This window comes from Bradyrhizobium sp. 22 (assembly GCF_000482425.1).
Lineage (GTDB): Bacteria > Pseudomonadota > Alphaproteobacteria > Rhizobiales > Xanthobacteraceae > Bradyrhizobium > Bradyrhizobium japonicum_B.
Map to the genome: position 1 here is coordinate 3,436,947 of NZ_KI519399.1, position 57,671 is coordinate 3,494,617.

A 57,671-nucleotide genomic window follows, 5' to 3' on the forward strand; every position below is an offset into this window, starting at 1 on the left:
TCGATCGTCCGGTGCTGTATTTCAGCGATCCCGATTTCGGCTTCGCGCCGCCACCGCCGCCGCCGGTCTATTACCTGCCGCCGCCGCCGCCGGATTTCGTCGTGCTGCCGCCGCCGCTGCCGGTGATCGGCCTGTTCGTGCTGCCGCAGCCGGTGTTCGTGCCGATCCCGGTGTTCGTCCGGCCGCCGGTCTATGTCGCGCCGCCGCCGAACAACATCATCTACCAGAACATCCATAATACGACGGTGATCAACACGGTGATCAATCGCCCGCCGGCAGCTGCGCCGGCCGCGGGGCCGGGGCCTGGTCCGGCCAATCTGGCACCTGCGGTTGCCGGCCGTGCCAATCCGGCAGGCCCGGCCGTGCCGCAGGCGGTCGCGCAGCGTGCCGCGCTGATCCAGCAGGGCAAGGCACCGATGCCGCCGAGCGCGACGATCCAGCCAGTGGCGAGGCCAGGTATCCCGGCACCTGCTCCGGCCAATGTCGCTCCCGCCACGACCGCGCAGCCTCCGGCCGGGGCCAAGCTGCCGCCGGCCAATACCTTGCCGGCGCCGGGGGCTCCGGGCGCTCCGCCGACGGGACCGGCGGTTGCGCCCGGTGCTGCCGCGCCGAACGCCGCACCAAGTCCGACCGCGACGGCCCCTGCTGGCAACGCCGCGGCGACGCCGCAGCCACCCGCATCAGCCAAGCTGCCGCAGGCGACCAAGCTGCCGCAGGCAAACACGCTGCCGCAGGCGAACACGCTGCCGGTCCCCGGGACTCCAGGCGGACCGCCGCCACCGGCAGGTGCCGGGCGCGCACCCGGCGCTGCCGCACCCACCGGGAAACCTGTTGCGACCGCCACACCGCCCGCCGGCAACATCCCGCCCGCGCAGCCGAACGCGGCGACCGCGACGCCGCCCAATCAGCCGCCGTCCGGGGCTGACCGGCGGGGCAGGCCGACCGGTCCGCAGCCGGGCGCATTGCCGCCTCCGAGCACCGCCACCGGCCGGCCGGGGATCCCGAGCGCGGTCAGGCCGGCGGCGCCTCCGCCGCCACCAGTGGCAGCGCGGGAGCCGTCAAGAGTTCCAGATCGCCGGCCCGGTCTGCCGCCGCAGGTCGCCAAGCCCGTCGCGCCGCCACCGCCTCCGCAGGCTCTGGCGAGACCGACGCCGCCGCCACCGCCGCGGGTCGCACCGCCTCCGCCGCCCCGGGCTGCGCCACCGCCCGTGGCCGTGGCACGGCCAACCCCACCGCCGCCCGTGGTCCGGCCCGCACCGCCGCCAATGGCGCGGCCGGCGCCACCGCCGCCTCCGGTTGCACGGCCTGCGCCGCCGCCACCGCCTGTTGCGCGGTCGGCGCCGCTGCCAATGGCCGCCGCGCCGCCGCGTGCGGCACCGCCCCCGCCGCCGCCTCCGGCGCGGCCCGCCGGGCCTCCCTCAAAGCCGTGCCCGCCCGGCCAGCCGAGGTGCTAGCCGGTCGAGGAGGGCGCCGGGAATCGGCAGCAGCGTGACGACAGCGGCTTTCGGGCGGCCGCGACGGCCGCCTTATTTCCTTGCTTCTGGCCGAAATGGCGCTATATAGCGCGCCATCTCACACGGAAACATGGCTCACAAGGCCGTCCGGTGGCAGCCGGGGCGAACGCTCCGTTTTGCTCACACGTTTCCGGAGGAACCAACCGGAGAATCAGAACAATGGCACTACCCGATTTCACTATGCGTCAGCTGCTCGAAGCTGGCGTGCACTTTGGTCACCAGTCGCACCGCTGGAATCCGAAAATGGCTCCGTTCATTTTCGGTACCCGCAACAACATCCACATCGTCGATCTCGCCCAGACCGTGCCGATGCTGCACCAGGCCCTTCAGGCCGTCAGCGACACGGTTGCCAAGGGCGGCCGTATTCTGTTCGTCGGCACCAAGCGCCAGGCGCAGGACGGCGTCGCGGACGCGGCCAAGCGCTGCGCGCAGTATTTCGTCAATTCGCGCTGGCTCGGCGGCACGCTGACCAACTGGAAGACGATCTCGGCCTCGATCAAGCGCCTGCGTCACCTCGACGACGTGCTGGCCGGCGGCGATGCCAGCTCCTACACCAAGAAGGAGCGCCTGACGCTTCAGCGCGAGCGCGACAAGCTCGATCGCTCGCTCGGCGGCATCAAGGACATGGGCGGCCTGCCCGACCTGATCTTCGTGATCGACACCAACAAGGAAGACATCGCGATCCAGGAGGCCCAGCGCCTCAACATCCCGGTCGCCGCGATCGTCGACACCAATTCGGACCCGAAGGGCATCACCTATGTGGTGCCGGGCAATGACGATGCCGGTCGCGCCATCTCGCTGTATTGCGATCTGATCGCGCGTGCGGCGATCGACGGCATCTCGCGGGCCCAGGGTGATTCGGGCATCGACGTCGGCGCCTCGGCTCAGCCGGTCGCCGAGGAGCTGCCGGCGGCGTCGTCGAGCGGCTTCCAGGGCCTTGCAGGTCCGCGCGGCACCGCCGACGACCTCAAGAAGCTCCCGGGCGTGTCGGGCACGATCGAGAAGAAGTTCAACGACCTCGGCATCTTCCACTACTGGCAGCTCGCCGAGCTCGACCACGACACCGCGCACACGATCGGCGAAGAAGTCGGTCTGCCGAGCCGCGCGGATGCCTGGGTGGCCAAGGCCAAGGCGCTGACCGCGGAAGCGGAATAGTCGAGAGAGCGATGGGCTGGCCGGACGAGATCCGGCCACCATTTCAGTTGACGCGAATTCCTGAGATGGACCGCGGCGGGGCGCCTCCAAGCCACGCCGCGGCGAACCGGCAGGCAAAAAGGATTTTCAACGATGGCAACGATCACAGCTGCGATGGTCAAGGACCTGCGCGAGTCCACCGGCGCGGGCATGATGGACTGCAAGGCCGCGCTGACCGAGAACGACGGCAACATGGAAGCTGCGCAGGATTGGCTGCGCAAGAAGGGCCTGTCCAAGGCCGCCAAGAAGTCGGGCCGCGTCGCCGCCGAAGGTCTGATCGGCGCGCTCACCAAGGGCACCAAGGGCGTCGTGGTCGAGGTCAATTCCGAGACCGACTTCGTCGCGCGCAACGGTCAGTTCCAGGGCCTGGTCAAGATGATCGCCCAGGTCGCATTCGACGTCGGCGCCGATGTCGAGAAGATCAAGGCCGCCAAGGTCGGTGACGTCACGGTCGAAGCCGCAATCAATGACGCGATCGCCACCATCGGCGAGAACATGACGCTGCGCCGCGCAGCTTCGCTCGAAGTGAGCCAGGGCGTCGTGGCGCATTACGTCCACGGTGCCGTCGTCGACGGCGCCGGCAAGATGGGCGTGATCGTGGCGCTGGAATCGGCCGGCAAGGCCGACGAGCTCGCAAGCCTCGGCCGCCAGATCGCGATGCATGTCGCCGCCGCCAACCCGCTCGCGCTCGATCCGTCCGGCCTCGATCCGGCGGTCGTCAAGCGCGAGAAGGACGTGCTCGCCGACAAATATCGCCAGCAGGGCAAGCCCGAGAACGTGATCGAGAAGATCGTCGAGTCCGGCCTGAAGACCTATTACAAGGAAGTCTGCCTGCTCGAGCAGGCCTTCATCCACGACACCGGCAAGTCGGTGGCGCAGGCGGTCAAGGAAGCCGAGGGCAAGGTCGGCGGGCCTGTGAAGATCGCGGGCTTTGTGCGCTATGCTCTCGGTGAGGGAATCGAGAAGCAGGAAAGCGACTTCGCGGCCGAGGTCGCCGCGGCCAGCGGCAAGAAGTAAGCGCCGGAACGTTCCTTCCGGCGTGCCGCCGGAAGCGGCGCCCGGACAAGGAAAGTGCTCATGACTGATCCGGTCTATCGTCGCGTCGTGATCAAGCTGTCCGGCGAATATCTCGCGGGACAGCAGGGCTTTGGCATCGACCAGCCGACCGTCGACCGGGTCGCGGACGATCTGATCGCCGCCCGCAAGCTCGGCACCGAGGTTGCGGTCGTGATCGGCGGCGGCAATATCGTGCGCGGTGTCGAGGTCTCCAGCCGCGGTGTGTCGCGCCCGACCGGCGATACCATGGGCATGCTTGCCACCATGATGAACTGCCTCGCGCTGGAAGCGGCGATCGAGCGCAAGGGCACGCCGGCGCGGACGCTGTCGGCCTTCGTCATGCCCGAGATTTCCGAGCTGTTCACCCGCACCGCGGCGCACAAATATCTCGCCGAAGGCCGCATCGTGCTGCTCGGCGGCGGAACCGGCAATCCGTTCTTCACCACTGACACGACCGCGGTGCTGCGCGCCGCGGAGATCGGCGCCCAGGCGGTGCTGAAGGCGACCAATGTCGACGGCGTCTACTCGGCCGATCCGAAGAAGGATCCCGCCGCCACGCGGTTTGACCGGCTGACCCATTCGCAGGCGATCGAGGGCGGCTACAAGGTGATGGATGCGACCGCCTTCGCGCTTGCCCGCGAGACGTCGCTGCCTATCATCGTATTCTCGATCGCGGAGCCGGGGTCGATCGGTGCGATACTGCGCGGCGTCGGCCACGGGACCATCGTCGCCGGCTGAAGGCTCGTCTGGCGCGCCCGAAAGGGAAGGCGCGGGAGCGGTCGCCGGGATTTTGAAGGAGAAACGTGATGCCCACGGGTAATTTCGACCTCAACGAAGTGAAGCGCCGCATGCAGGGCGCCGTCGCCTCGCTCAAGCACGAGCTCGGCGGCTTGCGGACGGGCCGCGCCTCCGCCTCGATGCTCGATCCGGTGCAGGTCGATGCCTATGGCGGTCACATGCCGCTGAACCAGCTCGCCACCGTCAGCGTGCCGGAGCCGCGCCTGATCTCGGTGCAGGTCTGGGACAAGTCGATGGTCAAGGCGGTGGAGAAGGCGATCGTCGATTCCAATCTCGGCCTGTCGCCCGCGACCGAAGGCCAGGTGCTGCGCCTGCGCATCCCCGAGCTGAACGAGGAGCGGCGCAAGGAGCTGGTGAAGGTCGCGCACAAATATGCTGAAGCCGCCAAGGTCGCCGCGCGCCACGTCCGCCGCGACGGCCTCGACGTGCTCAAGAAGCTGGAGAAGAATCACGAGATGTCGGAGGACGACCAGAAGCGTCACGCCGACGAGGTGCAGAAGGCGACCGACGGCACCATCGCCGAGATCGACCAATTGCTGGCCGCCAAGGAAAAAGAAATCCTCACCGTTTAAGGCATCGCCTTCATGTCCAACGCCGCCGCGCCCGCAACGGAAGGACCTGACAGGTCCGAGGCGCCTGCGCATGTCGCCATCATCATGGATGGCAACGGGCGTTGGGCGGCCGCGCGCGGCCTGCCGCGTGCGGAAGGGCATCGCCGCGGCGTCGAGGCGCTGCGCCGCGTCGTGCGGGCCTCGCACGAGCTCGGCATCCGCTATCTCACCATCTTCTCGTTCTCGTCGGAGAACTGGTCGCGCCCGGCGAGCGAGATCGGCGATCTCTTCGGCCTGCTGCGCCGCTTCATCCGCAACGACCTGGCGAGCCTGCATCGCGACGGCGTCAAGGTCCGCATCATCGGCGAGCGCGGGGGGCTCGAGAGCGACATCTGCGCGCTGCTCAACGAGGCCGAGGAGCTGACACGCGACAATTCCCGCCTCACGCTCGTCGTCGCCTTCAACTACGGCTCGCGGCAGGAGATCGCCAAGGCGGCGCAAAAGCTCGCCCGCGAGGTCGCGGAAGGAAAGCGCGATCCGGCCACGATCGATGCCGAGACGCTCGGGGCGCATCTCGATGCGCCCGACATTCCGGATCCCGATCTCATCATCCGCACCAGCGGGGAGCAGCGCCTGTCGAATTTCCTGATGTGGCAGGCCGCCTATAGCGAGCTCGTGTTCGTGCCGATCCACTGGCCCGACTTCGACAAGGCGGCGCTCGAAGGCGCGATCGCCGAATTCGCCCGGCGCGAGCGCCGTTTCGGCGGCCTGGTCGCGAAAACCGCCTCGTGAGCGAGCACGATTCCGCACCGGTGGGCGCCAAGCCCGCCCCGAGCAATCTGGTGATGCGAATCCTCGCAGCGCTGGTGCTGGCGCCGCTCGCCATTGCGATCGCTTATGCCGGCGGCTGGCTCTGGGCGCTGCTCGTGACCCTGGTCTCGATCGGGCTGTTCGCGGAATGGCTGACGGTGGTCGGCGCAGCCTCCGTCGCGCTGACCGGGGCAGGGACGGTCGTCATCGCCATGATGGGCGCCGCCGTCGCCTTTGGCGGGCTCAAGACCTCCGTCGTCGTCGGTCTCGTCGGCGGCGCGATCGTGACGCTGATCGCGCGCGGCAAGTTCGTCTGGGCAGCGACCGGTTTTGCCTACGCAGCGGCGGCGTTGCTGGCCTCGATCCTGCTGCGCAAGGACCTCGTCAACGGCTTCTCCGCGCTGATGTTCGTGCTGCTCGTGGTGTGGGCGACCGATATCGGGGGCTATTTCGCCGGCCGCAACATCGGCGGGCCGAAGCTCTGGCCGCGCGTGAGCCCGAAGAAGACCTGGTCCGGCGCGCTCGGCGGCTTCGTGGCGAGCCTTGCGGTGGCCGGAGGTTTTGCCGCTTGCGGCATCGGCAAGGCAGTTCCGCTGCTCCTGGTCAGTGCCGTCCTGTCGGTGGTGTCGCAACTCGGAGATCTCTTCGAATCCGCCGTGAAGCGGCGCTTCGGTGTCAAGGATTCCAGTCACTTAATTCCCGGCCATGGCGGGCTAATGGACCGCCTGGACGGCTTTGTCGCCGCCATCCTGGCGGCATGGATTATCGGCTTTCTCCGCCATGGTGTGCATAGCGCCGGAAGCGGTCTTATGGTTTGGTGAGGATATGAGCGCAGTCCCATTGCGAAACAACAAGGCTGCGGCGTCATCCGTCCGCAGCGTCACGGTGCTCGGCGCCACCGGCTCGATCGGCGACAGCACGATGGATCTGCTGCGGGCCTCGCCCGAGCGCTACCGCGTCGAAGCGCTGACGGCGAACGGCAATGTCGCCGCGCTGGCGAAGCTCGCAAAAGAATTTTCCGCGCGTTATGTCGCGATCGCCGACGCCTCCAAATTCGCCGAGCTGAAGGCCGCACTGGCGGGAACGAGCACGGAATGCGGGGCCGGCGAAAGCGCGGTGATCGAAGCCGGCGCCCGTCCGGCCGATTGGGTGATGGCGGCCGTGAGCGGCGCCGCCGGATTGAAGCCGGCACTGGCGGCGGTCGATCGCGGCGCGCATGTGGCGCTGGCCAACAAGGAATGCCTGGTTTGCGCCGGTGATTTCTTCATGCAGCGTGCCGCCAAGGCGGGCGCATGCATCCTGCCGGCCGATTCAGAGCACAATGCGCTGTTCCAGGCGCTGAGCTCCGGCAATCGCGACGAGCTGGTCCGCGTCATCATCACGGCCTCGGGCGGCCCGTTTCGCACCTGGAAGCCGGCGGACATCGAGCAGGCGACCCTCGCGCAGGCCCTGAAGCATCCGAACTGGAGCATGGGCCAGAAGATCACGATCGATTCCGCCTCGATGATGAACAAGGGCCTCGAGGTGATCGAGGCGTCCTATCTGTTCGCGCTCGCGCCCGAGGAGATCGACGTTCTCGTTCATCCGCAGTCGATCATCCACGGCATGGTCGAGTTCTCCGACTGCTCGGTGGTGGCCCAGCTCGGCGCGCCCGACATGCGCACCCCGATCGCGCATTGCCTCGGCTGGCCGGACCGGATCAAGGGGCCGGCGGCCAAGCTGGACCTCGCCAAGATCGGCCAGCTGACCTTCGAGGCGCCCGATTTCGAGCGCTTCCCCGGCCTGCGCCTGGCGTTCGATTCGCTCAGGACCGGGAAGGGGGCGACCACGGTCTACAACGCGGCCAACGAGGTCGCGGTCGCCGCCTTCATCGCCGGCAAGATCCGGTTCGGTGCGATCGCCCGGCTGGTGGAGGCGACGCTGGACGATTGGATCCGCAGCGGGAACCAGGCACCGCTGACGTCCGCCGACGATGCAATCTCTGTTGACCATGTTGCGCGAAATAGGGCTGCCGCCCTATTGCCTCAAATTGCCTTAAAGGCATCCTAGTTGGTTCGGACCAGGGCCTTGCGGCGCTGGAAGAGGGAATTCGATGATCGATTTTTTCACCCATAGTTTCAATACGTTGAGCCATGGGGTCTTGGGCTACGCGGTTCCCTTCCTGTTCGTCCTGACGATCGTCGTGTTCTTCCACGAGCTCGGCCACTTTCTGGTCGCGCGCTGGGCAGGCGTCCGGGTGCTGACCTTCTCGCTCGGTTTCGGCCCCGAGCTGATCGGCTTCAACGATCGCCATGGCACCCGCTGGAAGGTTTCGGCGATCCCGCTCGGCGGCTACGTCAAGTTCTTCGGCGACGAGAGCGAGGCCTCGACCCCGTCCGCGCAGACGCTTGCATCCATGACGGCCGAGGAGCGCTCCGGCAGCTTCCACCACAAGAAGGTCGGCCCGCGCGCCGCCATCGTTGCGGCCGGCCCGATCGCCAATTTCATCCTGGGTGCGCTGATCTTTGCCGGCATGGCGCTGTATTACGGCAAGCCGAGCACGATCGCGCGCGTCGACGGCGTCGTTGCCGACGGCGCTGCGGCTGCGGCAGGTTTCAAGGTCGGGGACGTGGTCGTCCAGATCGACGGCAAGCCGATCGAGAGCTTTGCCGACATGCAGCGAATCGTTGCGATGAACGCGGGTTCGGCGCTTGCCTTCCAGGTGAAGCGGGACGGTACCATCGTCTCGCTGACGGCGACCCCGGCGCTGCTCGAGCGCAAGGATCCGTTCGGCAACAGCCACCGTCTCGGCGTGCTCGGCATCGAGCACAAGGCACAGGCGGGCGAGGCCTCGACCGCGCCGGTGGGTATCGGCGAGGCACTCAAGATCGGGGTCGAGCAGGTCTGGTTCATCATCACCAGCACCTTCAAGTTCCTGGGCTCGCTTTTCGTCGGGCAAGGCAATCCCAACGAGGTCAGCGGCGTCCTGGGAATCGCGAAGATGTCGGGGCAGGCGGCCAGCGCCGGGTTCCAGTTCGTGATCAACCTGTGCGCGGTGCTGTCGGTGTCGATCGGTCTGCTGAACCTGTTCCCGATCCCGCTGCTCGATGGCGGCCACCTGATGTTCTACGCGGCGGAAGTGCTTCGCGGCCGGCCGCTGTCCGAGCGGACCCAGGAGATGGGGTTCCGAATCGGGCTCGGCTTGGTGCTGATGCTGATGGTGTTTGCGACCTACAACGACATTCTGCGGATGGCGGCATCTTGATGGAGGCTTTTTTGTGGCGTTGCTGTTGAGCAACGTCTTGGAATGAAATTGAAATCACGACGCTTTCGGCCGTTTGCGGCGTCGGCGAAATTGGCTACAAGCGGCCTCGACTTGGGGAATCTCCGGACCGGCGTTGGGGTTGGGTCTGGCACGGAATGATAAGGGCGCGTTGCGCGATGAAGTTTGGACTGCGACTCCGGGGGGGCTTGCTCGCAACCCTGATCATGTTCGGCGCGCCGGTGGTTGCCCCGGTCGGGGCTGTTTTTGTGTCTTCGTCTGCGCTCGCCCAGACCGTTCAGTCGATTTCCGTCCAGGGAAATCGCCGCGTCGAGGTGGAGACGATCCGCTCCTATTTCAAGCCGGGTCCGGGCGGTCGCCTGGATCAAGGCGCCATCGACGACGGCCTCAAGGCGCTGATCGAGACCGGCCTGTTCCAGGACGTCAGGATCAACCGCGGTCCCGGCGGCCAGCTCGTCGTTTCGGTGGTCGAAAACCCGGTGATCGGCCGGATCGCCTTCGAGGGCAACAAGAAGATCAAGGACGAGCAGCTCACCGTTGAGGTGCAGTCCAAGGCGCGCGGCACCTTCTCCCGCGCCATGGTGCAGTCCGACACGCTGCGAATCGCCGAGATCTATCGCCGGTCCGGCCGCTACGACGTTCGCGTCACGCCCGAGATCATCGAGCAGCCGAACAACCGCGTCGATCTCATCTTCACGGTCGAGGAGGGCGTCAAGACCGGCGTCAAGTCGATCGAGTTCGTCGGCAACAACGCGTTCTCGTCCTACCGCCTCCGCGACGTCATCAAGACGCGCGAGACGAACCTGCTGAGCTTCCTCGGCAGCGGCGACGTCTACGATCCCGACCGCGTCGAAGCCGACCGCGACCTGATCCGCCGCTTCTATCTCAAGAACGGCTACGCCGACGTCCAGGTGGTGGCTGCGCTGACCGAATACGACCCCGAGAAGAAGGGCTTCAACGTCACCTTCAAGATCGAGGAAGGCGCGCAATACCGCGTCGGCGCGGTCGACTTCCGCTCCAGCATCCCGAACTTCGATCCAGCGTCGATGCGCGGCTATTCGCGCGTCCATGCCGGCTCGCTCTACAACGTCGAATCGGTCGAAAAATCGGTCGAGGAGATGCAGATCGAGGCCTCGCGCCGCGGTTACGCCTTCGCCGTGGTCCGTCCCGGCGGCGACCGCAATTTCGAGGCGCACACCGTCTCCGTCGTGTTCAACATCGACGAGGGCCCGCGCACTTATATCGAGCGCATCAACCTGCGCGGCAACACGCGCACGCGCGACTACGTCATCCGCCGCGAGTTCGACATCTCCGAGGGCGATGCCTACAACCGCGCCCTGGTCGATCGTGCCGAGCGGCGCCTGAAGAACCTCGACTACTTCAAGAGCGTGAAGATCACGACCGAGCCGGGCTCGTCGAGCGATCGCGTGATCCTGGTCGTCGACATGGAAGAGAAATCGACCGGCGACTTCTCGATCTCGGGCGGTTACTCCACCACCGACGGCGCTTTGGCCGAAGTCTCGGTCTCCGAGCGCAATCTGCTCGGCCGCGGCCTGTTCGCCAAGGCGGCGGTGACCTACGGCCAGTATGCCCGCGGCTACTCGCTGTCGTTCGTCGAACCTTATCTGCTCGACTATCGCGTCGCGCTCGGTCTCGACCTCTATCAGCGCCAGCAGCTCGCCAACAACTACATCTCCTACGGCACCAAGACGCTCGGCTTCTCGCCGCGTCTCGGCTTCTCGTTGCGTGAAGATCTGTCGCTGCAGCTGCGCTACTCGATCTACCAGCAGGAAATCACGCTGCCGAGCTACCTGGCGAATTGTAACAACAATCCGGCCAGCGGGGCGTTCAATCCAAGCCCGGCTTACGCGGCCGCCAACGGCATCGACCTGAGCTCGACCAATGGCCTCGGTTGCTACAACGACGGCGAAGCCTCGCTGCCGGTGCGCAGGGAGCTTGCCAACGGCAAGACCCTGACCTCGGCGCTGGGCTACACGCTCACCTACAACACGCTGGACAACAACAAGAACCCGACCGACGGTCTGCTCATCGACTTCCGGCAGGATTTCGCCGGCGTCGGCGGCGACGTGTCCTATCTGAAGACCACGGCGGACGGAAAGTACTATGCCCCGCTGGTGTCCGACATCGTTGGTCTCGTCCGTCTCCAGGGCGGCATTCTGACCAAGATGAACGACGATCTGCGGATGCTCGACCATTTCCAGATGGGTCCGAACCTGGTCCGCGGCTTTGCTCCCAACGGCATCGGCCCGCGTGACTTGAACCCGTTCGGGTCGCGGGACGCGCTCGGCGGCACCAAGTACTGGGGTGCTTCGCTCGAACTGCAGATGCCGTTCTGGTTCCTGCCGAAGGAAGTGGGTCTGAAGGGCGCGGTCTATGCCGATGCCGGCGGCCTCTACGACTATAAGGGACCGACGAGCTGGACCACGACCAACGAAGTCAATGCGCCGGGCTGCATCCCGTCGAGCATCAACCCGTCAACGACGGGGACCTGTACCGGCCTCGTCTATGACGACAGCAAGGTCATCCGCTCGTCGGTTGGTGTCGGCCTGATCTGGCAGTCGCCATTCGGTCCGCTGCGCTTCGACTACGCCGTGCCGCTCAGCAAGGGCAAGTACGACCGTACGCAGGAATTCCGGTTCGGCGGCGGCACCACGTTCTAGTTCGATCAGCACGGCACGATCCGGATCAATGGAGCCGGTTTCCGAAGGGGATCGTGCGATTCCAAGAGTTGGGGCATGATGCGGTCTGACCGCTTCATGCCGAAGCCGGACCGCGACGGGGTGGAATGGCGCAGCCGATCTTCTTCACAAAGCCGCCTGCCTTAGGGCTGGCCGACATTGCCACGCTGGCCAAGGCCGAACTGGTCGATCCCGGCAGGGGCAGCCACGTCATCACCGGCCTTGCTTCGCTCGACGAAGCGGGCCCGATGCATCTGGCGTTCTTCGACAACCTCAAATATGCCGACGAGCTGAAGGCGACCAAGGCCGGCGCTTGCCTGGTCAGCCCGCGCTTCGAGGCCCAGGTGCCCGCCCATGTGGCCGTGCTGCGGGTGGCGCAGCCGTTCCGGGCCTTCGTCAGGATCGCGCGGGAATGGCATGGGGACGCGCTGAGGCCGCAATCCTGGGTCGGCAATGACGGTATCGCACCGTCGGCGATCATCGATCCTTCGGCCCGGCTCGAGGACGGCGTGATCGTCGATCCCCTGGCGGTGATCGGCCCGGATGTGGAGATCGGCAGCGGCACGGTGGTCGGCGTCGGGGCGGTGATCGGCCCCGGAGTCAAGATCGGCCGGGACTGCAATGTCGGCGCCCGGACCGCGATCCAGTGCGCCCTGATCGGCAACAACGTGCTGATCCATCCCGGCTGCTCGATCGGCCAGGACGGCTACGGCTTCATCTTCTTCGGCCCCGAGGGCCATCTGAAGGTGCCGCAGACCGGCCGGGTCCTGATCCAGAACGATGTCGAGGTCGGCGCGGGGACCACGATCGACCGTGGCAGCCTGCGTGACACCGTGATCGGCGAGGGGACCAAAATCGACAATCAGGTCCAGATCGGCCACAATGTGACCATTGGCCGGCACTGTCTGCTGGCGGCCCAGATCGGCCTCGCCGGCAGCCTGACCATCGGCGACAACGTGGCGCTCGGAGCAAAGGTTGGCATCAACAACCACCTCAAGATCGGAGATGGAGCCCAGGTCACCGCGATGAGCGGCGTCAAGGACGACATCCCGCCGGGTGGGCGCTGGGGTGGCTTCTTTGCCAAGCCGACCAAGCAATGGTTCAAGGAGATCATCGCGGTGGAGCGCCTGGTGCGCGACAGCAAGGCCGATGCGAAGGACGAGGGACGGGAATGACGGCGGAATCACCTGTGAAGTTCGAGCTGGTGGATATCAATGCCATCCTCCAGACCCTGCCGCACCGCTTTCCGATGCTGCTGATCGATCGCGTGATCAACATCCGCGCCGATTACAGCGGTATCGGCATCAAGAACGTCACTTTCAACGAGCCGGCCTTCCAGGGGCATTTCCCGGAGCGCCCGGTCTATCCCGGCGTCATGATGATCGAGGCGATGGCGCAGACGGCAGGCGTGATCGGCATCAAGTCTGTCGAAGGCACCGAGAAGCCGCGCGCGGTCTATTTTCTCACCATCGACAAGTGCAAGTTCCGCAAGCCGGTGCTGCCCGGTGACACCATCGAGTATCACATGCGCTCGCTCGGCCGCCGCAAGGCGATGTGGTGGTTTCACGGCGATGCCAAGGTCAATGGCGTCGTCGTCGCCGAGGCCGATGTCGGGGCCATGCTGACGGACTGAGCGGCTCCGGGCCCAGCGGGACGGGGCTCAGGCGCTGCAATCGTAGCGGCCGCCGGCGGCCTCGCGCCCGATGTGCCGGTTGAAGAACTGGCCCATGGACGGCGCGCCGAGCAGGCGGTCGACCGTCTCGGCGGCGACGCCGCAATAGCGCGCATAGGAGCCGCCGGTCGCGACGACGAGGTCATGCCGCGCGCGGTCGTAGCACACACGCTGGAGCACGGTGCTGCGATTGATGTCGCGGCATTCGAATGTCGCGAGGTCGACCGGTCGGCGATCGCCGGTCTCGACCGTCTCGGACACGATCGGCGCGGTCGCGAGCTGTGCGAGCAGAAGTGCCAAGGTCCTGACCACGAGTGTTGAAGCTCCGCATGAACTCCGGGGCGGACCGGGACGGCCGCCTCATCCGATACTTGAAACACGACGAGATGATACGTCACTGGACAGATCGGGCATAGACGCGGTAACCACCGGAAAACTGAATGACTTCAACACCTAATCAGAGCTTCCTGACGAGTAAGATTGCTTGATGAGCAAGATTGATCCCACCGCACGGATCGCGGACGGCGCCGTGATCGGCGAGGGCACCGAGATCGGGCCCTATTGCATCATCGGCCCGAATGTCGTGATCGGCGCGAACTGCAAGCTGATCGGGCATGTGCATGTCACGGCGCAGACGACCATCGGCGACGATTGCACCATCTATCCCTTTGCCTCGCTCGGCACCCCGCCGCAATCGCTCAGCTACCGGGGCGAGCTGACGAAGCTCAGAATCGGATCGGGCTGCACCATCCGGGAATCCGTGACGATGAACGCCGGCACCGTCGCCGGCGGCGGCATCACCACGGTCGGCGATCGCGGCTACTTCATGAATTGCAGCCACGTCGGCCATGACTGCCACGTCGGCAATGACGTGATCTTCGCGACCTCGGCGACGCTCGGCGGGCATTGCGAGATCGGCGATTTCGTCTTCATCGGCGGCCTGTCCGCCGTGCACCAGTTTACCCGCATCGGCCCCCAGGTCATGGTCGGCGGCGTCTGTGGCGTGCGCGACGACATCATCCCGTTCGGCCTCGTCAACGGCCAATATGCGGTGCTGGAAGGCCTCAACCTGATCGGCATGAAGCGGCGCAAGTTCACCAAGCAGCGGCTCGCGGCCGTGCGGGGCTTCTACCAGAAACTCTTCCACGGCCCCGGTACCTTCGCCGAGCGGTTGGAGGCATCCCGGCCGCTCGCGGGCGAGGATCCGGCGATCGCCGAGATCCTCGACTTCATCGGCAAGGGCAAACGCCCGCTCTGCCTTCCCGCCATCGCGAAGTGACCTTGGCATGGCCCCGGGCATGACATCGGCGGCTTCGCAAGTTTCATCGCCGGTCGGCATCGTCGCCGGCGGCGGCGCCATGCCGTTCGCGGTCGCCGACTCGCTCGCCGCCCGCGGCATCACGCCGGTGCTGTTTCCGCTTCGCGGCGCCTGCGATCCGGCCCGGGTCGAGAAATTCCGTCACCGCTGGATCTCGGTCGGCCAGCTCGGCCGTGCGATGCGGCTGTTTCGCGAGGAGGGCTGCCGCGACCTGATCTTCATCGGCACCCTGGTGCGCCCCTCGCTCGCGGAGATCCGGTTCGACGTCAAGACGCTGCGCCTGCTCGGCAACGTCATCCGCGCCTTTCGCGGCGGTGACGATCATCTCCTGTCCGGCGTCGGCCGCCTCCTCGAGCAGGACGGCTTTCGCATGGTCGGCATCAAGGACGTCGCCCCGGATCTCCTGATGCCGGAAGGCTGCATCAGCCGCGCCTGGCCGAACGACAACAGCAAGGCCGACATCGAGCGGGGCCGTGCGGTGCTGACCGCGCTCGGCCCGTTCGACATCGGCCAGGCGGTGGTGGTGATCGACGGCCATGTGGTGGCGGTCGAGGACATCGAGGGCACCGACGCGCTGCTCGCGCGCGTGGCGCGGCTGCGCGAGGAGGGACGCATTCGCGCGGCGGCCGGCCGCGGCGTGCTGGTGAAGGCGCCGAAGAGCGGCCAGGACCTGCGCTTCGACCTGCCAACGATCGGCCCGCGCACGCTCGAAGGTGTGGCCGCCGCAGGGCTCGCCGGCATCGCCGTCATCGCCGGCAACACCATCGCGGCCGAGCCGCAGGCGATGATCGCGCTGGCCGACGCCAAATATCTCTTCGTCATCGGCCTGCCGGCGTGATGCAGTCGCGCGATCCCAAGCGCCGGATCTGCCTGATCGCCACCGAGGAATCCGGCGACCGGCTCGGCAGTGCCTTGATGAAGGTGCTGCGCCAGCGCCTCGGCGACGGCGTCGAATTCGTCGGCGTCGGCGGCCGCACCATGGCGCGCGAGGGGCTCGCATCGCTGTTTCCGATCGAGGAGCTGTCGATCGTCGGCTTCGCCGCGGTGGTGCAGCAATTGCCGAAGATCCTGCGGTTGATCCGCACCACCGCCGAGGCCGTGCTGGAAGCCGCGCCGGACGCGCTCGTCATCATCGACAGCCCCGATTTCACCCATCGCGTTGCCCGCCGCGTGCGCGCGAAGAATTCCGCGATTCCGATCGTCGATTACGTCTCGCCGCAACTCTGGGCGTGGCGGCCGGGACGGGCGCGCACCATGCTCGGCTATGTCGACCATGTGCTCGGCCTGTTGCCGTTCGAGCCGGAGGAATACCGCAAGCTCGGCGGACCGCCATGCAGCTATGTCGGCCATCCCCTGATCGAGCAATTGTCCTCGCTGCGGCCGAACGCGGAGGAGCAGGCGCGCCGCAGCAGCGAGCCGCCGGTGCTGCTGGTGCTGCCCGGCAGCCGCCGCAGCGAGGTCAGGCATCATCTCGGCGTGTTCGGCGCAACGCTCGGCCGCTTGCAGGCGGAAGGCTGTGCCTTCGAGCTGATGCTGCCGACCATGCCGCATCTGGAAGCCACCATCCGCGAGGGCATCGCAAGCTGGCCGGTCAAGCCGAGCATCGTGATCGGCGAGAACGAGAAGCGCGCCGCCTTCCGCATCGCGCATGCGGCGCTGGCCAAATCCGGCACGGTGACGTTGGAGCTCGCGTTGTCGGGCATTCCGATGGTGACAGCCTATCGTGTCGGCGCGATCGAGGCCTTCATCCTGCGCCGCGCCATCCGCGTCTCCTCGGTGATCCTCGCCAATCTCGTGATCGGCGAGGACGTCATTCCGGAGTATTTGCAGGAGGATTGCACGCCGGAGAAGCTGGCGCCCGCGCTTCACGACGTGCTGACGGAGTCCCCCCTGCGGCGGCGGCAGGTCGAGGCGTTTGCGCGGCTCGACCAGATCATGTCGACTGGCAACAAATCGCCGAGCGTGCTCGCCGCCGATATTGTGCTCGCCACGATGCGCAAGGACAGGCGATAAGACGACGGTCTCATAGGGTGGGCAAAGGCGCGTAGCGTCGTGCCCACGAGTCGTCGCGATGAGCATAATTCGTGGGCACGGTTCGCTTTGCCCATCCTACGACACCTTGAACGTTGCACCAGTGTGCCCCACCACGCCCTACGCAAGCCCCGCATCCACTCGAAAACACTGCCCCGTGATGCGCTGGCTGTCGTCGGAGGCGAGGAACAGCGCCATGTTGGCGATGTCCTCGGGCGTGACCGCATCGGGAACGGCCTGACGCGAGCGCATCTCGGCGATGACCTTCTCGTCCGGATACCACAGCCGGCGCTGCCGCTCGGTCACGACCATGCCGGGCGCGATCGCGTTGACGCGGATGCGGTCGGGGCCGACCGACCGGGCCAGCGAGTTGGTGAAGCCGACGATCGCCGCCTTGGCCCCGGCGTAGACCGGCAGCGCCGGCGCACCGCGCATCCAGGCGATCGAGGACATGTTGATGATCGAGCCGCCGCCGCGTGCCTGCATCTGCGGCACCACCGCTTGTGCGGCAAAGAAGACGTGCTTGAAATTGACGCCGATCATCCAGTCGAACTCGGCGGGCGTCACCTCAGCCAGCACCTGGCGCTGGTCGTTGGCGGCGTTGTTGACGAGCACGGCGGCGTCGCCAAGCGATCGCTGGACCTCGGCCAGGGCGGCGCGCAAGGCGTCGATATCCAGGAGATCGCAGGGCACGAACAGCGGCGCGGTGCCGCTTGCGGCTGCGACCTCGGCGGCCAGCGCCTTGCCGGCCGCTGCATCGATATCGAGGAACGCGACCCGGGCGCACTGGGCGGCGAAGGCGCGCACGAAGGCGGCACCGATGCCGCTGGCACCGCCGGTGATCAGCACCACGCGGTCGGCGAGGCCGGCATAGCTCGTCTTGGTCATACGATCAGTCGCTCCGTCTTGGGGTCGAACAGGCAAATGCGGCGGGTGTCGAGCGCGAAGGAGGCGGACGTGCCCGGCACCGGCCGGATATCGGGTGAGATGCGCGCCATCGCCGGCTCGCCGCCGAGCCGCAGCGACACCATCGTCTCGGCACCGGTCGGCTCGACCATGTCCACGGGAGCCTCGATGAGGACGGGCGCATCGTTCGAAAACACGCGGCTGCCCTCGGCGATGCATTCCGGCCTGATGCCGAACACCACGTCGCGTCCGACAAAGGAAGCTGCGCTGTCATATCCGCTCAGGCGCAGGCGGATCTGGTCCGGCCGTCCCGCGCCGATCACGACCACCAGCCCGTCATTTTCGGCTTCGAGCCGTGCCGGCAGCGTGTTCATCGGGGGCGAGCCCATGAAGCGCGCGACGAACAGATTGGCGGGATAGCGGTACACGGTATCGGGGTCGGCGAATTGCTGCACGCAGCCCTGATGCATCACGGCGATCCGCGTCGCCATCGTCATGGCCTCGATCTGGTCGTGGGTGACGTAGACGATGGTGGCGCCGATGCGCTGGTGCAGGCGCTTGATCTCCATCCGCATCTCGACGCGCAGCTTGGCGTCGAGATTGGAGAGCGGCTCGTCGAACAGGAAGAGCAGGGGATCGCGGACCAGCGCGCGCCCCATCGCGACGCGCTGGCGCTGGCCGCCGGAGAGCTGCGACGGCTTGCGGCCGAGCAGCGTCTCGATCTGAAGCAGCTTTGCGACATTGGCGACCGCCGCGTCCTGCTCGGCCTTGGGCACGTGACGGCATTCCATCCCGAAGGTGATGTTCTGCCGCACCGTCATCGACGGGTAGAGCGCGTAGGACTGGAACACCATGGCGATGTCGCGGTCCTTCGGCGGGACGTCGTTGACGACGCGTCCGCCGATCTCGATCGTGCCTGCGCTCGGGCGGTCGAGCCCGGCGACGATGTTGAGCAGCGTGGACTTGCCGCAGCCGGACGGTCCGACCAGCACGGTGAATTCGCCGCTCTCGATGTCGAGCGCGATGTCCTTCAGCACCTCCAGATTGGCGTAGCGCTTGGACAGGGCGCGAATGCTCAGTGCTGCCATGACAACTCCATCATTTCACGGCCCCGGCAGTCAGGCCGCGGACGAAGTACTTGCCGCCGAGCAGGTAGATCAACAGCGTCGGCAGCGCGGCGATGATCACCGCCGCGCTCTGCACGCCATGCTGCGGGATGTCGGCGACTGCGGCGGAGAGCGCGATGAGAGCGGCCGTGACCGGCTGCTGCTGGCCGGTCGTGAACGTCACGCCATAGAGGAATTCGTTCCAGATATGCGTGAATTGCCAGATCACTGTGACGATCAGGATCGGACCGGAGAGCGGCAGGATGATGCGCCAAAAGATGCGGAAGAAGCCGGCGCCGTCGATCCGCGCGGCCCTGATCAATTCTTGGGGAATGGCGACGTAATAGTTGCGGCAGAACAGCGTGGTGAAGGAGAGCCCCTGGATGGTGTGGATCAGCACGAGGCCTGCCAGCGTGTTGATGAGACCGATGTCCCGCAGCACGATGGTCCAGGGAAGCAGACGCATCTGCTGGGGCAGGAAAAGCCCGAGGGTCACGATCCCGTAGATCCAGTTGTCGCCGCGAAAGCGCCAGAGCGACACCGCGTAGCCGGCGATGGCGCCGAGCAAGGTCGAGAAGATCGTCGCGGGGATCGTGACCAGCGCGGAGTTCAGCATGTAGGGCCGGATGCCGGAGCAGGTCTCGGCCACGCAGAAGCCGCTCCAGGCGGCGGCGTAGTTGCTCCAGGCCAGATGTTGCGGCCAGCCGATCATCGAACCCTGCGCGATCTCCTCGTTGGTCCGCAGCGAGTTCAAAACGACGACGACCAGCGGCGCGAGCCAGGCCGCGGCGATCAGTGAAACGACGAGGTAGATCAAGATCCGGCTCGGGGTGAAGCTGCGCTCACGCATGGACGGCCCGCCGTCGCTGGAAATATCGCCATGCCGCATAGGGCACGAGCACCGCGAGAAGGATGAGCAGCATCAGCACTGCCGCCGCGGCGCCGCGGCCGAGCAGGCTGCGCTGGAACATGAGGTCGTAGACCACCAAAGCGGGCAGCTGGGTCGCAATTCCCGGTCCGCCATTGGTGAGGGCGCGGACGAGGTCGAACGTCGAAATCGCGAACTGCAGCTGGATCACGACGACGGTGATGGTGATCGGCCAAAGCGACGGCAGGATGATGCGCCGGTAGATCCGGACCGGTCCGGCACCATCGATCTGCGCGGCCTTGATGATGTCGGCGTCGACGGAGCGCAGGCCGGCGAGAAACAGGGCCATGGCAAAGCCCGAGGATTGCCAGATCGCGGCGACGACGATGGTCCAGATCGCCATGTCGCGGTCGATCAGCCAGTCGAACTTGAAGGAGGTCCAGCCGAGATCGTGAACCAGCTTCTGAATCCCGAGGCCGGGATTGAGCAGCCAGCTCCAGACCGTGCCGGTGACCACGAACGACACGGCGAGGGGATACAGGAAGATCGATCGCAGCACGTTCTCGCCGCGAATGCGCTGATCGAGCAGGATCGCAAGAACGAGGCCGGTCGCCGCACTCAACACCACGAACGCAATGCCGAACAGCAGCAGGTTGTCGAAGGCGATCTGCCAGTTCCGCGATGCCAGGACGGCCGTGTAGTTGCGCAACCCCACCCAGCCCGTAACAGGGATCAGCGTGGAGGGCGTGAACGAGATCCAGATCGTCCACAGCGAGAACGAGACGAGGTGCGCTGCGGAGAGCAGCAGCGGCACCCAGATCATCAGGTATTCCGGCAGCCGGCGCACCCATTCAGGAAGCGCTGGCCGGCCCGGTCTTATCGCGGCGGCATTGCTCAACGTGCGCCCTCGACGGCCTCGGCGAGGCGGGTCGCCGCCTGCTCGGGCTTGATCGTCTTGTTCTTCACGAACTCCGTGATCACGTCGATCATCGCTGCGGTCATGCCGTTTTCCTGCGCCATGTTGTGCGCCATGCTGAGCACCGCCTGGTTGCTGGCGATAGCGTCCTTCAGGGCCTTTGCAGTCGTGCGTTGACCCTCCGACCAGCCTTCGCCGGACAGATCGACATCGGTGCGCACGGGGATCGATCCGGTGATCTGCGAGTACATGGTCTGGATCGCCGGATCCATGACCAGCTGGGCCATCAGCGTCTGGCCGGCTTGCAGGTCAGCCTCCTTGCGCTGCCAGAAGATGAAGGCGTCGGCATTCAGCAGGAAGACCGGCTTGCTGTTGTCGCTGGGACCTGGCGCAATCATGAAGTCCTCGAGCTTGAAGCCGGCGTTGCGCAATACGCCCTGGGCCCAGCCGCCCATGATCATCATGCCCATGTCGCCGTCGATGAAGCGCTTCAGATTGGTCGAGAAGTGCTGGGCGCCGACGTTGGGGTCCATCCAATCGGCGATCTTGCGCACTTGTGCGAACGCAGCCTTGATCTCGGGACCCTCCAGAGCCTTCTTCTCGAGATTCATGATGGCGGCGCGGTAGGCGAGCGGACTGATGCCGGCCAGGGCGGCCTCGAATTTCTGCCCGTCATCCGGGCGGGTGCCGCCGTTGGCGATGGGATGGGCGACGCCGCCGGCCTTCATCTTTTCAGCGAGCTCGTTGAAGTCCGCCCAGGTGACCGGGATCTTGTCGGACTTGGCCTTGTCCATGGCGCGCTTGGACAGGAACAGCATGTTGGTGCTGTAGATCTGCAACGGCAGTGCGATCCATTTGCCGCCGGGCTTGTGCAGTTTCGCAAGGTCCGGCGCGACGACTTTCTCGTAACCGGCGGCGGCGACGACGGCGTCGAGATCGACGGTCGGGGCAATCTTCGACCAGGCCGCAATCTCGGGACCTTTGAGCTGCGAGCAGGCCGGCGGATCGCCGGCCATGATCTGGGCGCGCAGCTTGTTCATCATCTCGGTGGTGAAGCCGGGCACGGGCGAATGCTGCCAAACGCCGCCCTTCTCCTCGAACTTCTTGCCGAGCGCGGTGATGGCCGCGCCGTCGCTGCCTGCTGACCATTGCGAGATCGCGGTCAGGCGCGGCTTGACCGCGCCTTGCGCGCGGGCAAAGGCCGGCAGTGCGAGCGTAGCGACGGAGCCAGCGAGCAGACGGCGCCTTGTTGTGGTGATCGGCATGGCAGTTCCTCCCGGTGTGAAGTTTCGGCGCGTGTAGGACGTTCAGGTTCAGCGCATGTCAGGCCGCCTCCGTCGAGGCCGCGGGCATGCCGCCACGGCTGGCGAGACAAAAGGCGGCAAAGGCGAGCGCGGCCTGCGGATCGTTGCCGGTCGACGGCGGCACGAAGGCGATGGACACCTGCGCCAATTTGCGTCCGCCCAGCAGGCAGGCATCGATCCCTTCGATCACGGCGTTGCGATCATCTGCGGCGAGAAGCGACGGCCAGCCGCTGATGGCAACGCCGCCGCACGGTTTCACGTTCAGCGTGTTGCCAATCGCAAGGCCGAGCCGGAACAGCCGCCGGCGCAGCTCCTGCCGTACGCGCGATGAGATCGGTATCGTGCTCACCCATTCGTTGCCGAGCCGAAGCAGCTCGGCTTCGGCGACGCCGAGAAGCTCGGCCAGGGCCGGAATCGACGCATAGGCCTCGACGCAGCCATGATGTCCGCAGCGGCAGCGCGGCCCTTCGGGCTGGAACACCATGTGGCCGAGCTCGATCGGTTGCAGCGCCTCGGCCTTCGCCGGATCATCCATCCAGGCGCCGGCAACGCCGTGGCTGACAAGCACGAACAGATGCGTGTCGCTGAACGGATAATTCTGGGTGCGGCAGCGGTGAAAGGTGGCGTGGGCGACCACCGAATTGGTGATCTCGAGCGGCACGCCGGCGAACATCTCGTCGAACATCTCGCTGAGGCGCCCCACATCGCAGGGAATGATCGGGTTGGCCGAGATGCTGAGACGGCCGAGGCCTGGAATGGAGACGCCGATCTGGGCGAGGGAGATGCGGCGGCGCCGCGTCCAGTCGCGCAGCAATGTCATGGCTTCGCGAAATGCCTGGCCGACGGTCTCGGCGGTCGGCGTCTTCGGCAGCTTCACGCGCTCGGCATAGTGCAGCTCGCCCGACAGGCCGCCGACGCCGACGCTGAGATGCTGAGCAGTCAGCTCGAACGCCGCGAGGGCGACCGAGCCGTCGAGCGACACGAGGCCGGTCGGACCGCCGACGTAAGGGGCAGGGCGCCGCACCTCCTCGATCAGGCCTTCGGCCTTCAGGTCGAACAGGATGCGCGACAGGCTCGCTTCCGACAGGCGCACGGCCTTGGCCAGCGGCGGACGGAACGAGCCGCCCGACTGAAGCAGATGGGTCAAAATGGCAGCGCGCGTCTGCCGCCGACTTCTCGGCTGCTCCGGCATTTCCATCCCTGTCGTCATTCTTACTTAGTGTAAGAATGCGCGCGGGGCTGCTCGACTGTCAAGCCGCTTGCCGCCATGTCCATGGACTTGTTGTTGTGCGCGGCAGCACGATGAGCGCTACGGCACCTGCACAAACGAAAACGGCGCCATCTTGCGATGACGCCGTTTCGATAGCCGTATCAGCTCAGGACTTACTTGCGATCCTTCATCGCGACGTAGTCGCGCTTGGTGACGCCGGTGTAGAGCTGGCGGGGCCGGCCGATCTTCTGCTGCGGGTCCTCGATCATCTCGCTCCACTGGCTGATCCAGCCGACGGTGCGGGCGACCGCGAACAGCACGGTGAACATCGAGACCGGGAAGCCCATCGCCTTCAGCGTGATGCCCGAATAGAAGTCGACGTTCGGGTAGAGCTTGCGGTCGATGAAGTACTGGTCGCTGAGCGCGATCTTCTCGAGCTCCATCGCCACCTTCAGCATCGGATCGTCGCCATGGCCGGTCTCCTTGAGCACGGCGTGACACATCTTCTGCATGAGCTTGGCGCGCGGATCGTAGTTCTTGTAGACGCGGTGACCGAAGCCCATCAGGCGGACTTCGGAGTTCTTGTCCTTCACCTTGGCGATGAATTCGGGAATCTTGTCCACGGTGCCGATCTCGGCGAGCATCGCGAGCGCAGCTTCGTTGGCGCCGCCATGCGCCGGGCCCCAGAGGCAGGCGATGCCGGCGGCGATGCAGGCGAACGGGTTGGCGCCGGACGAGCCGGCGATGCGGACCGTCGAGGTCGAGGCGTTCTGCTCGTGGTCAGCGTGCAGAATGAAGATCTTGTCCAGCGCGTCGGCGAGCACCGGGTTGATCTTGTAGTCCTCGCACGGCACGGCGAAGCACATGTGCAGGAAGTTCTCGGCGAACTTCAGCGAGTTCTTCGGGTACACGAAGGGCTGGCCGATCGTGTACTTGTAGGCCATCGCCGCCAGGGTCGGGATCTTCGCGATCATGCGCATGGATGCGATCATGCGCTGTTTCGGATCGTTGATGTCGGTGCTGTCGTGATAGAACGCGGCGAGCGCGCCGACTGCGGCCACCATGATCGCCATCGGATGAGCGTCGCGGCGGAAGCCCTGGAAGAAGCGGGCCATCTGCTCGTGCACCATCGTGTGATGGATCACGCGGTCGTCGAAATCCTTCTTCTGCGCGGCGGTGGGCAGGTTCCCGTAGAGCAGGAGATAACAGGTCTCCAGGAAGTCGCCGTTCTCGGCGAGCTGCTCGATCGGGTAGCCACGGTATTCCAGCACGCCCGCGTCGCCGTCGATATAGGTGATCTTGGACTGGCAGCTCGCGGTGGAGGTGAACCCGGGATCGTAGGTGAACAGGCCGGACTGGCCGTACAGCTTGCCGATATCGATGACATCAGGCCCGACGCTGCCGCTGTGGATCGGGAGATCGTAATTCTTGTTTCCGACCGTCAGCGTAGCGGTCTTTGGGCTTGGTTTTGCGTCCATCAGAGGTCCCCGATGTATGGTGAAACGGGCCGGAGCCGGAGCCCCCGAGGCAGGTCCTGGGGGCAGGCGGATGTTCCCGAAGGTACGGGGCAGATGGGTATATTATTGCTATGTGCGCTGCAAGATCGCCGCACGCATGGTCGACTTACGTCGTAGACTGATCCTTAAGCCGGCCAAGGCTTTCCTGGCGTCCCAGGACGTCCAAAACCTCAAATATACCAGGCGACGTCGTCCGTCCGGTCAGCGCCGCCCGGAGGGGCTGGGCGACCGCGCCGAGCTTGAGACTATTTTCCTCGGCAAAGGCGCGCAGCGCGGCCTCGGTGCTGGTGCCGCTCCAGGTCTCGACTGTCTCCAGCGCGGCATGAAGCTGGCCGATCAGCTTGCGGTTTTCCGGCGTCAGCAGGGCTTGCGCCTTGGGATCGAGCTCCAGCGGCCGATCGGCGAAGATGAAAGTGGCGCCGTCGATCAGCTCGATCAACGTCTTGGCGCGCTCCTTCAGGGCCGGCATCGCCTTCGCGAGCTGCGCGCGCGTGGTGTCGTTTAACTTGGCCTTAAGCTCGGCCCGACCCGGCACGTGGTCGAGCACGTCCTCGAACATCTTCACGAGCGATTGATCGTCGGCGTGGCGGATATAGTGGCCGTTGAGGTTTTCCAGCTTGGCAAAATCGAAGCGGGCGGCGGCGCGGCCGACGCTGGCGAGGTCGAACGCTTCGATCATCTCCTCGGTCGAGAAGATCTCCTGGTCGCCATGGCTCCAGCCGAGCCGGACGAGATAATTGCGCAGCGCCGCCGGCAGATATCCCATGGCGCGGTAGGCATCGACCCCGAGCGCGCCGTGGCGCTTCGACAGCTTTGAGCCGTCCGGACCGTGGATCAGGGGAATGTGGGCCATGCTCGGCAGCGCCCAGCCCATCGCATCGTAGATCTGCTTCTGGCGGGCGGCGTTGATCAGATGGTCGTCGCCGCGGATCACGTGGGTGACGCCCATGTCGTGGTCGTCGACCACCACCGCGAGCATGTAGGTCGGGTTGCCGTCGCCGCGCAGCAGGACGAGGTCGTCGAGGTTCTCGTTCTGCCAGACCACGCGGCCCTGAACCTGATCCTCGATCACGGTCTCGCCGGTCTGCGGTGCGCGCAGGCGGATGGTCGGCTTGACGTCGCCAGGAGCGGTCGCGGGATCGCGGTCGCGCCACATGCCGTCATAGAGGCGGGTGCGGCCCTCGGCGCGCGCCTTCTCGCGCATCGCGGCGAGCTCCTCCGCACTGGCGTAGCAGCGATAGGCCTTGCCGTCGGCGAGCAGCTGCTCGGCGACCTCGCGGTGACGCGCGGCGCGGGCGAACTGGTAGATCACCTCGCCGTCCCAGCCGAGCTCGAGCCATTTGAGACCGTCGAGAATAGCGCCGATCGCGGCCTCGGTCGAGCGCTCGCGGTCGGTGTCCTCGATCCGCAGCAGCATCTTGCCGCCGTGCTTCTTCGCATACAGCCAGTTGAACAGCGCCGTGCGGGCGCCCCCGATATGGAGGAAGCCGGTCGGCGAGGGGGCGAAGCGGGTGACGACGGAATCGGTCATTCTTGGCAGGGCCTATGCATTGGAAGCGGTGGTGTATAGCAGGACCGGCGCATAACTAAAGCCCGACGGCGAACCTGCCGGGCCTGCTTAAGCTCTTGCTTAGGCTCTTGGCTCAGCCTCCCGAATTTGGCAGAAGGATCGCTGATTTCCCGACAGGATTTTGGTAATGACAGAACCGGTGGCAGCTGAGGTTGGGCGCGATTTCATTCGTGACATCATTCAGGCCGACCTCGATCAGGGCAAGTACAGGGAAATCGTGACCCGGTTCCCGCCGGAGCCGAACGGCTACCTGCATATCGGCCACGCCAAGTCGATCGCACTCAACTTCGGCATCGCCCAGGAGTTTCCGGGCCGCTGCCACTTGCGCTTCGACGACACCAATCCGGTCAAGGAAGAGCAGGAATACATCGATTCCATCCAGGCCGACGTGCGCTGGCTCGGCTTCGACTGGGGCAAGAACCTGTTCTTCGCCTCGGACTATTTCGATCGCCTGTACGAATGGGCGGAGCAGCTGATCCGCGACGGGCTCGCTTATGTCGACGACCAGACCCAGGAGGAGATCCGCGCCTCCCGCGGCACGCTGACCGAGCCCGGCAAGAACTCGCCGTTCCGCGACCGCAGCGTGGAGGAGAATCTCGACCTGTTCCGGCGCATGAAAGCCGGCGAATTTCCGAACGGCGCGCGCGTGCTGCGGGCCAAGATCGACATGGCCGCCGGCAACATCAACCTGCGCGATCCGGTGCTGTACCGCATCCTGCACGCGCATCATCCGCGCACCGGCACGAAGTGGAGCATCTATCCGAGCTACGATTATGCGCACGGCCAGTCGGACGCGATCGAGGGCATCACGCACTCGATCTGCACGCTGGAGTTCGAGGACCACCGGCCGCTTTACGACTGGTTCATCGAGAAGCTGCCGGTGCCGTCCAAGCCGCATCAGTACGAGTTCGCGCGGCTGAACCTGACCTACACGCTTCTGTCCAAGCGCGTGCTGACGCAGCTCGTCCGCGACGGCCATGTCGCGGGCTGGGACGATCCGCGCATGCCGACCATGGCCGGGATGCGCCGCCGCGGCGTGCCGCCGGCGGCCTTGCGCGAGTTCGTCAAGCGCATCGGCGTTGCCAAGGCCAACAGCGTCGTCGATGTCGGCATGCTGGAGTTCTGCATTCGCGAGGAGCTGAACCGCACCGCGCAGCGCCGCATGGCGGTCTTGAAGCCGCTGAAAGTCGTGATCGAGAACTACCCGGAAGGGCAGACCGAGGAGCTCGAGGCGATCAATCATCCCGACGATCCCTCGGCGGGCACGCGGAAAATCACGTTCGGCCGCGAGCTCTATATCGAGCAGGACGACTTCATGGAGAACCCGCCGAAGAAGTTCTTCCGCCTGTCGCCGGGCAACGAGGTGCGGCTGCGCTACGCCTATTTCGTCAAGTGCACCGGCGTGATCAAGAACGACAAGGGCGAGGTGGTGGAGCTGCGCTGCAGCTACGATCCCGCGACCAAAGGCGGTAACGCGCCGGACGGCCGCAAGGTCAAGGCGACCATGCACTGGCTGCCGGCGGCGACCTCGAAACCGGCGGAAATCCGCATCTACAACCAGCTGTTTGCCAATCCGAGCCCGGACGCTTCGAACTTCGCGACCGATCTCAATCCGAACTCGCTGGAGATCCTGTCCGATGCGCGGGTCGAGGCAGCGGTGGCCGAGAGCAACTCGACCGAGCCGATGCAGTTCGAGCGCCAGGGCTATTTCGTGCGCGACAGGGACTCGACGCCCGGCAAGCCGGTGTTCTCGCGCACCATCGGCCTGCGCGACACCTTCGCGAAGGAAGTAGCGAAGGGCTGAGGCACGCATGAGCACGGAGGCCGACGCCATCGCTGCCGCCATCATCGCGAAATGGTGCGCCGGCTTCGCGACGCTCGATGCAGCGACGCTGTCGTCGCTCTATGCGAAGAGCGCATTCTTCTTCGGCTCGAATCCGAAGCTCTATCGGGGCAGGGACGGCGTCGCGGACTATTTCAACGGCCTGCCGCGCTGGCGGCAGCCGCGCGCCGTATTCTCCGACGTGAACGCAGCGCAGGCCGGCCCGGATCTGATCAACATGGCCGCGACCATCTCGTTTGATCTCGCCGGCGAGCGGGACGATCTCATCGTCAAGATGAGCTGGGTCATCATCCGTGAGGACGGCGAGTGGAAGATCGTCAATCACCACGCCTCGGCGCAGGCGCCGCTGATTTAGCCACGACTCTATCGTCATTCCGGGATGGCCCGCAGGGCCAGGCCCGGAATCCATAACCACGAACGATGGAAGAGAAAAAGTAGGGCGCCTTCCCGCGTTCCCGATCTGTACCGCTATTCGCCCGGCCGCACGTTCCGGTAGCCTCGGTGCCAGTCGCGTCGCGTAAGGTGCAGGGAAATGGCGGAGCAGGGCCGGCCGGTACGCGCCCAGGGGATTGCCGGGACGTGGCCGGTCGGCCGCGCCGCACCTGCCGGCGGCCTTGCTCCGACGGGTCTCGGCATCTGGCCCGCAATCGTCGAAACGCTCCGTGGATGGGCCCGCGCCGAAGCCGGTCCCGGGCGCCTGCTGCCCTGGGTGCCGGTCGCCTTTGGCGGCGGCATCGCGCTGTATTTTGCCGCCGATCATGAGCCGGTGCTGTGGGTCGTCGCGACGACGGCGGCCGCACTGCTGCTCGGCGCGATCCTGCTGCGGCGGAGCCGGCTGTTCGCGCCCGCGCTCATGATCGCGGCGGTCGCTTCCGGCTTTGCCGGGGCGAGCTGGAAGACGGCGCGCGTCACCCATACCGTGCTGGCCAAGCCGCTCTATTCCGTGTCGCTGTCGGGCTTCGTCGAGACGCGCGACATCCGCGAGCGCACCGACCGCTTCGTGCTGCGCGTCACCGCCATGGAGGCGCAGCGCAGCGACGTCAGGCTCGAGCGCGTCCGCCTGTCGGTGCGCAAGGGCACCGCGCCCGAGGTCGGCAGCTTCGTTCGATTGAAAGCGCGGTTGATGCCGCCGCTCTCGCCGGTGCGCCCGGGTAGCTACGACTTCTCGCGGGACATGTTCTTTCAGGGCATCGGCGCCTCCGGCTTCGTGATGGGCGCGATCACGGCTTCAATCCCGCCCGATGCCGGTGGCCTGCGGCTGCGCTACGCGGCCTTCATGCAAGGCCTGCGCGATGCGATCGACGCCCGCATCCGCGCGACGCTCGAGGGCGACAACCGCGCGATCGCGACCGCGCTGCTCACCGGGCGGCGCGATGCGATTTCCGCGCCCGTCAACGACGCGATGTTCATCTCGGGGCTCGGGCACGTTCTCTCGATCTCCGGCTATCACATGGCGGTGGTCGCGGGGGTCGTCTTCTTCGCGGTGCGCGCGCTGCTGGCGTTGATCCCGGGCCTGGCCGTCGGGTTCGCCATCAAGAAATGGTCGGCGGCCGCAGCATTGGTGGCCGCGGCGTTCTATCTGCTGCTCTCGGGTGCGGAGGTCGCAACCCAACGATCGTTCTTCATGACGGCGGTGGTGCTGATCGCGGTGATGGTCGACCGCCGCGCCATCACCTTCCGCACGCTGGCGGTGGCGGCGCTGATCGTGCTCGCGGTCGCGCCGGAGGCGCTGGTGCATCCGAGCTTCCAGATCTGAGACGCTCTGTCGTCGTTGCATAGCGATGCGCGCGAAAACTCCTTTTTTCTCAAGGAGTAGGCGGTCGTTCGCCTGGGCAGTAGCGGGAACGAAAACCGATCAAATACCGGCATATTTCTGGACTTCCAGGCGGAAAGTCCCGGACAAAGTCCCGAACCGATTCCGCCTGCACCCGAGGGGAACCATGATCGACACCAACTACAACGCCGACCCGACCTGCTTCCTGCCGCCAAACCCTGAGGCCGCTTACCCCTTCGACTGTGCCGCCCGCCGGGCCGACGACGAAACCCGTCACATGCAGCTCACGGTCGTGGTGGCGCATCTGAAGAACGGGACCCGCGCCGGCTTCCTGGAGCGGCAGATCGGCATCGTCAAGTCTCACAAGGTCCGGGTGGCCGCCAACCGGGAGGTGGTGTCGTGACCGAACAGACACGCGATCCTGCCCAAAGTGGGGCGGCCCATGACTTGGCGGTTGAAGTCGATGGCTGTTTTCAGGCGGCATACGCCGAGGGGCTGTCCGAACGACTTGCGGAATCTGATCAGGACATCGGCACGCTGGCCGACCTCATCTTCCGACGACTAATCCCAGCGCATCAGGCCGCCTGCGTAGTGCTCGCGGACGAGGCGCTGAAGACTTGCGGGGCCCAGCTCCACGGGCATAGCGGCGCAGTGGAGAATGAAAAGCGCGCCGAGCAGAGCAACCCAGGAGGCGGTCATGAAGTAACCGAGCGAGATTCCCAACATGAGAGAACATCTGACAAGCCCCTGCCGGATGAACCCGCGCCGGCAGCGGGCGGTCAGACCGAGCCATGGCCGCCGCTGAAAATGGCACTCTGGCGCGTCCTTATGGACGAAAACCTCAACGACGGCCACTACATCAAGGCTTTCGAGCTTATCGAAAAGCTCTACAGCGCAGTGCTATCGGCCGGTCGTTCTCCGGCAGCGTGGGAATGCCAGGGCAGAAAGCAGGCACTGCCAGAGCCAGCGGATTGCAATTGGCCCGACTGCGGGTGCGATCCGCACGCTACGAAGGTCATCGAGTCATTGCTTGAGCAGGGTTGGTGCGATGGCACGGTGACGCGCCAGCAATACCAGAAAGAGATCGCCCAGCTTCGCGCTCAGGTCGAGACTGCGAACGCCCGGCTGCGTCAGCTTAAGGACTCCATCGACACCCGTATCAACGACCTGCTCTGCGAAACCAAGCCAGGTTACGATGACAGTGTGGTTGGCATCAATGACGCATGGGATGTGGTGCGTAAAGCCTGCGATCTCTACATCGCTATGTCGCACTCATCGACAATGCGGGAGGGCGAGTGATGGGCCTCGAAACGATCACACTAGAGCGCTTCGAGTGCGACCGCTGCGACAACAGCGAGGACATCCAATGCGGCAACGTCGAGCACCGCGCCAATTGGGGCCACGCCAGCGCGCAGGGCTACCAAGGGAAGCAGCTATTTTGGCTCGATTACAAAGTGACGCTGTGTCCCGTATGCTGCAAGAGCCTTCAGGAATGGTTCGGCTCGCGCGAGCACTCTCCGCATGTGCGGGAGCCTGGCCAATGACCATGGGATTCCGAAACAGGTCGCGGCCGTCGCGAGCCACTTATGACGGCTCTCCGACATCCGGCCGGATCGTCGTCGGCACAGTCTGTGTTGTGGCGCTAGCGCTCGGGCTGACAATCATCTGGCCTCTGCTCTGGCTGGCGCCGCTCGCGCTGTGCGGCCTCTACGCAGCGGCATTCAAGCCTGAGGTATTCGAATGAGCATCATCAAACGCCGAGAGACAATGCGGGCCGAGATGAAGCCGGACATGTACGGCGGCCCGGAATGCGATCAGATGGAGCCGCGCTGGTGGACCTATGCCGACGGCGACAAGGACGGAGACTATGAGCATAAGCCTCTTACCTTGGATGCCAAGATGTTCCCGCCAGGGACGGTCATCTCGATTGAGGAGCCGGTCTGCCCGAAGTGCGAGGAAACTCGCGAGCCGAATTATAAGAACGGAAAATATCTGCCGGGGCACGCCGCGAAATGCCGCTGCGGGTTCAACTGGGACGACTGGGTGGGCAATGAATACTCATAGCCTTTCACAGTTCCCACATGAACGGCAGGCTGACCGATGACGCGGGTTGAACTGCTTCTTGAAATCGAGCGGGCAGAGATCGAATGCGATCGGCTGCGCGAGTTGGCTCAAATGGCTCCGCTCAATCCTTATCGGCTGGACGCCAACGGCCACCGCTGGGTGGAGCAACAATCGTATGCATGGGCCGCCCGCGGGAATGACTGGATTGCGGCCTGCAACAAGCGGGACGCGCTTCGCGCCGCCCTGTCTCATCTTTCCCAAAACCTGCAACCTGAGGAGTCCTGACATGACCAGAGACGAAGCAGCCGCCGCGCTGGATGGCAATCAGTACCGCGAGGAAGGCTCGACGGAGCTGTTTAGGGCGATGAAGGCCGCCGGCCTTGTCGCCGTGTACGGCGCCAGCGATGATCTGATGGAATTCGAGGGGGCTATCCGTGATGAGGTCGGCGTCTACAATGGCGGCATCGCGTACCTCAACCGCAAGGGCCTGATCGCCAACGAGTGCGAGAGCGACAATTGCCCCTATCACAAGCAGGTCCTAAAGGATGCGCCTGCTGCGATCGAGGCCGTCTGGGATAGCAACGGATTCTCCTGGCAGTACAAGACCTCACTGCCGCATAGCAAATTCATCATTAAGGAAGACGGCGAGAACTATTGCGAGGGCATCGTCTTCTCGCTTGCCGACATTTCGCGCTGAAGCATCTTCACGACGACCATCAAGCCGCGCCGCCTCGCGCGGCCGATACCTAGCAGCACTAACCGGAGATGAGACGATGCGAGCACTTGAGGAGACGGTCGTGCGATTCCAGGGCGAAGGTAGCCTTGGCGATAGTGCCGACTTGGAGGTGCGCTACGATAACCGCGGCGAGCCGTACCGCCGCGGGATCACCCTCACCTTCAACGACCACCGGACTGGCGCCTATATCAGTGTGTTCTTGGAGCAGCACGAAGCAGGGAAGGTCCGCGACCTGATCGACACCCTGTATCCAGCCCGCCGTACCTGAAAGTCGAACAGATGAACAAACAGCTTCCCTGGTGGGCTTACGTGCTGATGGTCCCCTTTGCTCTGCCCGTCATCGTTCTTGTCGGCTGGGTCATTGAAACGATCGTAGAGATGGGCGGCGGTTAGCCGTTTCTGGAATGTGACCGACAAATCAAAGGAGACTGAAATGCAATCGAGAGATTTTTGCTACTGGCTTCAAGGGTTCTTTGAAGTCGCATCCATGACGCACGAGGACCGGAAGCCGGAGGTCACGGGATTGAACGCTGCGCAGGTCTCGATGATCCGCAACCATCTCAATCTGGTCTTTGCACACGAGATCGACCCGGCTATGGGGCCGAAGGAGCGCCAGGACAAGCTCAACAAGATCCACGGCGGGACGGCCACGGCCGTGTTTCCTAATCAGCCGGTCATGCGCTGCTAGGCGCTCGCATCTATAGGAAATGCTTCTATGCGCCACAGACCTCATGACCACAACTATTTGCGCCGGATTTACCATCGCCATGGCGGTCAATGGCAGTGGCGAGTTGCCAAGACAGAACATCAATGCGGTTGAGCCTCAGGACTGTGCCGGACACGCAGTCATTCGATTCTCTTTGGCTCACTAAGTCGTCCCGGCGAACCGCTGCTTTATAGGAGGGGCGCGGGCCTGTTGTAACAATACGTGAATACGAAAGACTTGCGTATACGTAAAAGGTGCGTATAGTGGTTTCCATCAAAGACGGAGGCCACTATGACCAACCAGTTCAAGATCGGCGACCGGGTTGTTGACCGGGACGGAGACAAGGCCGACGTGGTTGACGTCTCAAGGGACGGGAAGCGCATCAAAGTGGAGATGTGGGTCGGCGGCGCCCGCCCGAAGCTTCAGCGAATTTGGGTTGCCGCTGGTGGATTTGCGAAGGTGGAGGGGTCCAAGTGACCCCCGCCCAATACAAGGCAGCAATCAAGGCTTTGGGGCTGTCTCAGGAGCGTGCCGGCGAATGGTTGGGCGTGTCACCAAGGACCAGCCAGAACTATGCAGCCAAGGGGCCTCCGGAGCCGGTAGCGAAGCTGCTGCGGCTAATGCTCCGGCTCAAGCTGCATCCGGATCAGGTGAAATAGGTCCGCTCACATGGAAGGGATCGAAGATGAGCAACCGATGAATTGACGAGGCGATGAAAATAGCGAAGCCGGATTGGACAGTTGCGCAGGTCCGCGATTTGGCCGCTGTCTTCGATCGCTTTTACATCGAGGGCATCATGGCAGCTGCGGAGAAGGCGAGATCATGGGGTAATGAGGCCGGCGGCGGCTCAGGCCAGGGTGGCGAAGGATACATCAGCCTTGCTGACGCCATCACGCGACTGATCAACGATCGACGCTAGCCCCTAGCACCTGACAAGGGAGCATCCGCCCGTGAGTAAACCAAACGAAGTCCGCATCATCCCCTGCGGGGCCTGTGGCGGGGACGGGGGCCATCACGGTTTCGACGATGTATGGGAGCGCTGCAATCTATGCAGCGGCGAAGGTGAGCTTGAGTACGACGTGGAGGACATCAAGATGGAAGATTTGGAATCCTCGCCCCCAGCGAGCGGCAAAGCGATTTGCTCGCCACAACTCGACAGGACCCGGTTGGAAGCTGCCTTCGAAGCCTATTGGGCTGCTGAGGGCGGAACGTTCAAGGGGATTGAGGCGGCAATCACGGCCTATCTCAACGGGCAGGACGACCTCGTGGAGAGGTGCGCCAAGATTGCTGAGCCGTCAGGACCTCGCCCCTGCGACTGCGAGCGCTGCGATTGCCACAACCAAGGCGATGCCGAAGCCGTGGCGAGCTGGGACGCCGGCATGGCTACCGCGAACGCTATTCGCGCCTTAGCCGCTCGCACCTGAAAGATATTGGAGAGCCCGATGAGAGGAACCACGGTCCACTACGCATCGCCGGAATGGGTGAACCTGCTTCAGAATAACCAGCGGGGCCTTCCTGATGGACGATGGGTGCCGGCCAGATACTACGGCAACAGAACCAGCCTCTTTGAGCGCCTAGGTGCGGCCTGGCTCGTGTTCACCGGCAAGGCGGATGCACTGGTATGGATGGAAGACTACTACGGGCGTTCTCACTCGAATGGTGTGAGGCAGTCCGATGGCTGAGGACAAATCAAGCTGGCGCGGTCGCGCCGTTCATCGCCGAAACGAGCGGCAGACCGCAGTGCCTGAGATTCGGCCGCCGAGCGGTTCGAAGAAGGACACGAAGAAGTGGTGCCGCGGCAAAGTCGGAGTGGCCCACAAGCCCGTGTGTGTGGCATACGACGAGCACAAGCGGACAAACCTCCGCGTCCCCGAGTGGAAGATCCTGCTTTGCTCTGAGTGCAAGAAGGAACTGGACTACTATTGGCCCTCACCCTTCCGGTGGCATGACCGTGAGCCAGAACCGCCGCCGGCCTGGGTCACAGGCCCGATCACTTGAGCAGGATGAGAACCCGAGATGAGAAATCCGAACAAGGGCAAAGGCAAGCAGGCGCAGTGGTTGCGCGACCACGCGAACCATGCAGATCCGAAGTGCTTGATATGGCCGTTCTACAGGCTACCAAATGGCTACGGCCAATTGGGCTACCTTGGGCGGATGCGCTATGCCCACAGGATGATGTGCGAGCTTGCTCACGGGGCGCCGCCGCCAGACAAGCCGGAGGCCGCGCATAAATGCGGTAGCGGCCATCAGGGTTGCGTGAACCCGAAGCACCTCATCTGGAAGTCGAAGGCGGAAAACCGTCGTGATAGCACCGCGCATGGCCGCGGAGGTCGCAATCGATTTGGCAACAAAGGCAAGTTGCGGCCGGATGATATCCGGATCATTTTGGACCTGAAGGGCAAGATGCGCCAGGTCGATATTGCCGCACGATTTGGTGTAGACTGGACGACAATCAGTAGCATCTATTGCGGCAAGACACACAAGAAGACCGTCGCCGCGATCCTGTCAGCCTCGCGGTGTTAAATAGAGGGAGAACGACCAGATGAACGAAGATGATCTGACGCTACGCAAGCGCGCCGAAGTTGATATTTGGGATGGACTTCTGCGGCGCAAGGTCAGGGAGCTTCAACAGCAAGGAATGCCATTGGAGCAAGCCGAGGAACGTGCGGCGGCTGAAATACGCCGCGATATCCGCCGCTCCTAAGCCATGATCGAAATACAGCAGCCCTACTGCGATTGGGTCGGCGTAAAATGCAAGGACAGGCGCAAGGGAACTCTGTGGCTCTGCAAGGAATGCGGACACATGGGCCGTAGCAAGACCGTCCCAGCCTGCCCGTGCAGGCCGATCAAGATCGAGGATTCTGGCTCAGCCCCGCGCACGCCCTGAGTTAAGCCATGAACTAGGTAATGACTTGCCCCAATTACCCTGTTCTTACCGGCATTACCCCAATAGCCTGAAACTCTCCCTGAGGGAGCGGACGGCTAAGGCGTCGTAGGCGGGTTCTTGATGATGGTCAAGTTCGATATGGTGATGTTGCCGCCGACCCCCGAGCTATCAACCCCGATGAACAAAGACATGCTGCCGGCTGCTGTCGCCGTTATGATGCCCTGCACGCGGCCATTGGCGTTGAAAAGCAGGAGGTTCGATTTCTCCGCCTCGAATGCGCCTGTCGCGAGCAGCGCCGCCTCCCAGCCGCCAGCGCTTAGATTCGCCACATCAAACGACACGGAGAACTTGTCACCGATGACGGCGCTGCCTAGGTCGAAGGCATAGGCCCCTTGCCCGTAAGACGCCCCGCTGATGATGAGACCGGCCGCATTGTTGGTGACAGATCCGCCGAACACGGTTGCAGAGGCGGTTGCGGTTGTGGGGATGCTCTGCTCAGCCAGGATGTTGAGCGTCGGCCAGGTATAGCCGGAGGCCGGCTTCGCCTCAGCAGTTGCGAGCGTGTAAGCGAGATGGCTGTCCAACGTCTCAAAGAACACTTCTTGGCCGCCGCCTGATGCCAGTAGCGGTTCATAGACCAACTGCTCACCAATCAGCGAGGCGCCGTTGTAGACCTTGATGCGGGCGAACTTGTCATCCCAATAAAGCTCTGTCGTGTACTCAACATCTGCTTCCAGAACGTAGGATGACCCGGCAACAGACCAGGCCGGAACCTTGAATGTTCCATTGTCGATCGCGCGGAAGAACGGACTCGTCGTGCCAAGTTCACCATGAAGGACGACGCCAGAAGTTAGGACCGTGCTCGGGCAAATCGCTATGGTGGGGACTGCGCCGCTTGCCCCGTTATCATTCTGCCATTTGCCCACCAGCTTGCCGGGATTTTGCGAGAGCTGGTTGAAGGCGTAAGCGGCGGGTGTGTCGTTCGTCTGCTTGAGTTGTCCACCACCCGCCACCATGACGCCAGCCGACGCGCCACTTGCAGTCCACGCCGCGCCCTTCTGCGGGACGCGGCCAGAAACGGCGGCAACGGTGCCTGAGAAGTCGTCGTAGAGGAGGTAACTAGCATAGGCGTCAGCACTCACAAGGGATGAGTCGGGCACCCCAACCCGTAGTCCAAGAAAAGGCATCGTATCCCCTCCTAAAAATCTAGCAACCAGCGCGGCGCGCCGCCGCTCTGGAGATTGGTGCGTGTGGCCGTTGCATCGTCAGAAAGTCGGCTCGCGCTTCTTGATCTCGCGATAGGCTTTGCGAGCTTGCTCCTGCACCTCGCGCATCTGCTGGCGCAGGCCAGCGATGGCTTCGGAGCGGGCTTTGCTGTCCATCGTCTTGTCCTGGCGGGTAGACTGCTCGAGCGCCCGCAGGCCCTTGAGCTGCTTGTCGGCGTTCCGGAAGATGGTCTCGGCGTCTGAGCCGACGGTGCCGCGACGCTTGCCCTGGTGGAGGCCGTAGCGGTTGCCACCTTCCTCGATGGTAGTTGCGGCGTCGTCGCTTGCCGCCGGCGCCTTCATGGCCTTGCGGACCTGAGCCATGCCCCTCTGAACCTCGTCACGGGCCTCGTAGTAGGCTTCGCCGGTCGCCTGCTCGACATTGGCGCCGACGAAGTGACGGAGGATCGGGACCTGATTGGGCGGCGTCGGCACGCCCTCCATCCAGTTCTTGAACAGCGTCGTGGTGCGGTTGGTGGTCTGGCCGAGACCGCCGGTCGCGAAATTCCAGATGTATTGCAGGTCGCCCGGATAAAAGTCGACTGCGCCTGGCTTGAAGGCGTTGCCGCCCGAGACCTTGTTCAGGAATTGCGCCACGTCGATCGCGTACGGCGAGGTGGTCGTGAAATGCTGCTCGCTGTGCGGCTCGCCCTTCTTGCCGAACTTCGGGTGGATCGGCTTACGCCGCCAATCCTCGTTGGTACCGAGCTCGAGCAGCGGCATCTCCATCGACGGCATGATGTAGCGCAGCCACGTCCCGGGGTCGGTGGCCGAGCCTTCGGCTTGCACAGGCGAGAAGGCGGAGACGATCGTGGACAGATAGTTTGCGGCCGCCTGCGCCGGCGTGATCTTGCCCTGCGAGGCCATCGCAAGGTTCTCGCCCAGCATCCAGAAGAGCTGCAGGCCGTACCCCATCGGGATCCGGATCGGGTCCTTTGCTCCCGGAATGTAGAAGATGAAGTAGCGCTCGCGCTCCCAATATTTGCGGCGCATGTATTCCGGCTTTTTGTCCTCGTCGTCGGGGGAGACCGCCAGATTCCAGAGCGTCGTCGAGAAGCCGCCGATCACGAGACCGATCGCAGCGCGCCGCGCCATCTTCGAGTTGCGCAGCAGCCGGATGATCTTCGTGGCGCCCTGAACACGCGCATTGAAGAACGCATAGAAGGCGTTCAGATACGGGCTATAGATGCCCTTGCGGTTGAAGTTGGTCGTGGACTCCTTCGATAGCTCGGCCGCCTTGTTCTTGGTCATACCGGCCTTCAGGCCCGCGTCATAGACGGCGAGGCGGGTGCCGGCCTCAATCGCACCGTTAAAGAACTCGATCGCCTTGAGGATCGAGCGCGCCAGACGATAGGGCGCCTTGGCGACGGTGGCAGCATAACCCTCCTCGGTCTCGTGGAACGCCGCCTCGATCTCGCGGCGAGCGCTATCCATGTCGCTGATGCCCATGAACGCGATCTGGCCGCCGTGCTTCTTCCAGTCCTCATAGAGCTGCGCGCCGCGCTTGTCGGCGAACTTGCGCCTGGCGAGGTCGCCGAGCGCGCCGTCCTTCTCCATCAGCTCGCCCATGAAGGCCGCCACATAGGTCCGCAAGGAGCCGATGTTGAGCGCGAAATTCTTCACCAGCGAGGAGCGCTGCTCGGCGCCGAGCGTGTAGGCGGCGTCCTGCACGTCGCGGAACAGGTTCGGGACGAAGAAGTCCGGATTGCGCGCGGTGCGGAAGGCGGAGAACTGCCGCGTCAGCCAAGAGAGCCACTGGATGACCATTGGCAGCCGCTGGATGCCGACGTTCTTCAGCGCCGTCAGCAGGCCCGGATGCTTGATCCGGATGTAGTAGGTATGCCCGCCGACCTTCACCGCGAAGCTGTCGTTCGCCCATCCGGAGGCAACGCGCGTCACGGTCTCGACCAGGCCGGTGTCCCGGTTAACCCGCCGCACGGTGATCGGCCGCTCGCCTTCCAGAAGGTCAAGGTCGTTCTCGGTCGTGGTCTCGACCCGTCCGTCGGTCAGCACGCGCTCGGAGCGCGAGACCTCGTAGAGGGACGGCTGCGGGTTCGACTGCATGAACCGCATGGCGGTGCGGCCAACCCGGTTCTGTTCGCCACGGATGATGGTGCGCTCGCCCATCAGGAACAGGTTCGTCAGGATGTCGTCGGCCTTGGAGGAGCGGCCGAGCGCCTGCTTGGTCTCGGGCCCGCGGACGTCGAAGCCCTTGCCGGTGCGCGACACTTGCAGATCCTGCGCCATGTCCTCGTCGCCGGACTCGAAGCCGCGCAGCGGGACATAGTGCTGGTAAGCCTGCTCCCACTGGCCGATGATTTCCTCGTGCTCGAGCTGATCGTCGACCATCATGCTGCGGATCTTCCGCACGATGGTGTCGATCCGCTGGGCGACCTGTTCGAGCGCTTCCAGTTTCCCGGCCGCCGCGAAGCCGTCCATGATCTCCTGCGCCTCGGTGTCGGTCATGCCCGAGCCGCCTTCCGGCATCATCGGGTTGATCTCGGCGATGTGAGCGTTCCGCTCCGGCGCGTGGCGGGCGTAGAGGTAGCGGTGCAGCTCCTCGCGGGTGATGCCCTTGCTGTAGGCGAAGTCGAGCGCGGGCTTCCACAGCTTGGTCCAATAGTCCTTCAGCCGCTTCTCGGTGCGGCCCTCGAACAGGGTGGCCGCGAGCGCCATGTTGACGCCCTCGTTGACCTGCCGGCCGGTCAGCTCGACCGCAGCCTGCAGCCGGCGCATGTCGACATAGCGGTCGCCGAGCGCGCGGTTGGCGCGCAGGAAGGCTGCATCGAGCATGCCCCAGGCACGATCTCGCCAGTTCAGGTCGGGCCGCTTCCACCAGTCCTGCCAGCGCTCGGGGAGGGGCTCGTAGCTCTCGAAGCGGTTCAGGTTGCCCTGGGGGCGGACCTGCGGCGGTCGGATGTTGGCCTGCTCCGTGACGTTCTGCGTCACGGCCGCGCGACGGTCAGCGTAGGCGCCGTCGAAGGCCGCCTCGAAGATGTCGCTGGCGTTGCGGTAGCCGAGCCCGTTAAGAGCGTTCCGGACGCGCCGGAACAGATCCATCAGGCGCTCGAATGCGCGGCGGATGCCGATGTGGAGGCCCTGCGGTTCGAGGCCGCGGGCCCGGCGGGAGGCGTAATACTCGAACGCCATGGCCCTGATCTCGAAGCCCGCGATCTCGCTGATCTGCTCCGCCGTGAAACCATAGGCCCGCTTCACGATCTCGCGCAGGCGGGCGTCCTCGCGCTTGAGGACGTCCATTTCCTGCTCGGTGAGGATCTTGTCCTCAAGGGCGTGGAAAGCCTCGTGGAACGTGGTGTCAAGCACCTGTTCCAGGGGATAGGCGGGATCGGCCAGCGCCACGGTGATGAGCGCGCGCGCCGGGATGTAGGAGCCGGCCGCTGTGACCTTGTCCTGGCCGAAGGAGCCCCAGCCTGCCGGCATGTTGATGGGGTGCTCGTCGACGAAGCGGACCGCCACGGACGGACCGGTGATCTTGCGCACGACGTCCGTGAGGGCGTGCTCCAGGGTGGCTCTGGTCTCGGGCGTGAGCGGGCGAGGGCGCGTCGGCTCGCCGGTCATGCGGGCCAGAGATGCGCGCGCGCCCTTGGTCTTGGTCTCCGGCTCCTTCGGTGCCTCGAACACTGCTCCGAGCCTTTGCAGCCGGCCAATCGCTGGCTCGAAACTGCCCCAGGTCTCGGCGCGCATGATGCCGCCGGTCTTGAAAAAATCGCCTGTCAGGTTGGTCAGTTCGCGATCGAGATAGTAGATGCCGCCCGTCTTCTTGGCGCTGTCGGTCGAAATGATCAGTTTTCCGTTCGTGAGCACGCTGACGCGCACCACATGGTCTCTCGACCAAAGATTTTGTCCCTTGTGGGTCTGTAGCCAGTTCACCACCTCGCGCGGGGATTCGATAACGACGGGTTTGCTGGCAGCGAAATTGTCGAGGTCGAAGTCGGACGCTGTGAGGATGCCTTGGCGGATATGCCCTTCGTCGTCGGTATAGTTGATGATCCGCCCGCGCTTGTTCAGCCAGTCATAGGCTGCGAGCAGATTGCCGGTCGCGATAAACCGCTCTTCGCGAGCCTCCGACTGCATAGTGTCGAAGCGCTCCAGTGTCTGGGCTGGCGTCTCAAGCCAATCAGGGACACGGGCCACCTCGATGGCGAAAGGGTCCTCGGTATCGGCCTTGCCGTCGGGCCACATCCTCGACACTGGAACGGTGACCTGTCGGGTCGCGTCGGAGATGGCCGCGGTGACCTTCCATGAAGAAAGGGCCAGCGGATTTTTCGGCTGGCCCTTTTGTTCGATCCCGAGGATGATCCCCGTCATGTTCCCGGTGGAGGTCTTGAACGTGACCCTCGCACCGATCGGCAACGTGCCGATCAGCTCCGTCCACCTGTCTTTAACCGCGTCGAGTTTGACGCGCTCCCGCTCCTTGATGTCAGGCTTATCGATGTCATCGAGGATGCGACGACGATACTGGTCGAACTCAGCCAGATTGACCTTGAACGGCGCCAGCGCGACGGAAGGGTTGACCATCTCTCCATTGGTCAGAAAGTGCTTGTAGCGCTCGGCGGCGTTCTCCTTGGTGATCTCAGAACTGGAGACGTTATCGCGCGCTGCGATGGCGTCGTAGACCTTCTGCACCACCTCGTGAGATGGAAACGGCTTGCCGAGACGAACAGCCGAAACCCGCTCGACATTGACGGGGGCGGCAAACGGGGAGGACGTTTCGCCCTTGGCCGGAACGACCTCGGTGCTCTCCAAGGTCTTGGCCTTGAGATCGTAGGTTTTCGCTTCAAGCGCATTCTCGCCAGACGCCTCCATCTGCTTCAGCAGGGCATCGTACTCGGCTTCAAGGTGCTCGTAGAGCGATTCCTGCTCTGCCAAAGGCAGCAGCGGAATGCGCCCCGTGATCTTGCGCATCGCGTCTTCATAGTCGATGCCACCATTGTCCTTGAACTTGATCGGCTCGCCGAGTCGACGGTTCATGTCGGGGTTTTCAAGGATGTACATCGCGGCGACCATGTCGCCGTACTGGTTGATGAAGTCCGGAACGTCCTTTGCGGTCAGCGCGCCGCCGCGGGAGGCGGTCGTGTTCGCGTTTAGAGATGCCATCTTCTTCGCCAGCACTGCGGCTGGTCGCTTCTCGGCCGGGATGCCGGCAACGAGTTGATCGTACTCTGGCGTAACCACCTGGCCGGTGCGGTGGACGCGGCCGAGCATTTGCATGTGGGTATCGATGTTCGCCTCGGCCTGGGCGATGATCATCTTGCGTTGGCGCTGATCCTTGAACTTCTCGGAGGCGTGCAGGGACAGACCGGTAGCGCCGGCCTGGTTCAGGATCACGGCATCGAGCTTGCCGCTGTTGAAGTCGGAGATGGTCTCGCGCCGGCCGCGGATCGACATCTCCCGGCCCGGCCGCGGCTTGAGGATCGGTTCGTCGCCGGAATAGTCGACGATGGTTCCGCGCCCGGTGATCTCGCCGACAGTGTATCCGGCCTTCCGGATCTGTTGTTTGATCGCGTCGATCGGCGAGACGGGCAGGTGGGAGAGTGCAAGATCGTCGATCATCCTCCGCGCAGCGTCATAACTCGCGCGACCTTGCTTGCCGAGTTCCTTGTCGGAGAGATACTTTCGCTCAACCTCACCCTTTGCAGCGTAGGGCTTCTTGATGAGGACGGTGCGCGTCCGATCGAGGTAGCGGCGCAGGACATCGCCGAAGTCGGCGTTGATCACGCTGCCCGGGGCAATGCCGGTATCGTCGGCGAAGTTTTTGAGAAACGACTCCATCGTGCTGGCCAAGGTGATGACCGGCTTTTTACCTTCCTTCAGGGCCTCGATAGCGCGTTGCGCGGCTCCGTCCGCCTTCATCGCGAGCAGCATCTGGTTGATGATGTTGTGCATGACGGAGGTGAAGGCGACCGACTTTGCTCCGGCATCGCCGACGGAATTATCGAAGGTTGTACCGGATGCCTGCCCCTTCAGGTCCTCGTCGAGCTGATCCGCTATCTCCTTGACGTGGTCCGAGAAATCAAGGATCGCGGCAAGCGAGCGGGAGATGCCGTCATAGGCTTCGCGGTCGACATCGATCAGCGGCGTGTCATACGTCACACCAGCGAAGGACCGTTCGCGCCGGACGTACTGACCAGCTTGCGCCAGCATGGTCGCAACCACCTGCTGCATCGGAACGCCGCCCTTGGATATCGCCTCGCCAAGGTCTGATGGCTTCTCCACGGCCATGCTCATGTCGGTGGCGGCGTAGAGGTCCATGACCTCCGGACGCTTGGCGTAGGTGGCGGACGAATAGAACACGCCGTTGGCGCGGCTGACGAGTTCCCGCGCAAAGCCAGCACGATCAGCCTTCTCGCCCTTCGCCTTGCGAGTCTGGTCCTGGCCACCGGCGTTGTGGCTCTCGTCGAAGATCAGAACCGCATTATGGATGATGTTCGACAGAAAGCCACGGCGAGGGGTGTTCTCGCCCTTCAGCGTCTGCATCTGGGAATAGTTGGTGAACACCATGTCGTACTTGTCGAAGAAATTCGACGCGGTGAGCGCGGACAGATCGGCGTTATGGACCTTCGCGGAGGGGGTCTTGAGCACGACCTTACCATCGTCGGTCATGGGCACGCTGAGATCGGCGTTGGTCGCGAGGATGCGCGGAGGGCCGCTCAGGAAGTCGTCAGAGATCCCGATGTCGTTGAGGTCCCTGTACATATCGCCGTAGAGGTTCGGCTTCTCGGTGACGAACACGGGGATGCGGTTGTTCTTGATGGCCCAGCGGATGATGGCGGCGTTCACTCGGCCTTTGCCGATTCCAGTCTGGTCGCCAATGATGAAGCCCTTGCCGCGAAGCAGGTTGCTGATCGCGAGCGCGAGAGCATCGATCTGCTCGGCTCCGAAGTAGCTGGCGAGCTCGTCCGGCTTGTAGCCCAATTCGCTCGCAACATATGCATCGATGTCACCGACCTTCTCGGCGACGCTGTCCAGCGAGCCCTGAAGGCTCTTGCGCATGTTGACGGGGACGAGGGTGCCGAGTCCTTGGGTCCTGGCCGAGCGCGGCGCATAAGCGACCTGCCGCTCGGTTTCCTGCTCTACTCGAGGTGCCCGTCGCTGGGCAGCAGGCGCAGGATCAGGTCGTCCGGCGTCTCCGCGACCTCCGGGTTGAACTTCATCTTCAGCGCCTGGTCCACCAGTATCGTTGCCTCCGGATTGCTCAGGAACAGATCCTGCGAGAACTCCCGCGGGCTCGTCCGGAGCGGGCCGTGCAGCAGACCGGCTTCCTCCATCAACCGCTCCACCTCGCGCATCTGGTACGGACGATCCTCTGGTAACGTCGTCCGGATCAGCCGCTCCATCTTGTCCGCGAGTAGTAGCCTCATCTGATGGAAGTTCATTGAGCAGTTCTCCAAGCTGATCCCATGACGCGTACACCCTCGGCACGTCGACCGCCGGCAGCTTGCGGGCCGATTTGCCGCGGCCGTCGATGACGATCACGTCGACGGGCCATCCCGCGCCCTGACGCTCGTAAAGCTCGCCAGCGACGGTGAAATGGTCCGTCACGTTATAGCGGTCGTAGAGGGTTTTGTAGAACTCTCTCTTGTCCTTGCCGTTGTAGCCGTCAGAACGGGCCTCGCGGCTCGTCTTCATCTTGTTCAGGCCGCCGACGATCAGGGTGGCCCGGCCGTCATCCCGCATCGCGGCAAGGGCCCTCAGCGCGATCGCGTGATCGATCTGGGTGGTCTTGTATCCGGGCTGGATGTCGGAGAGGTCATGGATGGTCGATTGTCCGCCTTCCTTCATGGCTCCGAAGGGCGGGTTGGCGATCACGACGGTGGCGCCATCGAAGGCAGCGTTGATGCTCGCCGCCTGAGTTTTCTTGACCGCATCCTGCTTGGTGACGTTGAAGCCGAATGTTTCGAGGTTCTGTGCGCGCGCTGGGTTGATCTCGTTGGCGATCACCGTCTGCTCTGGGGTGGTCTCGATAAGCAGCGCGCCGTTGCCAGCGGTCGGCTCATAGACCACATCGACGTCTTCACGCGCAACGCCGGCCAGCCGCGACGCGATGTAGGCAAGGGGGACCGGAGTCGAGAACGCCTGATCCCGCATTGAGGTCGACGTGCGGGTGCCAAGTTTTGGCTGGGCCGCATATAGCGCGACCAGTTCTGGATAGACCTTCAGCGCGTCATCGCCATGCTTCTGCACGATCTCGCGCGCGGCACGGACGACGCCAAGCTCGATCTGCTCCTCAACCGCCTTTGCGTCCTCAATACCGGTCGTTTCCTTGGCAAGCTTGCGGGCGGCGAGGATGGTCGTGAATTTTTCACCAGCAACGAATTTCTTGGCGAACACGTCGGCAAGTGTGGAATCAGAAGGCCCGCTTTCGCGGGCCTGTTCGGTGGGCTTGATGTCGAGGAGATCGGTCTGTTTGCTGTCGTCGCCGAACAGGCCCTCATCGGCCGGCTTCTGTGCCGCCTTCGGCTTGAGCGCGGCATCCGCCTTGCGTTTCGCCTGCTTGCCCTGGCTCTCCTTCTCCGCGCCCGGCAGGACAGCCTGCTCGCCGGCCTCGGTGCGCTCGGTGACGGGCTCTACACGTTCCGGAACTTCTTCGCGGGGTTGCTCGGCTCGCTCGGCTTCTTCACGCGCTTCACCTTCGCCGGGTCCTTCGCGATCTTCGCCAGCGCCAGAAACGTGTTCGACCGGCTCATCAACTCGGCCTTCTTCTCCGGGTCGGACTCCTGCTGCGCTTTCTGCTTCAGCGCCGCGCTCATCTTCCGGTGTTGGCTCGGGTTGAACAGCATCGAAGGCTCCGAAGTCGAAGGCATCATAGACGGTTTCCTGTGGGATGTCGGGGTCATTTTCGAGGTTGCGGATTGCTGCCCGCTCAAGCGCCGCGTCCGGGTCCAGGCCCTCGTCGGCCATGATCTCGGCCGCAAGGCGCAGGTCGGCCTCGTTGGTCATGCCGGCGGGCACGCCGTACGCTTCCAGCATCGCCTCGATCTCGGCCCGGTTCTGGCCGAGCAGCGCGTCGCGGTTGGCGTTCTCCTCTTCGAGGCGCTGCATCTCGCGCTTAGACGGCTCGGCCTCCTGGCCCTCGGGAAGGCGGCGCTGGCCGCGCAGCTCGTTGTCGATGGCGTCGAGGAACTCGCGGGGGGTGCTGGTCGCTTCGCCGGTACCGCGGAAGTATCCGGCCTCTTCAGCCGCCTCGCGCATCTGGTCGATGCTCATGCCGGTCGGGCGGACCGCGGCGAACCGGCCGTTCCGGCCGGGGACGTTGACGCGGTGGGAGCCGGACAGGCCGATCGCGGTCAGTTCAGGGTCGGGGCGCAGTCCACCTTTGGATGCGATGAATTGGAGGAGACTGAGTGCCGGCCCATCGGACGCCAGTTTGGCGACAGCACTTCTTCCACGCTGAGACCTTGAGCCACCCTGCGGAGCACCGTTTTCGGATGCAGCCCGATCTCGCGCGCCCATGCTCGTGCCGACTGCGTCTTGCCCTGAAACGTCAGCCGGCATGTCTTGCGCATGTTCTGCGCCTGCTCCAACTTGGTCGCCCAGCCCACGTTGCCCGGCTCGTAGCCCTTCTCGTTGTCCTTCCGGTCCAGCGTGTGCAGCGGCGACGGGCGCGGCCCCACTCCTTCCAGGAAGGCCGGAAAGCTGTTCGCCCACTCCGGATGCAGTTTGATCCCCCGCCCCCCGTAGTTGTGGTAATACGGGTTCTTGGGATTGAGGCAGCGATCCTTCACGTTGAGCCAGAGCTTGTACATCGGCGTTCTGGCCTGACCGTGAAACGTCTTCGGAATAGGCTTTCTTCGTGTTGCCATCGCGCAGCCAACCCTTGAGTTGATCGACCGACAACTCGGAAACGGCCTTACGCCGTTGTGGTCCGCTGCCATCGGAGAACGATAGATCGTAGGCGAGCGTCGCGCTTTCAAGATCGGGGTAGCCTACAAACAGCTTGTGCTCGTCGAACCTTCCGGTCTCCGGGTTGAATTGATCGACGATGAATGCACGGCTGGACTTCGGATCGTCTCCGAAGGTGACATCGACCTGATCGCCATCCTTTCCAACTGTCCGGCGGATATAGCCATAGTGGCCGGGCATCGCGATGGACCAAGATTCGCCGTTTGCCCCCTTGCCGCTGCGCTCCGCGCCTTTCGGGGTCTCGATGGTGATGTCGAGACCATTCCACTTCACGTGCCCCTTGGCGTAGGTGCCGGCCTCCTTCTGCGCCTCCGTGGGGCTGGTGTTGACATGGCCCGCTGCGCGGTCGAGATCGGCCGGGGTCTCGACCTTGACCGGCTCGGCGCGCGAACCCACGACGGCATCGCCTTCGCCGAATACGGGCTCGGTACCGGCTTCCTGCGCGGCCGCGACCTCGGCCGCGATCTGGGCCGGGCTCATATCCGCGATCTGCTGGTCATCGTAGCCGTAGCCGCGGAGCAGGGCGATGTCCTCGTCGGAGGCGGCTGAGGCGGGATTGGTAGTTGGTAGCGGCTTGGTAGAGCCAGAATTGGGAGCGTTACCAACTTCGGGAGCCGGAGCGACGGAAATTGGCGCAGCGGAATTTTCGTCGGCCCCCACCACCGAATTAGGTGCGGTGGGGGTAGTGGGGGACGCCTGCGGCGGGACCGGCAACTGCTCGATCTGTGACGGCGCCGTCACACTCTCGGGCTGGGGCGCCTGCAACGAACCTGCAATTTCTTCCTGCGTTTTGGCGTTGACAGGAGGCGTCGCGGTCTGAGGCGGGGTCGGGGATTCGCCAAGGATCTGCCGGATGATCTCCTCCGGCGTGATGGGCGCCTGCTCCGGGGTGGGCACGCCCTCGCGCGCGGCGCGATCGCGGCCCGCCGTGAGATTGCCGAGACCAAGGGTACCGGCCATGCCGCCGCCCAGGATCATGCCGACCAGCGCGGCCTGCGCCACGCCCGCGGTGATGTCGCCGGGGTCCTTGCCGTACAGGCCGAGCTTGGCGAGGTTGTCGAGCAGCTGCTGGCCCGCCTCCTGCAAGCCTTCCTCGCCCATCTCCTTCATGATGAGGCCGAAGTAGCGCTTGAGGCCGCCGCCGGTTTTCTTGTCGAGCTTGTCCGCGATCCGCCCAAGACCGATGGCCTCGGTGGAGCCGATGCCGGCGCCGACGGCATAGGCCAGCGCCTTCTTGTAGGCGGGCGCGCCCATGTCGTCGGCTTCGCGGTAATACTGCTCGGCGTTCTGCGCCGCGCCGGCGCCGCCGGAGGCGAAGGCCGCCGGGATCTTCATGCCCTTGCCGATGGCGCCTGTGACCATGAAACTCAGTGCCGAGCCTGCACCCTGACCGAGTTTGGCGCTTAGTTCCTCCTCGCGGGTCGGGTCCGCCGGGTTGGCGAGACCGATCCGCTTGGAGGCTTCCCGCATGTATTCGGCCACGCCGGTGCCGTCCTTGATGCCGGACGCATCGAGGGCAGCGTCGATCGGGCGCGCAGCGCCTCCGATGGTGTCGGGGACACCCGTCGCAATGGCGGTCGCAAGTCGCGCCGCGGCGTCGCGGAGTTTCGTCTGGGTGGGGGGAGCGGCGCGCTGGGCCGCGGAGAGTGCCTGCTGGGCCTGCGCGAGGTTCTCGGTCGCAGCATCGATCTCGGCCTGGATATGCTGACGCTGCAGGTCGCCCGTGGTGCCGCGCCGGAGCGCGCGGGTCGAGCCGTCGGCGATGCTGGCCGAGCGGGCCTTGGCCGCATCCAGGCGCGCCTGTGCCTCGGCAACGCCGGCCTCGGCGGCCTGGACGTTGCCAACAACGGCCTCCTGCGCTGGCGCGTTCATGAACGCATCGCGGGCGGGTCGGCCATAAGCCTGCGTGTAGGCTTCATCTCCGGTCAGCATGCCGGACATGCCGCCCTCGGCTGAGGACACGGGATTTCCGCTCCAATAGCCGTCGCTGCGCTCGCCGCTCAGCGGCGCGCGGAAGGGCGCGTTGTCGAGCGGCTGCACCTCCGGCATCGGCTGGGTCGGCTGGATCAGGCCGGGCGCCTCCGCCGGGCGCGCGCGTGGCATCGGCGGGTTCTTGATCGGCGCGGAGCCGATAACCTCGTCGTCGGTACCAAAGTCGATGGTCTGCTGGCGGGACTTCGCGCGGGGTGCGGGACCGATCACTTCGTCGTCCGTCCCGAAATCGACCGGCTGGCGGGCGCGGGCGCTGAAATCGGTCAGGCCCTTGCGCTCGTTGCGGGTGGCGATGAGGTCCGGCGAGACAATAGCGGTCGGCTCGTAGGCGCCATCGTCGCCGACGATCAGGTCTTCAAATGCCATGTGGGGGGTTACTTCTTCCTGCGAAGTTGACCGTTGACGATGTAGTAGGAGCCGGACTCGATCTGGTCGTAGTCGTCCTTGGTCCGGGGCTCGTAGGGGGCGGCTTGCGTGCCGTCCCCGTTGAACGCGATCTCGCCCGGGTTGCCGGCCTTCTTGGACGAGCTCGGAGCGGACGGTGCCGCCCCGGGGCCCGTGGTGCCATCAGGATTGAGCCCGAAGCCCTTGTAGATGCGTGCTGCCTCCTGGGCCTTCTTCTGCGCGCGCTCCTCCGGCTTCAGCCGGAAATCGCCGTCGATGGCGCGGTTGGCGTTCTGGATCGCCCGCTCGGCCTTGTCGAAGATCAGGCGGGAGTCGATCGCGCGCGGCGGCTTGGGGCCGGCGGTGGCGACGTTCTCCTGCTCGTTCTTCTGCTTCGTGAGCACGCCGTAATAGCTGGTAAGCGCCCGCGTGTAGGCTTGCTTGTCGCCGAGTTGCTGCGCCTCGAGTGCGGCCTTGAGGTGCTTCAGCGCCTCCTCGGAATCCGCACGGGAGGACGCCGCGCCCGCCTTCAGGCTGCCCCCTGCCCCGCGCGCAAACGCGCCGCCCGCCGTATTGCCGGTGACAGTCGAGAGGCCGCCGCCGAGCGATGCCATGATGTTGCGCATCGGGTCCGGGGCCGCCGTGGCCCGGCCGGTGATGGCCGAGACGATGTCCGCTGTGGTCTGCGGGATCGGGGGACGGCCCATCTGCGCGCGCTGGATGTCGGTAGGCGCGAATGCCGTGATGTCCGCGGGCGAGGCAAGAAGTGGCGCCGCCGCCGGGGCATCGGCAGGGCGCGGCGCCGGCAGCGGCACAGAGAGCGGCTGTCGCGTGCGTGCGCTGATGTCGGTCGGAGCATCCGGAAGCTGGCCCATGGTGGGCTCGGCGTTCGGCGGCAGAGCGGCGCCGTCGCCGCCACCGAGAAGCTCCCGCAGCTTGGCGAGCGGATCGTCGCCGCCCTCAGTGGAGGACATGCCGAGCGGGAAGTTCTGCCCGACATAGTTGTTCGGCGTGATCAGGTCGGTCAGGTCCATCAGAGGTCAACTCCCATGTCCGCCGCGGCCTGCGTGGCAAGCCTCATGTCGATCGCCTTGACGCCGTTCACCTCTACCACGGCCGCCGGGGTCACCTCCTCGACGTCCTGCGCCATCAGGCCGATCTGCCACTCGTCACTGCCGACATACTTGAACCGATAGATCGGCAGGTGATCGTAAGTCTCTCCGATCACGGAGATGTCGGTCTTGAGCCGGCGATCGGAGAGCTTGAAGAGGTTGGCTCCCGTGCCGATGAGCGAGCCCAGGATGCCCCAGCCGGAGTTGTTCGGCTCCTGCACGGTGCTGGTCGACCCGTGCGGCGTTCCCGCGAGCACCGACGTCAGCCAAGAAATCTGCTGCTGATCCCAGCCCTGGCCGCGCAAGAACTCCTGCATCTTCGCCGTGTCGGCCGCCTGGTTGGTCTGCTGCTCGGTCTTGCCGGCCTCCGCGAGGGCGGTTGCGGTCTTGAGACCGCGGTCGACCGTGGACGCATCGAGGTCGGAAAGAGCCTTCCCGCCCGAGATCGCACGCTGCAGAGCGAGGTTCAGGTTCGTCTTCTGCGCGTCGGTGTCGGTCGCGATGTCGCTCTGCCGCAGGCTGGCGGCGCGATCGAACGCGCTCTGGTAGCCCTGCCCGACGACGCCGGCCCGGGTCTTTGCCTCGTCACGGAACTGGTTCGCCAGCGCCACGCCGCTGCGCGCGTCGCCGAAGGCACCATCCATTGTCGCGGAAGCATCGAGCGACTTGCGCTGCGCGGTACCTGTGCGCGCCAGATCATCCAGCTGAGGCTGCAGCGCCGCCATGATGTACGGCGACATATAGTCCTGAATGGTGGTGTTGCCGACGGTCTTGTCGCCGCCAAGGATGCTCGCCGGGGTGACACCCGTGGTGCTGGAGAATGTCTTGTAGAGGTTCTCGATGTCGGACAAATACGGGTTCGTGGTGCCGGCAATCGACTTGATCAGCCCGAATGCATCCTGCTGGTTCTGCGTCAGCGGTGCTGTCATCTCGCCCGTGTAAGCCTGGAACGGACGGGCCGCGACGTTGCTCGCGTTCGTGACGTTCGACTGAGCGGCGTTCTCAAGGTAGGCAGGCAGCGAGTTCGTCTGCGTCTTGGTGGTCTCCATGTCGCCGAAGCAACCCATGGTTCAGTTCCTCGAAAAAGCGTAGATTGAGCCGAACGGCTGGTAGCGGAGAAGCTCGGCGACCTTCGCCGCCTTGCCGCGCCGCCGGTTGTGGTTTGCGATGGTGACGTACAACTCCTTCTCCGCCATGTCGGCGATCGCGCGGGCCTCGTTGAGGAGCGCGCCGAGCACGTCGCCGTTGCGATGCTCCGGATGGACGAAGAGATAGACTTCGCGGATGCAGGTCTCTCGCGAATAGCGATAGCGGGTGTTTTCAAGCCCCATGACACCGATGAGCTGGGTGCCCTTGACCGCCATCAGGAACGCGCCCTTGCTCGGCTCGTTGATGAGGGAATAGATGTCCTCCATCACGACGATCGGATCGACCGGGACAACCGCGACCTCCTGGCCCATCAGCATCAGGAGCTTGTGTATCTCGACGGCATCCTGATCGGACATTGCACCGCGGACGATTAGTGATTTTGAAGGAGCGAGCATAGAAAAGACCTACATTCTTGCGTTAAAGGCGTTCTGTCCTGACGCCTGATAAAACACAAAGGCTTGGCCAACCGATCCTGCTGACGAGCCAGAAACGGGCACCAACGCTATCGTCCCGCCAACACCCGCTGACACGCTCAACGAAGAGACATTGACGAGCGTATCCCCGCAGATGATCTGCACGCCGGAAGTGCCGATAGTCGGCAGTATCCTCATGGGGACAGGTAGCGCGACAACGCCATATCCACTCGTTCCTCCCGTTCGGAGCGTGCCGCCTCCAAAAATAGCATTTGTGGCGATCGGGACGAAGTAGCGTTGACACAAAGCCAGCTCAGATGCGTATTCAGGCAGTTGAAAGGAAGGCGCCGTTGCGCCCTCATAGAGACCTACATCGAACAACTCGAACACATTGCCAACAGTGCCGAAGAGATTGAACTGGTTCGAGGTGGCCACGAGTGAACTGGCCTGCCAAGAGGACCCAGCACCTTGATACGTGGTGCCTCCCATAAGACACCATGTCAAAACGAGCCCTTGTCCTGTATCCTTAAGCCATGTGCCCGTTACGTCGCCAGGGATGGTGATCTGTTTCAGGACGTCGGTGTTAGCTTCGCTTACAGCGATCGTGAACTCTGCAACATAGGATCGATTGCTCGCCGCATTGCGAATAGAGAAGCAATACGTGCCAGCAGGCGCTCGAACGCCGAATTGAACCGTTGTCTCTTTTGCCGATGCAGACCCAAACAATAGATCGGCAACACGCAATCCCTCTATGTATTGAACGATATATGCGATGTCTCCAGCAGCGACCGAAGCGTCTGCAGTCGTGATTGTGAACCGTAATCGATTGGGAGACCCTGCGGGAGTTACGCTCGCAACTTGAGCCGCCGAAAACGCACCGCCGCTGACAGCTCCAACAAAAAACTGGTCAACAGGGAAATAGCCGTTGGTCGTGCCAGCAGTTGTCCCATTCTCCTGCGACACCTGCATACCGCCGTTGACGACCTTATTTTGCTTGGTGAGGCTGGCATTTATGTTCTCGCGCGCCTGCGCCTTCTGGCCGGACGTAAGAGACTGAGCGGCGTCATAGCGAATAGCCCTAGCATCGATGCGTGCGTCAGCCGTTGCTGTGTCTGCCGGATGGACATGGTCCTCTCGTGACCATCTGGCGCCGGTGCCGACGGTTCCTGAGCCGCTATTGACCAATGGTGTCGTGGTCCCGGCCGAGCCAGAGACCGCCTCCTCGCCCTCACCGCTATGCTCGTTGGAGGCGATCTCGATCTCGCGCAGAGCTTCTCTGGCCCAATCCTTGAAGGCTTGATCGGACTGCCCGATCGGCTGGCCGAGCGAAACCTGTCTCATCGGCGTGTTCCATTCGAGGAAATCAGGACGTCAGGCTTGCCGAAGCGGAAATATCCGTCGACCACGTCCGTGGTCATCTCGAGTGAGATGTAGCGACCTTCGAGGCGAAGATCGATCAGATCATCGTCCTCTGTGATTGTGATGGTCTGAGTATCAACGGTCGGCTTGCGAAGCCGGTCCCAGCCCTCGAAGGTCACGGTGATGTCGCCGGACTGGTTCTCGAAATCCGCCACCATGCCGTCGATGTTGAATATCTGCGCACCCTTCATCAGGCTTGACGGCGCGAGGCGGATCGAAGCCAGCACCGCCTCTCCGTCGCCATTCACGCCTTCCTCGTGCAGGTAGATGTGGCCATCATCGCCAGCCATGTAGGGCCTCGTGTCGCCGTGGCTGAACGAGGTGCCGGCCGTGCGCAACATTTGGCCGGTCGCCCAGGAATAGTCGTTGAGGCTGAGAAGGGCGTAATAGCTCGGCTGGGTGTCGCCGAGCGCGATATAAAACCAGATCACCTCGTTGTACTTGGCGACGTATTGCGCCCAGCACAGATAGGCTTGCTCGGCATTGAGTCGGTCGAACACATAGGCGCGGATGTTCTCTACGTTCGGGATGAACGCTACAGCACCGTTGTAGAGGTAGAAGTTGGTATGGCCCATCCAGTAGGCGATGCCGTTCACAGTGACCTTGGCCGACGGCGAGGCGAGGCCGCAATTTCGGCCAGCAAGGCGAGACGAGAAAATGGCGTTGGTGCCAGTATACTGGAAGATGTAGAGCGCGAAATCCGACCAGACGCACGAGACGTGGTTGCCGAGCGATGCTCCGGCGATCAACTTGGTTCCTTCCGCAAGGGTGCGGGTGTTGGCCGTGTTGTCGTCGGCTGGCGTCCAGAGCGTGTAATCGTTCTGGCTGGCCCAATCGACCCGCATGCCCTCACAGAGAGCAAAGACGAAGCGCTCTTCCGTGACAAACATGTAGCGGATGTCGGTTGGGGCGTCGGCCACCACGGTTGCACGGCCGAAGGCCGGCACGTCCGCCGGATCGAACTTGTAAAGGCTTCCGCCATTGTAGGCGGCGAGCAGGATGCGCCCAAAATGATCCATCGACCAGATACGCGGCTCGATGAAGATCGTCGAGAACGGGCGCTCTGTGCCATACGTGCCGGTGCCGTAGGGGCCCGCGCCGTAGCCGAGACCGTAGATGCCGAGCTCAACGCCGATCGGGATCTCGTACTCATAATCGACCGACCCGCCACCTGGGCCAGCCGTCGAAGTGGCATCGCTGCCGGCATCGATGGTGTAGGTCCCTGATGCGGTCGTGAGAACCTCATATTGGCCGTCGATGGTCAGACCACCGACCGCGCTCGCGCCTGTATAGCTGACGACGTCGCTTGGGTGGCGGTTGTGCGAGGCATGCGTCACGGTGACGATGCTGCTTCCATCCGTGGTGCTGAACGGATCCGTCAGTGTGCCGGAATCATCGATTGGCGTGATGTCGTGCTGGGTGAAATCGCGCTCGTAGACATAGAGCTTTTGATAGGTCCCGCCCGCCATGTATTCGATCGAAGACAGGTCGCGCCAGGCGTGAAGGGTTCGCAGCGTGCCAGAGGCAATCGACGTGGTCTGCTTCAGCCATCCGCCCATCTTCTGCGGGCGGCCGTTGACGAAGCGCATCCACTGCGTATCGGTCCAGCGGCCTTCCTCGACGCGGTCTGATTCCGTCTTGACGACGCCAGGCGGCGGTGTCAGCGGTACCGGATCGAACTCACCATCAGCCATGGGAAGCGCCCCGCCTTCCCAACACCTCCCAAAGTGACCGGGAAGGCAGGGCTACTCCCTGCGCTTTCGCGCAGCTCAGATTTTGATGCATACGAGGACCGCAGCGCTCTCGGGGCGGGCTTCGGTGCCACCGTCAGATGGGATTGTGCCCGTGGTGCCGCTGAACGTATGGGTATGGTTCGAGCTGACACCACTGGTAGTGCCGCTGAAGGAGTGCGTGTGACCAGCCGACCGACCGCTGCTACTCGTGATAAAAGAAGGCGATCCAGTATTATAGATCGTAAACGAACCGCCACCAGTCGATGAGTTCGTTCCGCCTGGTGATGTATAGGAATGAACGTGATCGGCGCTTTCAGAGCCGGTGCTGCCAGAGTAGGTGTGCGAGTGGTCAGCGCTGATATTCCCGGTTGTTCCGGAGAACGATGCCCCAGCGTGCGTATGAGCCTTGTTCTGGTTGGATTGATAAGTTCCGACCGCAATAGTGGTGCCGTCGGCCGCCCGCAGGAAGCGGTTGGTGTCTGTCAGATTCGGCAAACCGGCCGTCGTAACGCCATTGCCGGCGCCCCATGTGGTGCCGATCTTGTCGTAGAGGTTCGGGTGATCAGCCCGAACGAAGGTGCCGCCGGAGCAGGCGAGCGTTCCCGGAGGGGCAGTGGTCCCGCCGTGCAGAACGAAGTTTCCGACCTCGTCCTCATCCTCGCGGTAGAGGACGTCGTTGCCGTCGCAGACGACGTCCTTGTGAGTGCCCTGCGGGATCTCGATCGCGGTACCGGAGGCCGTCTTCATCAACAGCACGTAGGCGCCGTCCGTGTTGTTGAAGATGCGCCAGCGCTTGGAGATGTTGTCGACCGTGACCGTGCAATTTGAGGTCAGGGTACCGCTGAACTCGATCATGCCGGCGCGGTGCTGGGCCGCCGTGAGCGTGGCCGCGCCGCCCGTGACGGATTTGGTCACATAGCCGGCAATCGCCTGCTCAAGGTACTCGAAGACGAAATTGTTGAGGTTGTCACCCCAGGTGTTGTTGTTATTGCCCGTGGCCTGCATCAGCAGGCCGAGCAGAGCAGAATTGGTATCAGACGGCATTCTATCCGATCTCCACCTCGAACTCGACGTCGCGGTACGACAAGTCGCTCTCCGCGTTCGTCTTCTCGATCAAGGCGCTCAACATCGTCAGGTTGTTCTGGTACTTCGTCTGGTTCGACATGAAGTCGTAAGCCTGCGCGAGGCAGGCAACCCGAAGCAGGTGAGGATACCGGGAGGTGAGGAAGTTGGTCGTGTTGGAGCCGGAAAGGTCGTCAGGCTTCTTGAACCCGACAAGGTTGAGGGTGGCCGCGCTCTCATAGGCGCATTCGAACTGCAGCTTCTCGTCGTAGATCGCGTAGTTCTGCGGGATGCTCTCGATCAGGGCACCGTCCTCATAGGACCGCGCCCGAACGATATTGGCCTCCGGCCGGAGCTTCAGGTCGATATTGTTGGTGATGTCCTTCAGCGCGATCGGATCGAGGAAGCCGGACGGCAGGGCAACGTAGAAGTCTCCGGGTGCGAGAGCGAGGTTGTCGAATTCAAACCGCATCTCCCGCACCCGCAACGTTTGATACACCAGTGCCTGGGCCTCGATGAGAACCTGCTCCACGTCCAATTGCGAATAGTTGCACCAGCGCTTGATGGAGCCGGCTGTCGTCTTGTCCGCGATCAGGGTGGTGTAGGTCATCGCCATGGATCAGGTGCTCTTCGGTCCAAGCTTGGTTGGCACGTCCTCGGGACCGAGAACCTGTTCCTCGAACACGAGGAACTCGGCCAGCGCCTTGTAGTTGGTGAACGCCTTGTTGAAGCGGCGACGGGCCTCCTTGAAGACCTCGTGCTGCGGGTATTGCACCTCGTCCTTCAGCCACGCCTCGAAGTTCATCGCGGTGTCGTCGCCGTCGTCGTCATCCGCTCCCGGAGGCGGCGGCGGCTCCTGCACTTCGGGATCGTCGTTCGGTGCGCCGGCCTGCAGCTTGGTCAGCC

General features: G+C 64.2%; 51 protein-coding genes and 1 pseudogene (2 of these 52 cut by a window edge). 33 read left to right on the plus strand and 19 right to left on the minus strand.

The window, feature by feature from the left end; genetic code table 11:
* From K410_RS0117545 to fabZ, 12 genes are all read left to right on the plus strand, one after another.
* Positions 1–1,454, plus strand: the 3' portion of a protein-coding gene (locus tag K410_RS0117545; RefSeq protein WP_028136107.1) for a caspase family protein. It extends 1,177 nt beyond the left edge of the window; the window shows 1,454 of its 2,631 coding nt (coding positions 1,178–2,631); the start codon falls outside the window, past its left edge; it ends in the stop codon at positions 1,452–1,454.
* A 219-nt stretch (positions 1,455–1,673) separates the two neighbouring features.
* A complete protein-coding gene (locus K410_RS0117550) occupies positions 1,674–2,669 on the plus strand; it encodes a 30S ribosomal protein S2 (RefSeq protein WP_028136108.1) in 996 nt (331 codons plus the stop codon).
* A gap of 132 nt (positions 2,670–2,801) precedes the next feature.
* Positions 2,802–3,725, plus strand: coding sequence for a translation elongation factor Ts (tsf, locus tag K410_RS0117555; protein WP_028136109.1), 924 nt, complete (start codon positions 2,802–2,804; stop codon positions 3,723–3,725).
* Between the two features lie 60 nt (positions 3,726–3,785).
* The gene (gene pyrH / locus K410_RS0117560) at positions 3,786–4,502 is read left to right on the plus strand and encodes a UMP kinase (RefSeq protein ID WP_028136110.1); all 717 of its coding nucleotides are present in this window, start codon (positions 3,786–3,788) and stop codon (positions 4,500–4,502) included.
* Positions 4,503–4,570: 68 nt separating this feature from the next.
* Entirely contained in the window at positions 4,571–5,134 is a 564-nt protein-coding gene (gene frr, locus K410_RS0117565; RefSeq protein WP_028136111.1) for a ribosome recycling factor, read from the plus strand.
* Positions 5,135–5,146: 12 nt separating this feature from the next.
* The gene (locus K410_RS0117570) at positions 5,147–5,905 is read left to right on the plus strand and encodes an isoprenyl transferase (protein ID WP_028136112.1); all 759 of its coding nucleotides are present in this window, start codon (positions 5,147–5,149) and stop codon (positions 5,903–5,905) included.
* Positions 5,902–6,744 carry a phosphatidate cytidylyltransferase gene (locus tag K410_RS0117575; protein WP_028136113.1) on the plus strand — a complete coding sequence of 281 codons (843 nt, stop codon included), beginning with the start codon at positions 5,902–5,904 and terminating at the stop codon, positions 6,742–6,744. The genes K410_RS0117570 and K410_RS0117575 overlap by 4 nt, the downstream gene beginning before the upstream one ends.
* Before the next feature lie 4 nt (positions 6,745–6,748).
* Positions 6,749–7,972, plus strand: coding sequence for a 1-deoxy-D-xylulose-5-phosphate reductoisomerase (gene dxr, locus K410_RS0117580; RefSeq protein ID WP_028136114.1), 1,224 nt, complete (start codon positions 6,749–6,751; stop codon positions 7,970–7,972).
* Between the two features lie 43 nt (positions 7,973–8,015).
* Complete coding sequence (gene rseP / locus K410_RS0117585; RefSeq protein ID WP_028136115.1) at positions 8,016–9,167, plus strand: RIP metalloprotease RseP; 1,152 nt, start codon at positions 8,016–8,018, stop codon at positions 9,165–9,167.
* Positions 9,168–9,343: 176 nt separating this feature from the next.
* Entirely contained in the window at positions 9,344–11,866 is a 2,523-nt protein-coding gene (bamA, locus tag K410_RS0117590) for an outer membrane protein assembly factor BamA (RefSeq protein WP_028136116.1), read from the plus strand.
* Between the two features lie 125 nt (positions 11,867–11,991).
* Positions 11,992–13,059 carry a UDP-3-O-(3-hydroxymyristoyl)glucosamine N-acyltransferase gene (lpxD, locus tag K410_RS0117595; RefSeq protein ID WP_028136117.1) on the plus strand — a complete coding sequence of 356 codons (1,068 nt, stop codon included), beginning with the start codon at positions 11,992–11,994 and terminating at the stop codon, positions 13,057–13,059.
* Positions 13,056–13,517, plus strand: coding sequence for a 3-hydroxyacyl-ACP dehydratase FabZ (gene fabZ, locus K410_RS0117600; protein ID WP_028136118.1), 462 nt, complete (start codon positions 13,056–13,058; stop codon positions 13,515–13,517). The genes lpxD and fabZ overlap by 4 nt, the downstream gene beginning before the upstream one ends.
* Positions 13,518–13,544: 27 nt before the next feature.
* Here fabZ and K410_RS0117605 read toward each other — a convergent pair whose 3' ends face one another.
* Positions 13,545–13,868, minus strand: a complete 324-nt coding sequence (locus tag K410_RS0117605) for a KTSC domain-containing protein (protein ID WP_028136119.1) — start codon at positions 13,866–13,868, stop codon at positions 13,545–13,547.
* A 175-nt stretch (positions 13,869–14,043) separates the two neighbouring features.
* Here K410_RS0117605 and lpxA point away from each other — a divergent pair, with 175 nt between their 5' ends.
* Genes lpxA through lpxB form a run of 3 tightly spaced genes read left to right on the plus strand, consistent with a single transcriptional unit; the run spans position 14,044 to position 16,887 of the window.
* Positions 14,044–14,835, plus strand: coding sequence for an acyl-ACP--UDP-N-acetylglucosamine O-acyltransferase (gene lpxA, locus K410_RS0117610; RefSeq protein WP_028136120.1), 792 nt, complete (start codon positions 14,044–14,046; stop codon positions 14,833–14,835).
* A gap of 19 nt (positions 14,836–14,854) precedes the next feature.
* Positions 14,855–15,712, plus strand: a complete 858-nt coding sequence (locus tag K410_RS0117615) for an LpxI family protein (RefSeq protein ID WP_049820272.1) — start codon at positions 14,855–14,857, stop codon at positions 15,710–15,712.
* A complete protein-coding gene (gene lpxB, locus K410_RS0117620) occupies positions 15,709–16,887 on the plus strand; it encodes a lipid-A-disaccharide synthase (RefSeq protein ID WP_028136122.1) in 1,179 nt (392 codons plus the stop codon). Before K410_RS0117615 ends, lpxB begins: the two co-directional genes overlap by 4 nt.
* Before the next feature lie 138 nt (positions 16,888–17,025).
* On the opposite strand, the gene K410_RS0117625 is transcribed toward lpxB, so the two are convergent.
* The 8 genes from K410_RS0117625 to gltX all read right to left on the minus strand — a co-directional run bounded on the left by K410_RS0117625 (position 17,026) and on the right by gltX (position 26,263).
* Positions 17,026–17,793 (minus strand): SDR family NAD(P)-dependent oxidoreductase, encoded by a 768-nt coding sequence (locus K410_RS0117625; RefSeq protein ID WP_028136123.1) that lies wholly within the window; start codon positions 17,791–17,793, stop codon positions 17,026–17,028.
* A complete protein-coding gene (locus K410_RS0117630; RefSeq protein WP_028136124.1) occupies positions 17,790–18,899 on the minus strand; it encodes an ABC transporter ATP-binding protein in 1,110 nt (369 codons plus the stop codon). The genes K410_RS0117625 and K410_RS0117630 overlap by 4 nt, the downstream gene beginning before the upstream one ends.
* Positions 18,900–18,909: 10 nt before the next feature.
* Complete coding sequence (locus K410_RS0117635; protein ID WP_028136125.1) at positions 18,910–19,767, minus strand: carbohydrate ABC transporter permease; 858 nt, start codon at positions 19,765–19,767, stop codon at positions 18,910–18,912.
* The gene (locus K410_RS0117640; protein WP_028136126.1) at positions 19,760–20,683 is read right to left on the minus strand and encodes a carbohydrate ABC transporter permease; all 924 of its coding nucleotides are present in this window, start codon (positions 20,681–20,683) and stop codon (positions 19,760–19,762) included. The genes K410_RS0117635 and K410_RS0117640 overlap by 8 nt, the downstream gene beginning before the upstream one ends.
* Complete coding sequence (locus tag K410_RS0117645) at positions 20,680–21,966, minus strand: ABC transporter substrate-binding protein (protein ID WP_028136127.1); 1,287 nt, start codon at positions 21,964–21,966, stop codon at positions 20,680–20,682. Before K410_RS0117645 ends, K410_RS0117640 begins: the two co-directional genes overlap by 4 nt.
* 58 nt (positions 21,967–22,024) lie before the next feature.
* Positions 22,025–23,203 (minus strand): ROK family transcriptional regulator, encoded by a 1,179-nt coding sequence (locus tag K410_RS0117650; protein ID WP_028136128.1) that lies wholly within the window; start codon positions 23,201–23,203, stop codon positions 22,025–22,027.
* 185 nt (positions 23,204–23,388) lie between these two features.
* On the minus strand, positions 23,389–24,693 hold the full coding sequence (gltA, locus tag K410_RS0117655; protein ID WP_028136129.1) for a citrate synthase: 1,305 nt from the start codon (positions 24,691–24,693) through the stop codon (positions 23,389–23,391).
* Positions 24,694–24,838: 145 nt separating this feature from the next.
* Positions 24,839–26,263: a glutamate--tRNA ligase gene (gltX, locus tag K410_RS0117660; RefSeq protein ID WP_028136130.1), complete on the minus strand. Its 1,425-nt coding sequence runs from the start codon at positions 26,261–26,263 to the stop codon at positions 24,839–24,841.
* A gap of 166 nt (positions 26,264–26,429) precedes the next feature.
* On the opposite strand from gltX, the gene K410_RS0117665 reads away from it, so the two are divergent.
* The 17 genes and pseudogenes from K410_RS0117665 to K410_RS39570 all read left to right on the plus strand — a co-directional run bounded on the left by K410_RS0117665 (position 26,430) and on the right by K410_RS39570 (position 36,129).
* A complete protein-coding gene (locus K410_RS0117665) occupies positions 26,430–28,106 on the plus strand; it encodes a glutamine--tRNA ligase/YqeY domain fusion protein (protein WP_028136131.1) in 1,677 nt (558 codons plus the stop codon).
* 7 nt (positions 28,107–28,113) lie between these two features.
* Positions 28,114–28,500, plus strand: a complete 387-nt coding sequence (locus K410_RS0117670) for a nuclear transport factor 2 family protein (RefSeq protein WP_028136132.1) — start codon at positions 28,114–28,116, stop codon at positions 28,498–28,500.
* 177 nt (positions 28,501–28,677) lie between these two features.
* Positions 28,678–29,898: pseudogene (locus K410_RS36895) on the plus strand (ComEC/Rec2 family competence protein); the annotation flags it as partial.
* Between the two features lie 187 nt (positions 29,899–30,085).
* Positions 30,086–30,322, plus strand: a complete 237-nt coding sequence (locus tag K410_RS0117680; RefSeq protein ID WP_028136133.1) for a hypothetical protein — start codon at positions 30,086–30,088, stop codon at positions 30,320–30,322.
* The gene (locus tag K410_RS0117685; RefSeq protein ID WP_155253453.1) at positions 30,319–31,218 is read left to right on the plus strand and encodes a hypothetical protein; all 900 of its coding nucleotides are present in this window, start codon (positions 30,319–30,321) and stop codon (positions 31,216–31,218) included. The genes K410_RS0117680 and K410_RS0117685 overlap by 4 nt, the downstream gene beginning before the upstream one ends.
* On the plus strand, positions 31,218–31,463 hold the full coding sequence (locus K410_RS0117690) for a hypothetical protein (RefSeq protein ID WP_028136135.1): 246 nt from the start codon (positions 31,218–31,220) through the stop codon (positions 31,461–31,463). Before K410_RS0117685 ends, K410_RS0117690 begins: the two co-directional genes overlap by 1 nt.
* Positions 31,464–31,659: 196 nt before the next feature.
* On the plus strand, positions 31,660–31,983 hold the full coding sequence (locus tag K410_RS0117700) for a hypothetical protein (protein ID WP_049820073.1): 324 nt from the start codon (positions 31,660–31,662) through the stop codon (positions 31,981–31,983).
* A gap of 36 nt (positions 31,984–32,019) precedes the next feature.
* Positions 32,020–32,268, plus strand: coding sequence for a hypothetical protein (locus K410_RS0117705; protein ID WP_028136137.1), 249 nt, complete (start codon positions 32,020–32,022; stop codon positions 32,266–32,268).
* Between the two features lies 1 nt (position 32,269).
* Positions 32,270–32,680, plus strand: a complete 411-nt coding sequence (locus tag K410_RS0117710; protein WP_028136138.1) for a hypothetical protein — start codon at positions 32,270–32,272, stop codon at positions 32,678–32,680.
* A 76-nt stretch (positions 32,681–32,756) separates the two neighbouring features.
* Positions 32,757–32,987, plus strand: coding sequence for a hypothetical protein (locus tag K410_RS0117715; protein WP_028136139.1), 231 nt, complete (start codon positions 32,757–32,759; stop codon positions 32,985–32,987).
* A gap of 165 nt (positions 32,988–33,152) precedes the next feature.
* The gene (locus K410_RS0117725; protein ID WP_155253454.1) at positions 33,153–33,407 is read left to right on the plus strand and encodes a hypothetical protein; all 255 of its coding nucleotides are present in this window, start codon (positions 33,153–33,155) and stop codon (positions 33,405–33,407) included.
* A gap of 309 nt (positions 33,408–33,716) precedes the next feature.
* The gene (locus K410_RS0117730) at positions 33,717–33,902 is read left to right on the plus strand and encodes a hypothetical protein (protein WP_028136141.1); all 186 of its coding nucleotides are present in this window, start codon (positions 33,717–33,719) and stop codon (positions 33,900–33,902) included.
* Between the two features lie 235 nt (positions 33,903–34,137).
* Positions 34,138–34,344 carry a hypothetical protein gene (locus K410_RS36900; RefSeq protein ID WP_049820074.1) on the plus strand — a complete coding sequence of 69 codons (207 nt, stop codon included), beginning with the start codon at positions 34,138–34,140 and terminating at the stop codon, positions 34,342–34,344.
* 31 nt (positions 34,345–34,375) lie between these two features.
* Positions 34,376–34,849 (plus strand): hypothetical protein, encoded by a 474-nt coding sequence (locus K410_RS0117745; protein ID WP_028136143.1) that lies wholly within the window; start codon positions 34,376–34,378, stop codon positions 34,847–34,849.
* 18 nt (positions 34,850–34,867) lie between these two features.
* Positions 34,868–35,107: a hypothetical protein gene (locus K410_RS39565; RefSeq protein WP_155253455.1), complete on the plus strand. Its 240-nt coding sequence runs from the start codon at positions 34,868–34,870 to the stop codon at positions 35,105–35,107.
* Positions 35,108–35,441: 334 nt separating this feature from the next.
* Positions 35,442–35,948 (plus strand): HNH endonuclease, encoded by a 507-nt coding sequence (locus K410_RS0117750; protein WP_028136144.1) that lies wholly within the window; start codon positions 35,442–35,444, stop codon positions 35,946–35,948.
* Between the two features lie 19 nt (positions 35,949–35,967).
* Positions 35,968–36,129: a hypothetical protein gene (locus K410_RS39570; protein ID WP_155253456.1), complete on the plus strand. Its 162-nt coding sequence runs from the start codon at positions 35,968–35,970 to the stop codon at positions 36,127–36,129.
* Positions 36,130–36,407: 278 nt separating this feature from the next.
* Here K410_RS39570 and K410_RS0117760 read toward each other — a convergent pair whose 3' ends face one another.
* Positions 36,408–37,499 carry a hypothetical protein gene (locus K410_RS0117760; RefSeq protein WP_028136145.1) on the minus strand — a complete coding sequence of 364 codons (1,092 nt, stop codon included), beginning with the start codon at positions 37,497–37,499 and terminating at the stop codon, positions 36,408–36,410.
* 78 nt (positions 37,500–37,577) lie between these two features.
* Entirely contained in the window at positions 37,578–48,755 is an 11,178-nt protein-coding gene (locus tag K410_RS36905) for an LPD38 domain-containing protein (RefSeq protein WP_196236020.1), read from the minus strand.
* A gap of 447 nt (positions 48,756–49,202) precedes the next feature.
* On the opposite strand from K410_RS36905, the gene K410_RS39575 reads away from it, so the two are divergent.
* A complete protein-coding gene (locus tag K410_RS39575; protein ID WP_155253458.1) occupies positions 49,203–49,457 on the plus strand; it encodes a hypothetical protein in 255 nt (84 codons plus the stop codon).
* A gap of 410 nt (positions 49,458–49,867) precedes the next feature.
* On the opposite strand, the gene K410_RS0117770 is transcribed toward K410_RS39575, so the two are convergent.
* The 8 genes from K410_RS0117770 to K410_RS0117805 form a co-directional block, all read right to left on the minus strand.
* Complete coding sequence (locus K410_RS0117770) at positions 49,868–50,911, minus strand: hypothetical protein (protein WP_028136146.1); 1,044 nt, start codon at positions 50,909–50,911, stop codon at positions 49,868–49,870.
* Positions 50,911–52,056, minus strand: a complete 1,146-nt coding sequence (locus tag K410_RS36910; RefSeq protein ID WP_049820076.1) for a tail fiber domain-containing protein — start codon at positions 52,054–52,056, stop codon at positions 50,911–50,913. The genes K410_RS0117770 and K410_RS36910 overlap by 1 nt, the downstream gene beginning before the upstream one ends.
* Positions 52,057–52,059: 3 nt before the next feature.
* A complete protein-coding gene (locus K410_RS0117780) occupies positions 52,060–52,494 on the minus strand; it encodes a GNAT family N-acetyltransferase (RefSeq protein ID WP_028136147.1) in 435 nt (144 codons plus the stop codon).
* Between the two features lie 48 nt (positions 52,495–52,542).
* Complete coding sequence (locus tag K410_RS0117785; protein WP_028136148.1) at positions 52,543–53,892, minus strand: hypothetical protein; 1,350 nt, start codon at positions 53,890–53,892, stop codon at positions 52,543–52,545.
* Positions 53,889–55,664, minus strand: a complete 1,776-nt coding sequence (locus K410_RS0117790) for a hypothetical protein (RefSeq protein ID WP_028136149.1) — start codon at positions 55,662–55,664, stop codon at positions 53,889–53,891. The genes K410_RS0117785 and K410_RS0117790 overlap by 4 nt, the downstream gene beginning before the upstream one ends.
* 75 nt (positions 55,665–55,739) lie before the next feature.
* A complete protein-coding gene (locus K410_RS36915; protein ID WP_049820077.1) occupies positions 55,740–56,747 on the minus strand; it encodes a phage tail protein in 1,008 nt (335 codons plus the stop codon).
* A gap of 1 nt (position 56,748) precedes the next feature.
* Positions 56,749–57,381, minus strand: coding sequence for a phage adaptor protein (locus tag K410_RS0117800; RefSeq protein ID WP_028136150.1), 633 nt, complete (start codon positions 57,379–57,381; stop codon positions 56,749–56,751).
* A 3-nt stretch (positions 57,382–57,384) separates the two neighbouring features.
* Positions 57,385–57,671: the 3' portion of a hypothetical protein gene (locus K410_RS0117805; RefSeq protein ID WP_155253460.1), read on the minus strand. It continues 175 nt past the right edge of the window; only the last 287 of its 462 coding nucleotides appear in the window; the start codon falls outside the window, past its right edge; the stop codon is at positions 57,385–57,387.

Excerpts from the sequence above, each read along its gene's own strand:
- pyrH (WP_028136110.1), top strand. The coding sequence starts at position 3,786 with ATGACTGATCCGGTCTATCGTCGCGTCGTGATCAAGCTGTCCGGCGAA.
- bamA (WP_028136116.1), top strand. The coding sequence starts at position 9,344 with ATGAAGTTTGGACTGCGACTCCGGGGGGGCTTGCTCGCAACCCTGATC.
- K410_RS0117630 (WP_028136124.1), bottom strand. The coding sequence starts at position 18,899 with ATGGCAGCACTGAGCATTCGCGCCCTGTCCAAGCGCTACGCCAATCTG.
- K410_RS0117710 (WP_028136138.1), top strand. The coding sequence starts at position 32,270 with ATGACCAGAGACGAAGCAGCCGCCGCGCTGGATGGCAATCAGTACCGC.
- rseP (WP_028136115.1), top strand. The coding sequence starts at position 8,016 with ATGATCGATTTTTTCACCCATAGTTTCAATACGTTGAGCCATGGGGTC.
- K410_RS39565 (WP_155253455.1), top strand. The coding sequence starts at position 34,868 with ATGAGAGGAACCACGGTCCACTACGCATCGCCGGAATGGGTGAACCTG.
- K410_RS39575 (WP_155253458.1), top strand. The coding sequence starts at position 49,203 with ATGCTGACGCTGCAGGTCGCCCGTGGTGCCGCGCCGGAGCGCGCGGGT.
- K410_RS36900 (WP_049820074.1), top strand. The coding sequence starts at position 34,138 with ATGAAAATAGCGAAGCCGGATTGGACAGTTGCGCAGGTCCGCGATTTG.
- gltA (WP_028136129.1), bottom strand. The coding sequence starts at position 24,693 with ATGGACGCAAAACCAAGCCCAAAGACCGCTACGCTGACGGTCGGAAAC.
- dxr (WP_028136114.1), top strand. The coding sequence starts at position 6,749 with ATGAGCGCAGTCCCATTGCGAAACAACAAGGCTGCGGCGTCATCCGTC.
- K410_RS0117705 (WP_028136137.1), top strand. The coding sequence starts at position 32,020 with ATGACGCGGGTTGAACTGCTTCTTGAAATCGAGCGGGCAGAGATCGAA.
- K410_RS0117730 (WP_028136141.1), top strand. The coding sequence starts at position 33,717 with ATGACCAACCAGTTCAAGATCGGCGACCGGGTTGTTGACCGGGACGGA.
- K410_RS0117665 (WP_028136131.1), top strand. The coding sequence starts at position 26,430 with ATGACAGAACCGGTGGCAGCTGAGGTTGGGCGCGATTTCATTCGTGAC.
- K410_RS0117785 (WP_028136148.1), bottom strand. The coding sequence starts at position 53,892 with ATGAGACAGGTTTCGCTCGGCCAGCCGATCGGGCAGTCCGATCAAGCC.
- K410_RS0117670 (WP_028136132.1), top strand. The coding sequence starts at position 28,114 with ATGAGCACGGAGGCCGACGCCATCGCTGCCGCCATCATCGCGAAATGG.
- K410_RS0117650 (WP_028136128.1), bottom strand. The coding sequence starts at position 23,203 with ATGGAAATGCCGGAGCAGCCGAGAAGTCGGCGGCAGACGCGCGCTGCC.
- K410_RS0117680 (WP_028136133.1), top strand. The coding sequence starts at position 30,086 with ATGATCGACACCAACTACAACGCCGACCCGACCTGCTTCCTGCCGCCA.
- frr (WP_028136111.1), top strand. The coding sequence starts at position 4,571 with ATGCCCACGGGTAATTTCGACCTCAACGAAGTGAAGCGCCGCATGCAG.
- tsf (WP_028136109.1), top strand. The coding sequence starts at position 2,802 with ATGGCAACGATCACAGCTGCGATGGTCAAGGACCTGCGCGAGTCCACC.
- K410_RS0117615 (WP_049820272.1), top strand. The coding sequence starts at position 14,855 with ATGACATCGGCGGCTTCGCAAGTTTCATCGCCGGTCGGCATCGTCGCC.
- lpxD (WP_028136117.1), top strand. The coding sequence starts at position 11,992 with ATGGCGCAGCCGATCTTCTTCACAAAGCCGCCTGCCTTAGGGCTGGCC.
- K410_RS0117645 (WP_028136127.1), bottom strand. The coding sequence starts at position 21,966 with ATGCCGATCACCACAACAAGGCGCCGTCTGCTCGCTGGCTCCGTCGCT.
- K410_RS36910 (WP_049820076.1), bottom strand. The coding sequence starts at position 52,056 with ATGGGTTGCTTCGGCGACATGGAGACCACCAAGACGCAGACGAACTCG.
- K410_RS0117690 (WP_028136135.1), top strand. The coding sequence starts at position 31,218 with ATGGGCCTCGAAACGATCACACTAGAGCGCTTCGAGTGCGACCGCTGC.
- gltX (WP_028136130.1), bottom strand. The coding sequence starts at position 26,263 with ATGACCGATTCCGTCGTCACCCGCTTCGCCCCCTCGCCGACCGGCTTC.
- K410_RS0117770 (WP_028136146.1), bottom strand. The coding sequence starts at position 50,911 with ATGGACCTGACCGACCTGATCACGCCGAACAACTATGTCGGGCAGAAC.
- K410_RS0117790 (WP_028136149.1), bottom strand. The coding sequence starts at position 55,664 with ATGGCTGATGGTGAGTTCGATCCGGTACCGCTGACACCGCCGCCTGGC.
- K410_RS0117800 (WP_028136150.1), bottom strand. The coding sequence starts at position 57,381 with ATGGCGATGACCTACACCACCCTGATCGCGGACAAGACGACAGCCGGC.
- K410_RS0117760 (WP_028136145.1), bottom strand. The coding sequence starts at position 37,499 with ATGCCTTTTCTTGGACTACGGGTTGGGGTGCCCGACTCATCCCTTGTG.
- K410_RS0117635 (WP_028136125.1), bottom strand. The coding sequence starts at position 19,767 with ATGCGTGAGCGCAGCTTCACCCCGAGCCGGATCTTGATCTACCTCGTC.
- K410_RS0117780 (WP_028136147.1), bottom strand. The coding sequence starts at position 52,494 with ATGTCCGATCAGGATGCCGTCGAGATACACAAGCTCCTGATGCTGATG.
- K410_RS0117750 (WP_028136144.1), top strand. The coding sequence starts at position 35,442 with ATGAGAAATCCGAACAAGGGCAAAGGCAAGCAGGCGCAGTGGTTGCGC.
- K410_RS0117625 (WP_028136123.1), bottom strand. The coding sequence starts at position 17,793 with ATGACCAAGACGAGCTATGCCGGCCTCGCCGACCGCGTGGTGCTGATC.
- K410_RS36905 (WP_196236020.1), bottom strand. The coding sequence starts at position 48,755 with ATGGGCGCGCCCGCCTACAAGAAGGCGCTGGCCTATGCCGTCGGCGCC.
- K410_RS0117700 (WP_049820073.1), top strand. The coding sequence starts at position 31,660 with ATGAGCATCATCAAACGCCGAGAGACAATGCGGGCCGAGATGAAGCCG.
- K410_RS36915 (WP_049820077.1), bottom strand. The coding sequence starts at position 56,747 with ATGCCGTCTGATACCAATTCTGCTCTGCTCGGCCTGCTGATGCAGGCC.
- K410_RS0117570 (WP_028136112.1), top strand. The coding sequence starts at position 5,147 with ATGTCCAACGCCGCCGCGCCCGCAACGGAAGGACCTGACAGGTCCGAG.
- K410_RS0117725 (WP_155253454.1), top strand. The coding sequence starts at position 33,153 with ATGCAATCGAGAGATTTTTGCTACTGGCTTCAAGGGTTCTTTGAAGTC.
- K410_RS0117550 (WP_028136108.1), top strand. The coding sequence starts at position 1,674 with ATGGCACTACCCGATTTCACTATGCGTCAGCTGCTCGAAGCTGGCGTG.
- K410_RS39570 (WP_155253456.1), top strand. The coding sequence starts at position 35,968 with ATGAACGAAGATGATCTGACGCTACGCAAGCGCGCCGAAGTTGATATT.
- K410_RS0117715 (WP_028136139.1), top strand. The coding sequence starts at position 32,757 with ATGCGAGCACTTGAGGAGACGGTCGTGCGATTCCAGGGCGAAGGTAGC.
- lpxA (WP_028136120.1), top strand. The coding sequence starts at position 14,044 with ATGAGCAAGATTGATCCCACCGCACGGATCGCGGACGGCGCCGTGATC.
- fabZ (WP_028136118.1), top strand. The coding sequence starts at position 13,056 with ATGACGGCGGAATCACCTGTGAAGTTCGAGCTGGTGGATATCAATGCC.